Origin of the sequence: Limobrevibacterium gyesilva, assembly GCF_025989185.1 — a bacterium.
Classification (GTDB): domain Bacteria; phylum Pseudomonadota; class Alphaproteobacteria; order Acetobacterales; family Acetobacteraceae; genus Limobrevibacterium; species Limobrevibacterium gyesilva.
Window position 1 is genome coordinate 1 of sequence record NZ_JAPDNT010000029.1, and the last position, 56,331, is coordinate 56,331.

Below are 56,331 nucleotides of genomic sequence, written 5' to 3' on the forward strand. Positions count from 1 at the left end.
CCCACGATCTCGATCCGTTGCATTGGAGCAGCCACTGTGGCCGCCTCACTTCTGTCCCCAGCCATGGCACTACGCTGAACCAGCCGCACCGCGCAGCACAAGGCGGACTCGCCGGACGCTTACCCCGCAAAGGCCATCTACCGGCTTTCTCCTCGCGGTCTAAGTGAGCCCTGGACCAGAGACACAGGCCCATAGCCTTCATCTGCTTGAACGAGGTAATCCGCATCGAACGATCCTCCGAAATGGAGGACACCGCTGCGATGCCCCACAGGTTGGCGTTAGTGCCCTGGGCTAGGAGACCTTAGCTGCGAGGTAGGGCGTAATCCATCGTTCATATGCCGCCACGGCTTTCCGCATCTCGTCCAGATAAAGGAAGCGGTTGTAGGTAGCGGCCACCCCGCTGATGACGCCAGTTTTGTGGTTGAGCAGCGCCTCGATGATATGCGGCGGCACCTTCAAGGCAGCGAGGTTGGTGGAGTAAGTGCGGCGCAGATCGTGAAGCGTCCAATTTGCCACTTTGGACGCCTTATAGAGCGCAGCCTTAGACTTTCCCCAGCCGACCCACTTAGGGGCCGGAGAGAGCAGTTTTGAAGCAGACACGGGCACTGGAAAGGCATGGGCGCGCTTGTTCTTGGTGTGGGCACCAGGGATGTTCGCTACATCGCCTTCTAGGGTGATGTGCTGCACCTCCCCTCGCCGCTGGCCGGTGAGCATCAGCACCTTCACCGTGTGGCCGAAGCCGTCATCGGTGGCAGCATTCCAGATGGCATTGAGTTCGTCAGTGGTGAGCACGCGCTCGCGGCGGTCGCTCTTCTGCGGCGCACTGAGCTTATCCATGGGCGAGCTATCGAGGTGATGCTCTGCCACGCACCAGTTGAAGAAGGACCGCAGCACGACGAAAGCGTAGCGCTTCTCCATCGGCACCTCGTCGAACGCCTTGAGCTTCGAGAGCACGTCGCGAGGCGTGATGTCGGCGAGGTTGCTGCGCCCCCAGTCGATCCGGCTGAGGCGGGACTTGTAGCCGGCGTAGGTGCTGGCGCGGTTCTTCCCCTCGACGTGCTTGAGGTAGCCGTCGCGGGCCTCTGCGTAGGCCAGGAACTTCGGCTTCACCTTCCCCAGCGTCTTCTCAGCCAGGGCGCGTTTTGCCTCCGTGCGGGCGTCAGCCAGCGACATGGTCGGGTAACGGCCGAGGGCGTGTCACCGGCCGCTCTCCACCAGCACCACAAAGGTCTTGGAGTTTTTCCGCAACGCAGGCCGAAGCCTGGCAGCGAGCTATCCCAGAGAGTGGCGTGGGGCGCCGCGTTCTTCACAGCCTTGTCGGTGAGATTTGGCACTTGGCACCTTTTTGGCACCGGGAACGGGTGCGCTATGGTGAGGAAGCATGGTCACAATGTAAACCTAACTAATTGAGATTCCTACGACGAAGTTCGGCATGAGGAACCATGAGGAAGGTCGATTGGTAACTGAAAATCGCAGTGTCGGTGGTTCGATTCCGCCCCTGGGCACCATCCTTTCCAAGCGAAGAGACGGCGCTGCTTCACCCAGGCGAGCCATGCGCCCGGAAATCCCGCGGGCCGCCGCCCTGCCGCCGGGTGTCCCACATCCGCAGGTAGAGCGCCTCGATCGACCGGGCGAAGCAAGCGGCGTCGGTCGCCGGCGACTGCGCGAGCTGGCGCGCGAGCCTGGTGCGGCAGGCCGCGTGGCGCTGCGGATCGGTCGCCAGCGCCACCGCGAGCGCTTCGTAGTCTTCGAGCGAGAAGGTGATCAGCTCGGGCAGGCCGAGGGCGCGCAACAGGCTGCCCGCGTGGCGGCCGGCGAAGATGTCGCCGGCGCAGGTCAGCACCGGCAAGCCCATCGACAAGGCGTCGCTGCCGATGGTGCAGGCGCTGCAGGGCAGCGTGTCGAGGAACAGGTCGGCCAGGCGGAAGCGGGCGAGATAGGCCGGGATCGGGACCAGCGGCGCGAACACGAGCCGGGTCGGATCGACGCCGCGCGACGCCGCCTGCCCGCGCAGATTGGCGGTGGCAAGGTCACTTGCCGCCACCAGCCACAACACGCTGCCCGGCACGGCACGCAGCACGCGCATCCACACGTCGAAGACGGCCGGCGTGATCTTGTAGCTGCTGCTGAAGCAGGCGAAGACGAAACCATCCTCGGGCAGGCCCAGGGCGGCGCGCGACGGCGTCTGCCCTGCTTCGGGCCGGCGGGTGACAGGCAGGTAGCTGCCGGGGAGATGGACGATCCGCTCGCGGTACTGCGCCTGGTGCGCCGTCGGCACGGCGAATGGGTCGGCAATCACGTAGTCGATGAAGCCGGCCGCCATCGTGCCGATATAGCCGAGATAGTTCACCTGCACCGGCGCCGGACGGCGCGCCAGGATCGCCAGCCTTGCGTCCCTGGTGAAGCCGTTGAGGTCGACGAGGATGTCCACCGCATCCTCGTGGATCCGCTGCGCCGCCTGCGCGTCGGACAGGGCGCGGATGTCGGCAAAGCGGTCGAAGGCGGCGGTCAGCCGCCGGCGCAGGGCGCTGCCGTCGTCCGGGCCGTACGAATAGCCGATGACCTCGAACTGCGTGCGATCGTGGCGCTCGATCAATTCGACGATGAGGCGCCCCACCGGATGCATGCGGAAATCCGAGGACAGGTAGCCGACGCGGATACGGTCCTGCGCCGGGCGTGACCGGTCGATGGAAAAGACGCGGGCCGGGGCTTCGAACCTGGCGATCTCGAGGGACGCGCTGGCCATCAGGTCGGGCAGGGTCGGGCTCGCGCCACGCAGCACGAAGGGCTGCACACGAACGCCGTCGCGCACGCGTTGCAGCAGATGCGCGCAGTCGGCGTCGAACGCGCGCCAGTCGCACGCCAGCTGGCGTTGGTGCATCAGTTCGGCGCGCGCGTCGGCGAACTCGGGATCGAGCCCCACCACCTTCTCGAAGCAGCCGATCACGTCTGCGATCCTGCCACGATCCTTCAGGGCGTGGCCGAGATTGCTCCAGGCCTCGGCATGGTCCGGTCGCAGCGCCACTGCCTTCTCGAAGCAGGCGATGGCTTCCTGCGCCATGCCTTGCGCGTGCAGCACGGTGCCGAGATTGCGGCAGGCGGGCGCATAGTCCGGCTGCAGCGCCAGCGCGGCGCGATAGCAGGCGGCCGCCTCGTCCAGTTCGCCCTGGTCCTGCAGGGCGCGGCCGAGATTGTTGTGCGCGGCGGTGAAATCCGGGCGGGCGGCGATGGCGCGCCGGATGCGGGCGATGCCCGCATCGGCATGGCCCTGCACGATGTCGATCAGGCCCAGGAAATGCAGCGCATCGGCGTGCCCGGCATCGCTGCGCAGGATCGTTTCGCAACACGCACGGGCCTCGTCCATGCGCCCGGCCTGCCGGTGCGCCATGGCGGCCCGCAGCAATGCGGCAATGTCCTGGCCCGGAGCGGCGCCCGCCATCATTCCGAACACCGACCGTCCGAACCCGCTCATATCTGCATTCCGTCCTGCCTTCATCCGCCGGCATCATGTCGGACAATGCCGCCCGCCTCCATCCGCCCGGCGCCCGATTGAGTCCCAGGCAACGCCACCGCATGATGCGCGCAACGGAGGGCCCCGATGCACCGCGAACCGCTGATCATGGTCTGCACCTGCGAAATCGCCGGACGGGTGCGCGGCAAGGGCTTCCCGGCCAGAGATCTGCCCGCGCGGCTGGCCAAGGGCGTCGGCTGGGTGCCGACCAACACCATGATCTCCGCGTTCGGGCCGATCTACGCAACGCCGTTCGGCACCACCGGCGACCTGATCCTGGTGCCCGACAGCGACACCGAGGTGAACGTCGATTTCGGCGACGGCGGCGCAGCGGAACATTTCTTCCTTGGCGACATCCGCCAGACCGACGGCACGCCGTGGGAATGCTGCCCGCGCCACTTCCTGCGCCGCGCCCTGGCCGCGTTGCACGAGATCTCCGGCCTCACCCTGCTCGCAGCCTTCGAGCACGAGTTCGTCTATACCGGCGTCGAGGCCGCGCCAGGGGCGCCGTATTCGCTCGATGCCTATCGCCGCCAGGGCATTTTCGGCGAGGCCTTCACCGCCGCCCTGCGCGCCGCCGGCGTCGCCCCGGATTCGTTCCTGCCGGAATACGGCACCGGCCAGTTCGAAGTGACCTGCGACCCCACCGCCGGCCTGCGCGCGGCCGACGACGCGGTGATCACCCGCGAGATCGCGCGCGCCACCGCCCTGCGCCTGGGCCATCGCGCCATCTTCGCGCCGATCCTCGACCCTGCCGGCGTGGGCAACGGCGTGCACGTGCATTTCAGCTTCCGCGATGCCGATGGCAGGCCAGTGATGCACGATCCGGCGGGACGGCTGGGCCTGTCGCCGGTGGCGCAGCATTTCGTCGCCGGCCTGCTGCACCACATGCCGGCTCTGTGTGCGGTCACCGCCCCCAGCAGCGTGTCGTATATCCGCATGCGCCCGAACCGCTGGGCACCGACCCACGCAACCCTGGCCGACCGCGACCGCGGCGCCAGCCTGCGGGTCTGCCCGGTGCTGACGACCCCCGGCGCCGACGCGGCAAGGCAGTTCAATGTGGAATACCGCCCGGCCGACGCCGCCGCGAGCCCGTATCTCGCGCTCGGCGCGCTCGTGTGGGCCGGCGTGGACGGCATCCGCCGCGCCCTCGCACTGCCGGACAGCGACGGCGACAAGCTGCCGGTCACGCTGGGCGCCGCGCTGGATGCGCTGGAAGCCACGCCGCAAGCCGCGGACTGGTTCGGCGCCACCTACCTGTCGGCCTATCTGATGCACAAGCGTGCCGAACTGGCGAGCCTCGACGGGCTGAGCGAGACCGAGCAATGCGCCCGCTACGCGCTCACCTATTGAGCGCCGCCGGATTGAGCGCCGCCAGAAACGCCGCCGTCGTCATCGCCCGGCAATAGCCGGCGAAGCACCCCAGCGCCTCGGCGTGGCGGGCGTGGGTGTTGGCCATGCAGGCGTCGGTCAGGCAGGTGACGTAGTAGCCGCGGTCGGCGGCGTCCTTCACCGTGTGGTCGATGCACTGGTCGGTCAGGAAGCCCGTGACCACCAGGTCCTCGATGCCGATATTGCGCAGCAGGTAGTCGATATTGGTCGAGTTGAAGACGCTGGAGGAGGTCTTCGGCAGCACGATTTCATCGTCGCCCGGCGCCAGCGCATCGATCACCTTCGCCTCCCACGAGCCCCGGGCGATGAAGAAGCTGGACAGCTTGTAGTCCAGGCTGCGGTCGCGGCCGTCTTTCGTCAGGTTCTCGATGACGGTGTAGATCACCTCGATCCCGGCGGCGCGGCAGGCGGACAGCAGCGCCGCGAGATTCGGGATCACCGTATCGCGCGCGGCATGAAAGAATTCCGGGCGGATGGCGCGCTGGGCGTCGTTGAACGTGCCGTTCTGCACGTCCACCACCAACAACGCCGTGCGTGCGGGCAGGACGGGCCGGTCGCGGGTCAGGGCGTGTTGGCGAGAAACTGGGGGCATGTCGTCCTTCTCAAGGTGGCGCATTGACTGGCGGCGGGGCGACTGTAATCAACGGAGGGCGATGGCTCCAGCAGCGGGGAGTGGGCAAGGCAGATGACGACGCAACCGGAGACGATACTGGCAGCGGATGAACCCGATCCCGTCATGATCGGGCGGCCCCAGGGCGCCTCGCCGTTCTTCCTGGCCTGCGACCACGCGGCCCGGCGCATCCCCCGCAGCCTGGGCACCCTCGGCCTTCCCGACAGCGAACGCGAACGCCACATCGCCTGGGACATCGGCATCTGGGGGGTGTCGGAGCGGGTTGCCGCGGCGCTCGACACGGTCCTGATCGGGCAGGCCTATTCGCGCCTGGTGATCGACTGCAACCGCCCGACCAGCAGCCCCACCTCGATCCCGGAAATCAGCGAGTCGACGGTGATTCCCGGCAATGCCGGCCTCACCGAGGCGCACCGGCAGGCGCGCATCCGCGAGATCTTCGCGCCCTACCACCGCCGTTTCGCGGCCGAGCTCGATGCCCGCGCCGGGCGGCCCACCGTGCTGGTGGCGATGCACAGCTTCACGCCGGTCTACAAGGGCGTGGCCCGGCCGTGGCATGCCGGCGTGCTGTTCAACCAGGACCTGGGCCTGTCGCGCATCATGCTGGACCTGCTGCGCGCCGAGGGCGATCTGGTGGTGGGCGAGAACCAGCCTTATTCCGTGTCCGGCACGTCCGACTACAGCGCGCCGGTGCATGCCGAGGCGCGCGGCCTCCCGTACCTGGAGTTGGAGATCCGCCAGGACCTGATCGCCGATGCGGCAGGCCAGCAGCTCTGGGCCGAACGGCTGATCCGCCTGCTGCCGGAAGCCTGGCGCCGCTTCGCCGCGGCGCGGAAGGCGGCCGCGCAATGACCCACCCCACCACCCGCGACCTGCCGGTCGAGCCCGCGCACACCACGCTGCTGTTCATCGACGTGCAGAACTACTGCGCCGTGCGCAACGGCGGCGAGTTCAAGGACATGACTCCGGAGCAGTTCCGGCACAAGCTCGGCTGGTTCTTCGCCGAAATGGAAGGCCGCGTGGTGCCCAACATGCAGCGCCTGCAGGCCGGCTGCCGGGCGGCGGGGATCGAGGTGATGTACACCCTGATCCGCAACCTCACGAAGGACGGCCGCGACCGCAGCCTGGACTACAAGATCACCGGCTTCAGCGTGCCGCCGGACAGCTGGGACGGGCAGGTGATCGACGCCATCGCACCGGGCGACGACGAGATGGTGATTCCCAAGACTTCGTCGAACGTGTTCGTGTCCACCAACATCGACTACGTGCTGCGCAATCTCGGCACGAAATACCTGGTGATTTCCGGCATCGTCACCGACCAGTGCGTGGAGGGCGCGGTGCGCGACGCCTGCGACCTCGGCTATCTCGTGACGCTTGTCACCGATGCCTGCGCCACCTACAGCGCCGAGCGGCACGCCAACTCGCTGCAGGCGATCAAGGGCTATTGCCGTCAGCGCACGACCGACGCATTCCTTGCCGAGATCAGCGCGGGACGCTGACCACGCTGACCGTACGGGCGGCGGCGAACAACGCATCGAGCGCCTGCGCCTGGCGCAACGACCAATCGAGCCCGTAGGCCATCCCGGCCCGCCCGGCGACGGCGGCGGCGAAATGCTCGACCATCCGGACATATGGATCGGTCGCGGCGAAGTGCTCGCTGCGGCCGTTCACGTCCAGCCGCGTGTCGCGTCCTTTCGTGGAAATCGGCCAGTCCAGGAACAGCGTGCCCTTGGTGCCGATCATCTGCAGATGCTGAGTGCGGACGGAGACGAACGAGCAGGCGAACTGGCCGACCAGGCCGTCGCCGAAATCGAGCTGCCCGGTCATCGTCGCATCCACATCGCCCTGCATGGCCGGCACGGCGGCGGCCCGCACCGGCTCGCACCCGGTCAGCACGCGCATGGCGCTGACGCAGTAGCAGCCGAGATCGTACAGCGCGCCGCCGCCATGCGCCGCGATCCAGCGGAAATCGTCAGGCGGCAGCAGGAGGTTGCCGAAGATGGCCTGGATGGCCACCGTCCGGCCGATCTCGCCGTTGCCCAGGATGTCCTGCACCCGCGCCATCTGCGGATGGTGCAGATGGCAGAACGCCTCCATGACGTGGCGGCCGGTGCGGCGTTCGGCGTCCTGCAGGTGCCGCACCTCCTCGGCCGACAGCGCCAGCGGCTTCTCGCACAGCACGTGCTTGCCGGCGTCCAGCGCGCGAATGGTCCAGCCGGCATGGGCATCGTTCGGAAGCGCCACGTAGACGAGGTCGATGCCGGGATCGGCCAGCAGCTCGGCATAGCTGCCATAGGCCCTGGGTGCGCCGAACGCGTCGGCGAAGGCGCGGGCGCGGGCCGGATCCCGCGCCGCCACGGCGTGCAGCCGGTGCCCCGCCGCCTGCACGGCGGGCGCCAGCGCGCGGTGGCCGATACGCGACGCCCCCAGGAAGCCCCAGCGGAATTGCGGCCCGACCACCGGCGCAGCAGTCACGGCGCGATGCCGGCCACCGCCAGGATGGTGGTCAGCCCCGCGGTCATGCCCTGCACGCTGTTGGTCTTCTCCACGTCGATCCATTCCTCCAGCGAATGCGCCCGCCCACCGGTGCCACCCGAGCCGATCTTGATCGCGGGAATGCCCAGGCTCATCGGGATATTCGCGTCGGTGGAGGAGAATTCGTGGCGCGGCGCGAAGCCGTGCGCGGTGATCGCCGCGGTGGCCAGGCGCACCAGGTCGCTGTCCATGTCGGTCGCGCCGGCGGGGCGGTCGCCCACCAGCTTCAGCTCGGCGCTGACGCGGCCGGCGCGGGTGTCGCGGGCGTTGTTCTCGGTCTCCACCGCCTGCTGCACGATCGCCTGGAAGCGCGTCTCCAGTCGGGCCAGCTCGTCGGCGGATTGCGAGCGCAGATCCACATCCATCCACACCTCGTTGGGGATGGCGTTGATCGACGTGCCGCCGCCGGTGACGGTGGCAGCATAGGTGGTCTTCGGCTTGGCCGGCACCTGCGTCTTCGCCAGCTCCACCATCGCCTGCGCCATCGCATACATCGGGTTGACGATGCCGAACGCGCCGAAGCTATGGCCGCCCGGGCCGCGGAAGGTCACCCGGTAGCGCTTGGAGCCGATGCCGCCGACGGCGATGGTATCGAGGTCGGGGCTGTCCACGGTGATGAACGCCTTGATGCGGTCGCGGTACTTGCCCTCGGTGAACAAATGGCGCACGCCGCGCAGGTCGCCCAGGCCTTCCTCGCCCACGTCGCCCACGAACAGGATGTCGCTCTGCGTGCGGATGCCGGCGGCGTCCATGGCGCGCATATAGGCCAGCAGCACGGCGAGGCTGCGGGTGTCGTCGCCGACGCCGGGGGCGAACAGCTTCGTGCCCTCGCGCCGCACGGTGACATCGGTGCCGGCGGGGAACACGGTGTCGAGATGTGCTGCCACCACCAGCATCGGCCCGTTGCCGGTGCCGCGGCGGATGCCCATGACGTTGCCGATGCCGTCCATCTCCACGTCGTCGAGGCCGTGGGCGCGCAGCATCTCCAGATAGGCCTGGGCGCGCTGTTCTTCGCCGAACGGCGGCGAGGGGATCTGCGTCAGCGTGACGATGTCCTCCACCGTGCGGTCGTGCTCGGCCGCCAGCGTGTCGGCGGCGCGGCGATAGGCCGGGCTCGCCATCAGGGCGGCGATGGCGGGGGACGGAGCGGTCGGGGCGTCGTTCATCGTGCGGGCTTTCAGGCGGTGATCGGGCGCCCATTACGGCCAGCCGTGGGCGGCGATGTCCAGACAGTTGAAGGGGGCGGATGCGGCGGCAAATCATTCGTGTGCAAATGATCGGGTAGGCCGCATGGGCAGCTACCTCCGACCCGCGAGCCTCGACGGCGCGCTGGCCGCCCTGCCGTCACCCGGCGCCCGGCCGCTCCCATCGACCCGGACAGCGGCCTGGGCACGCGCCTTGTCACCTGGGATGTCGGCCCCCTGACGGTGCCCGAGAGTGACACCGCTCTGGACGGCGGGCGGCGCGTGGCCGATGCTCTGCTGGCGGCGGGCCTGATCGAGGGCGCCGTGGTGAGTTTGCGCGGGCGCCTCGTCGTTCGCGGCGGGGAATGGCCACAGATGGAAGCCTCATGATCCGCAAGATCCTGACCGTCATCGAGGAAACCCACCGCGAGGCCGGCGAGGAAATCCGCCCGCCCACGCGCAAGGCCGCCGCCATCGCCGTGATCGGCAATCCCTATGCGGGCCGCTTCGCCGAGAACCTCGACGAACTGATCGAAGTCGGCGAGATGCTCGGTGGATTGTTGGGCGAGCGCGCGGTGCGGGCGCTCGGCATCGCGCCGCATCAGGCCGAGAGCTGCGGCAAGGCCGCCATCGTCGGCGAGGACGGCGAGCTGGAGCATGCCGCGGCCATCCTGCACCCGAAGCTCGGCGCGCCGTTGCGCAAGGCGGTGGAACAGGGCGCGGCCCTGGTGCCCAGCGCCAAGAAGCGCGGCGGCATGGGGGCGGCGATCGACGTGCCGCTGGGCCACAAGGACGCGGCCTTCGTGCGCAGCCATTTCGACGCCATGGAAATCCGCGTGCCGGATGCGCCGCGGCGCGACGAGATCGTGGTGGCCGTGGTGGTGACCGATTCCGGCCGGCCGCTGGCGCGCATCGGCGGGTTGGCGAAGCACGAAATCGAAGGCAAAGATGGGCTGCGCTGACACAACGAGGGTTCGAGACATGAGGATTTCACGCCGCACGCTGATCGCCGGCACCGCAGGCATGCTTGCGGCACCCGCCATCGTGCGGGCGCAGGGCAGCACGCCCATCCGCATCGGCGAGATCAACTCCTACACCGCCATCCCCGCCTTCACCGTGCCCTACCGCATGGGCTGGCAGCTCGCGGTCGAGCAGGTCAACGCCGCCGGCGGCGTGCTGGGCCGCAAGATCGAGGTCATCAGCCGCGACGACGCCGGCCGCCCGCCTGACGCCATTCGCCTCGCCGGCGAGCTGCTGAACGACCAGAAGGTGGACCTGCTGTCCGGCACCTTCCTCTCGAACGTTGGCCTCGCCATCAGCGATTTCGCCAAGCAGAACCGGAAGCTGTTCGTCGCCGGCGAGCCGCTGAGCGATGCGCTGGTGTGGGAGAACGGCCATCGCTATGCCTTCCGCCTGCGCCCGTCGACCTACATGCAGGCGGCGATGCTGGTGGACGACGCCGCGAAGCTCAACGCCAAGCGCTGGGTGACGGTCTCGCCGAACTACGAATACGGCCAGTCCGTGGTGAAATGGTTCAAGCAGCTGCTGGCGGCGAAGCAGCCGGGCGTGGAGTTCGTGGGCGAGCAATGGCCCGCCCTCGGCAAGATCGACGCCGGCGCCACGGTGGCCGCCCTGGCGCAGGCCAAGCCCGACGCCATCCTGAACGCGACGTTCGGGCCGGACCTCACCAATTTCGTGCGCCAGGGCAACACCCGCGGCCTGTTCGAGGGCCGCGGCGTGGTCTCCGTGCTGACCGGCGAGCCCGAGTATCTGGAACCGCTGGGCGACGAGACGCCGGAGGGCTGGATCGTCACCGGCTATCCCGTGGACAGCGTGACCGATCCTACCAACAAGGCGTTCATCGAAGCCTACAAGGCGAAGTTCAACGAGCTGCCGAAGATGGGCTCGGTGGTCGGGCATGCGCTGATCACCTCGATCGTCGCCGGCATCGCCAAGAGCGGTTCGGTCGATACCGAGAAGATGGCCGACGGCTTCCCCGGCGCCACGTTCGACACGCCGTTCGGCAAGGCGAACTGGCGCGCGCTGGACCACCAGGGCACGCTCGGCACCTATGTCGGCAAGACCGCGCTGAAGGGCGGCAAGGGCACGATGGTCGACTGGCGCTATGTCGATGGCACCGACGCGCTGCCGCCCGACGACGTCGTGCGGAAGATGCGCCCCGCCTGAGCCTCGCACCGCACACGAAGTGGATTTTGTCCTCGTCCAGCTGCTGACCGGGCTCGCTGCCGCGTCGTCGCTGTTCCTGGTGGCCTCCGGGCTCACCGTGATCTTCGGCGTCACCCGCGTGGTGAACTTCTCCCACGGCAGCCTGTACATGCTCGGCGCCTATATCGGCTGGAGCCTGCTCACGCGCCTGCCGCGCGAGCCGGAATGGTTCGCGCTGGGCGTGGTGGCGACAGCGTTGGCGACCGGCGGCATCGGCGTGCTGCTGGAGACCACGCTGCTGCGGCGCATCTACCGCGCGCCCGAGCTGCTGCAGCTTCTCGCCACGTTCGGCGTGGTGCTGATGGTGCAGGACATCGTGCTGAAGCTGTGGGGGCCCGCCGACCTGTCGCTGCCGCGGCCGCGCTGGCTGCGCAGCTTCGTGGTCATCGCCGGCGAGCGCGTGCCGTTCTTCGACCTCGTGCTGATCGGCATCGGGCCGCTGGTGCTGCTGGCCTTGTGGCTGCTGTTCACGCGCACGCGCTGGGGCACGCTGGTGCGCGCGGCCACGCAGGACCGCGACATGGTCGCAGCCCTCGGCGTCGATCAGCGGCTGCTGTTCACCTCGGTGTTCGCGCTCGGTGCGGCACTCGCGGGCATGGGCGGCGCGCTGGCGCTGCCGGACGGGTCGGCCAACCTGCAGATGGACCTGACCGTCATCACCGACGCCTTCGTGGTGGTGGTGGTGGGCGGGCTGGGCAGCGTTGCCGGCGCCTATCTCGCCAGCCTGCTGATCGCGCTGCTGCAGGCTTTCGGCATCGTGCTGCTGCCGAAGATCACGCTGGTGCTGGTGTTCGCGGTGATGGCCGTGGTGCTGGTGCTGCGGCCGAACGGGCTGCTCGGCCGCCCGCCCGCGGAGGCGCGCGGCGAGGCGCATGTGCTGGCGCTGATCCGCCCGGCCTCGCGCGCGCTGAGGCTGCTCGGTGCTGCCGCCCTCGTGGCGGCGCTGCTGGCGCCGCTGCTGGCTGGGCCGTTCCTGCTCTCCGTGCTGACGGAAATGCTGGTCGCCGTGCTGTTCGCGGCCTCGCTGCATTTCATGATGGGCCCCGGCGGGATGGCCAGTTTCGGCCACGCCGCCTGGTTCGGCCTGGGCGCCTATGGGGCCGCCTTCGCCGCGAAGTTCCTGCTGCTGCCGATGCCGGCGGGCCTGGTCGCCGCCCCGCTGGCCGCGGGCGCGGCGGCGGCGCTGTTCGGCTGGTTCGTGGTGCGGCTGTCCGGCGTGTACCTGGCCATGCTGACTTTGGCCTTCGCGCAGATCGTCTGGGCCGCGATGTTCCAGTCGGTGGAGATCACCGGCGGCGACAACGGCATCCTCGGTGTCTGGCCCGCGGCCTGGGCCGCCGATCCGCGCGTGTTCTACTGGCTGACGCTGGCGCTGTGCGTGGCCGGCACGCTGCTGCTGCGCCGGATGCTGTATGCACCGTTCGGCTACGCGTTGCGCGCCGCCCGCGATTCGGCCTTGCGGGCGGAGGCGGTCGGGCTCGACACCACGCGCATCCGCCTGGCCGCCTTCACCCTGGCCGGCACCGCGGCGGGGCTCGCCGGCGGGCTCAGCGCGTATTCGAATGGCAGCGTGTTCCCGACCTACATCTCCATCGGCCGGTCGGTGGATGCGCTGGTGATGGTGCTGCTGGGCGGCGTGCAGACCATCGCCGGGCCGGTGGTCGGGGCGCTGGCCTATACCGGGCTGTTCGACGCGCTGCTGCTGGTGACCGATCTGTGGCGGCTGGTGCTGGGGGCGGCAATCGTCGTCCTGGTGCTGGCCTTCCCGCAGGGCATTGCCGGCACCGTGCAACGCCTGTGGCTGCGCGGGCGCGAGGCATGAGCGTGCTGGCGGTCGCGGACCTGCACAAGAGCTTCGGCGGCGTGCGCGCCGTCTCCGGCGTGTCGTTCGCGGTGGCGCCGGGCGAGATGCTGGCCCTGATCGGGCCCAACGGCGCCGGCAAGTCCACCTGCTTCAACATGCTGAACGGCCAGTTGCGGCCGGATGGCGGGCGCATCGCGCTGGATGGGCAGGACATCACCGGGCTTGCGCCGCGCCGTGTCTGGCGCCGCGGCGTCGGCCGCACCTTCCAGATCACCGCCACCTTCGCCAGCATGACCGTGCGCGAGAACGTGCAGGTGGCGCTGCTGTCGCATCATCGCCGCATCTGGCGATTCTGGCAGCCGACATCCGCACTTTTCGCCGCCGAGGCGGACGCGCTGTTGGACCAGGTGGGCATGGAGGCACAGGCGGACCGCGCCGCCGGCGTGCTGGCCTATGGCGACCTCAAGCGGCTAGAGCTGGCGGTGGCACTGGCCAACGCGCCGCGCCTTCTGCTGATGGACGAACCCACCGCCGGCATGGCGCCGGCCGAGCGCGTGGCGCTGATGCAGCTCACCCGCGACCTCACGCGCCGCCAGCACATCGCCGTGCTGTTCACCGAGCACGACATGGACGTGGTGTTCGGCGTCGCCGACCGCATCCTTGTGCTGAACCGGGGCGAGCTGATCGCCGAGGGCGACGCCGCCGCCATCCGCGCCGATGCCCGGGTGCGCGCGGTCTATCTCGGCTCCGGCGCCACCAGCGGCGGGCATTGATGCTGACGGTCGAGGACCTGCACAGCTTCTACGGCCGCGCGCATATCCTGCATGGCGTGTCCTTCGCGCTCGCCGCCGGCGAGGTGCTGGTGCTGCTGGGCCGCAACGGCGCGGGCAAGAGCACGACGATGAAGTCGCTGATCGGCCTGGTGCGCCCCGCCAGCGGCCGCATCGCCTTCGACGGCCAGGACATCGCGGGCTGGGAGCCGCACCGCGTCGCCCGCGCCGGCCTGGGCTATGTGCCGGAGGAGCGGCGCATCTTCTCCGAGTTGACCGTGCTCGAGAACCTGGAAGTCGGGCGCAGGAAGCCGCGCGACGGCCGGCCCGCCTGGACGCCGGAGCGGCTGTTCGCGCTGTTTCCCAACCTCGCGGCCCTGCGCGGCCGGCAAGGCGGGCGGATGAGCGGGGGCGAGCAGCAGATGCTCACCATCGCCCGCACGCTGATGGGCAATCCCGGCCTGATCCTGCTGGACGAACCCAGCGAGGGCCTCGCCCCGGTCATCGTCGAGCAGATGGCCGACGCCATCCTGGCGCTGAAGCAGCAGGGCGTGACCGTGCTGCTGGCCGAGCAGAACCTGCACTTCGCCGCCCGTGTCGCCGACCGAGCTGCCGTGATCGAGACCGGGCGCATCGTCTGGACCGGCACGATGGCCGACCTGCATGGCGACGAGGCCCTTCGCGCGGCGCATCTGGCGGTGTGAGGCCGGCGGCCTCTGCTGGATGACGGCGTTCGCCCCGCAACGGTCATGGGGCGGAAGATGCGACACCAGCCTCCTCAGCCTTCAACATGCAGCGGAGCGCTCGCTTTCCCTCGTGCTGGATCATTGCCCCCTCTGTCAGGCCGAGCTTCTCTGCCACTCTCAGCGAGCCGGCGTTATCGGGGTCGATTTCCGCAACGACCTCCGGCAGCTTCAAGGTGGCAAAAGCGTATTGAAGAACAGGGCGCGCCGCCTCCGTCGCGAAGCCTTGCCCCCAGGCGCTCCGTTGCAACCGCCAGCCAATCTCGATCTCCGGTCCCACCCCGTCTGCCGGGATCAGCAATACCCAGCCGACGAATGACGCTGCCTGGTCCCGGCGACAAACGGTCCAATAGCCCAGGCCCTTGGGATACGGCCCGCGCGTCCGTTCCTCGACGAAAGCGCGATGCGCTGTCGCATCCGACCATGGACCGCGGACAAAGCGCGTCACCTCCGGATCGCGATCCATGGCGAGGCAGTCATCGGTGTCCGCGAGCGTTCGCGGGCGGATCAGCAGACGGCTGGTCTCGAAGGTCGGCTGCATCACCCCCTCCCCCACGATGGGACTCACATGGTGACGCGAGCGGGCACAATCCGCTCACCGCCCGAAGCCATCGGTGATCGGGCAGGGCGGCCGAGGTGAGACCCGTGGCTTCCGTCAGCCAAGCCCGGCCCTGATCTCCGCCAGCCCCCGCAGCGCCGTCCCGTCGGGCGCGAAATTGGCGGGATCGAGCCATGCCAGGATCGCGTCGCGGCAGCGCGGCCATTCGCTGTCGGTGATGCTGTACCAGTCGGTCTCGCGCAGCCGGCCCTTCACCACCATGTGCGCGCGGTGGCGGCCTTCATAGGTGAAACCCAGCCGCTCCGCCGCCCGCTTGCTCGGGGCGTTCAGCGCATGGCACTTCCACACCAGGCGGCGATAGCCGAGGTCGTCGGCGGCCAGCTTCAGCAGCAGGAACATCGCCTCCGTGGCCGCGCGGGTGCGCTGCATCACCGGCGCGAGCCAGATATTGCCCAGCTCGATCGCGGCGTTCTTCGGCTGGATGTCCATCAGCGTCAGCCAGCCGGAGACAACGCCGGTAGCCACAGGGCGCACCGCCCAGGCCATCGGGTCGTGGCTGACGGCGAAATCGGCGACGAATTTCGCCATGGCATCGGCGGACGGGAATGGACCGTAGCCCAGATACGTCCAACTTGCGTCGGCCCTGGAATCGCCGGTCTGGGCGGCGCGCCACAGTTCGTCCGCGTGACGGCGGTGCAGCGGTTCCAACTCGACATACGTGCCGCGCAGCTTCACGCGGGCGGGCAGCGGGCGGGGCGTGGTATCGACCTCGGGGCCGATCGGGGGCGTGCTCATGGTCGGATCATGGCGCGCCGTCCGGACGAGGACAAAGTCCAATCCGCCGCCGCCACGCTAGACCCCGTTGCGCCCGCCCCGCGCGGACCCAAATCGAGCCTGTGCCGACCCGTCCTGAACCAGCCCGTCCAGAACACCGAAAGGAGCCTGACATGCTGTTTCGCCACGGACTCGCCGCCGCCGTGCTGGCCACCGCCGCCCTGTCCGCCCCCGCCCGGGCCGACATGGTCCAGTTCCACGCCACGCTGAGCGGGGCGGCCGAGGTGCCGCCCAAGACCACTGCGGGCACCGGGGACGCCAAGGCCACGCTCGACACCAACACCAAGGCGCTGACCTACATCATCACCTATTCCGGCCTGTCCGGACCCGCGACCATGGCCCATTTCCACGGTCCCGCCGCCACCACCGCCAATGCCAACGTCGTCGTGCCGTTCAAGAACCCCGTGACCAGCCCGATCACCGGCAGCGCCACGCTCACTGACGCGCAGATCGCCGACCTGATGGCCGGCAAGTGGTACGCGAACGTGCACACCGCGGCCAATCCGGCCGGCGAGATCCGTGGCCAGATGATGCACTGATCGCAGCGCTGCCCCGGCCATGGGGCGGCGGTTCAGTTGACGATCTCGGGCACCCGCTCCGCCGGCGGGGTGTTGCGGCTGCGCCCGCAGCGGACGATGCCGTCGATCACCACCATGCCGATGCCCGGCAGGTCGCCCTTGCGCACGCTGTCCAGCAAGTCGGTGCCGGATGAGTGCTGGGCGCGGTCCATCAGCACGAAATCGGCGGCGCGGCCGGCCTCGACGAGGCCGCTGTCCAGCTTGCGCTGGCGCGCGGTGTTTCCGGTGGCGCAGCAGAACACCGTCTCGGCGGGCACGTCGCCCAGCGCGGACAGGGCGGCGAGCTCGTTGCCGTTGCGGCGAGGGCCATGTCGGTCTCCTTGAGCGGGGCGGGATCAGGGTGCGCTGGCGTGCGGCGTGGCAGGGTACCGCGGTTCAGCGTCGCCGCGACAGGGGCCGCGTGCGCCGATCAGCCGCCGGCGCCCAGCGGATCGGGACCATAGCGGTTGGCGCCCACATTGCCTGGCAGAAACAGCATCACGAACGGAAAGATCCAGCCCACGAAAGGCACGACCGTGATGAGGATGGCCCACCCGGTCCACCCGAAATCGCGGCAGCGTTGGGCGCCGACGACCCAGCTGGACACGATGATGCCCAGGGTGGCGATGCTGGCCACCACGACGAGCGGCGTCGATGCGGCCATTGCCGCAACGATCCAGATGGCGATGGCGATCACCAGCATCAGCAGCGTGTACAGGAAATACGACTTCCTGTTGCGGCGACCCGACAATGTGAACAGGTCCTCGAACACGGGCTTCGACACGACTGCCTCCCTCACTGGCCCACCTGGGCGCAGCAGCTTGAGAGGCAGTTCATATCGCCGTCAATCCGGTTCGGCCGTCACTCCGCCGCCACGGCCGGCCGCGCATGCAGCACGTGCAGCGCCCGGTCGACCCATTGCGCGGTCAGCTTCTCCTGCAGGCTGTTCTGGCGCAGCCGCTCGTTCAGCGCCGGGAAGTCCACGCGATCCAGCGCCTGGTCCTGGTTGAAGCAGCTGAACACCACCGTGCGCTCCCCGGTCGCGGGATCGACCTGCGCCTGCAGGCACTGGGCGCAGACTTCCTTCATCATGCACTGCATCGGGCTGTTGATCGAGCCGATGGCGCTGTGGCCGGGCTTCAGATAGGGCGCCAGCACGCCATGACGCGCCGCCCCCACCGCCGCCATCATGCGGTCGGAGCCGATGACGATCATGTGCTCGGCGTCCGCCAGCTTCACCCTCTGCTCGCCCAGCCGTCCCGCGCCATAGGCCGCCATGGCCTGGACGATGTTGCCGACGAAGCTGCGATCCTGCGGGCGGTTGGGGGTGAAGCCCGGCGCCTCGTCGCAGCACCAGACGATGGCGTCGGCGGCGCGCTCGATCTCCTCCACCTTGTAGCGGTCGCGCAACGCCTTGTAGCCGGCGAAATAGATCACCTTCGACCCGGCGGCGCGCATTGCCGCGCCGATACTGAACAGCACGGCGTTGCCCAGCCCGCCGCCCACCAGCGCCACCGTGGTGTTGGCGTGGATCTCGGTCGGCGTGCCGGTGGGGCCCATCAGCACCACGGGCTCGCCCGGCTTCAGCGTGGCGCACAGGTCGGAACTGCCGCCCATCTCGAGCGCGATGACGGAAACCAGCCCCTGCTCCGGATCGGTCCAGGCGCCGGTCATCGCCAGCCCCTCCATCGCCAGCAGCGTGGCGCCGATGCCGGCCTCGGTCACGCGCGCGGCGTGCATCTCGTAGTTCTGCAGGCGGTAGAACTGGCCCGGGCGGAAGGCACGGGCGGCGGCGGGGGCACGCAGCACCACCTCCACGATGGTCGGCGTCAGGCGGTTGACCGCGTGCACGGTGGCGGCGAGGTCGCGGCGGCAGCGTTCGATCAGGTCGGCGCCGGAAACCGCGGTCGCCGGCCGGCGCGCCAGGATCTCGCTGACCACGGGATAGCCGCGCCTGGCCCCGCCCATGGCCTTCACCACGTTGCCGAAGAAGCTGGGGTGCAGGTCGCCGAAGAAGCTGATGAAGCGGCCGTCGGGCGCCTTGTGCATCAGCACTTCGGCGTGCTCGGGCTTGCTCATGCCGCGCTCCGGGCTCACCGGGTCGCCCGCTTCGTCCACCGCCTGGAAATACTTGCCGTCGAGCCTGATGCGCCCGTCCTCGCGCGCCAGCACGGTGTTGGGCTGCGTGCCAGCCGCCACCAGCACGGCGCGCGCGGGCAGGACCGCCTCGCTGCCGTCGGCCTTCTTCACCCGCAGGCCGGCGGCGTGGCCGAAGCCGTCCACTTCCACGGCCAGCGGCGTCAGCCCCTCGGCGAAGCGCACGCCCTCCTCCATCGCCTTGGCCACTTCCTCGTGGTTCAGCGTGTAGCTGGGCGCATCCAGCAGGCGCCGGCGATAAGCGAGCGTGGCGCCGCCCCAGCTGTCGAGAAGCTGCACCAGCTGCGGCGCGCGGCCGGCCTTGGCGGCGGCGGCGCGCTCGGCGCGGATGGCGTCGGCATGGACCAGGAACTCGGCGGCGATCTGCGCCTCCTCCTCGTTCCAGGACGCACGCACCGCCTGCTCGCCGCGCTCCGCCACCAGCGTGCGATAGCGCAGCGCGAACTTCTCCACCTGGCGGACGTAATAGGCGAGGCTCTCGGTCGCGGTGTCGATGGCGGTCAGGCCGCCGCCGATCACCACCACCGGCAGGCGCAGCTGCAGGTTGGCGATCGAGGACAGCTTCGCCGCCCCGGTGAGCTGCAGGCCCATCAGGAAGTCGCTGGCCTGGCGCACGCCGCGCGCCAGCCCGTTCGGCATGTCGATCACGGTCGGCTTGCCGGCGCCCATGCACAGCGCCACGTGGTCGAAGCCCATCGCCCAGGCATCATCCATCGACAGCGTGCCGCCGCCGCCGAAGCGCACGCCGCCGAACATGGCGAACTGGGCGCGCCGCTCCAGCAGCAGGCGCACCAGCTTCAGGTAGTTCTTGTTCCAGCGTACGGTGATGCCGTACTCGGCCACGCCGCCGAACCCTGCCATCACACGATTGTCCAGGTTCTCGAACAGATCCTGGGTGTCGCGCACCGGCGCGGTAGGGTCGAAGCCCAGCGGCTCGATCTTCAGCCCGTCCACGGCGACCACGGTGTGGCCGTCATTCATCAAATGGTGCGCCAGGGTGAACCCGGCCGGGCCCAGGCCCACCACCAGCACCTTGCGGTTGCTGTCCGGCCGCGGCAGGGGGCGGCGGATGTCCAGCGGGTTCCAGCGCGTGACCAGCGTATAGATCTCGAAGCCCCAGGGCAGCGTCAGCACGTCCTTCAGCACCGAGGTCTCGGCCTGCGGAATGTCCACCGGATCCTGCTTCTGATAGATGCAGGCCTTCATGCAGTCGTTGCAGATGCGGTGGCCGGTGGCCGCCATCATCGGGTTGTCCACCGCGATGGTGGCGAAGGCGCCGAGCAGATGGCCCTGCGCGCGCAGGGCATGCATCTCGCTGATCTTCTCCTCCAGCGGGCAACCGACGAGGGTGACGCCGAAGGACGACTTCTGGAACGCGCCGGTCTTGCGGTCCTTCAACCCCTTGCTGCAGGAATCCTTGCCCTGCGAATGGCACCAGATGCAGTAGTTCATCTGGTCCAGCACCTGTTGCGGGCCCATGCCCGGGTCGGTCAGCGCGAAGCCGTCGCGCTGGCGCCACTCGTGCTCGGGCAGGCGCAGCATGGTCACGCCGTCGCGCTCGATGGTCTGTACCGGCACCAGATGCTGGGGATCGACCTTGTGCGGCACGCGGAACAGCGTGCCGGCGCGGTGCAGGGCGCGCCCCGCCTCGGTCAGCGTCGCCCAGGCGGCGTAGCGCAGCGCGAGGTCCAGCGCCTCGGCGTCCTGCGCCGCCTCCCACGCGGCCACGTGCGTCGCGAACGCGGTCTCGGTCAGGGGCTCGCCCATGCGGGCTGCCAGTTGCACGCCCAGGCCGGCGCCGTCGAAGCCCGACGGGTCGGGGTATTTCTTCACCGCCTGGCGCTGCACGAACAGCCGCTTGCAGGCGTGGACGGGATCGAACCCGCGGGTCTGCGCCGCGATCGCGTGCAACTCGGCCTGGATGCCGAACAACTCGGCCACGAACGCCTCCAGATGCGGGCCGGTGGCCACGATCAGGTCGCTCTCGGCCTTCGCCTCCAGCGCATCCGGCGCGGCGCGGGCGGCCAACAGCCGCGTATACAACTCGGCGTCTTCCGCCTGCAGCCGGTCCAGGAACAGCTTGTCCAGGCGCACCAGCCCGTCGCGCGTGGCGAGCCCGGAGAAGGTGGCGCCGAAGCCAAGGGTCATCGAGTCCATCGAACGGTCCTTCGTCAGCCCGCTTCCGGCGATCGGCAGCCGGCGTTCCGGGGCGGGCGGTCAGCCCATCTTGCGCAGCAGAAACAAGAAGTGGCGGCGCTCCTCGGTGTCGAGGGGCGCGAGCGTCGCTTCGGTGATGCGGTGGGCGCATGCCACGGCACGGGCCGCCAGGTCCAGCCCTTCCGGCGTCGGCGCCAGCACGGCGGTGCGGCGGTCCAGCGGGTCGGGTCCGCGGCGCACCAGGCCGCGGGCGATCAGGCGCCGCACCACGCCCTGGATGGTCGCCGGGTCCATGGCCGCCAGACGGCCGAGATGGTTCTGCGTCACCCGGCCACGCCCGACGATCTTGATCAGGGCGGTGAACTGGGTGGGCGTCAGCTCGAACGCAGCCATGCCGTCCTGGAAGATCGCGGTATGCCGCTGCTGGGCCCGGCGCAGCAGAAAGCCCACCTGCTGCTCGACCATGTAGCCGTCCAGGCGCTCGCCGGCGCCCGGCTCTGCCACGCCATCCCGCAAGGCCGCTTCGGCCTGGGCCAGTTCCGTCCGCGCCACGTGGGTCTCCGGATCTCCCGTCCGGTGGCGTGTATAACGGACCGATCATTCGTGTGCAAATGAACGCAGGGAAGGTCCGGCATGTGCCGGCACGAAAAATCCCCCTCCCGCGACGGGAGGGGGACGGCAGGAGGAGGGACGCGGACGCTTCAGCCGCGCCTGATCAATTGGTCGCCTTGGGTGCGGCGGCCGCTGGGGCCGTGCCCGTCGCTGGGGTCGTGGCCGAGCTTGTCGCCGCGGGGGCCTTGATCGTGCTACGCGTCTGGCTGTCGGCGGGCTTCACGCCGTGGCTGGTGTCGGCCGGCTTCGCATCCGTCGGAGCGGCCGTGGTTGTCGCAACCCGATGCAGGGGCTTGCGCACCACCGGGTGTTGACTGGCCGGCTGTGCGGGCGCAGCGGCGGCGCCTGCCTGTGTCCCACCGGTCTGGGTGCCGCTCTGGGCCAGGGCCGGCAGCGAGACGGCGCCCATCAGGACGGTGGCCAGGGCGAGGCGGGAAAGGGTGTTCATCTCGATCATCTCCGCGGGTTCGGCAGGATTGCCGGACGCGGGAATGAAGCCCTGCGGGGATGGCGGCCGCCGGGCACAAACGTGGCGACTCCGCGGCCGTGAATTAAGCTCTTGTCATCCGCGCCCGGCATCCATCTGCGTACTCACGCCCCGCCCTGCCCCCGTCGCAACCCGGAACATTGCCAAATTCTTGCAAATCGTTCACGATCGTTTCGCCCGATGTCAGGAAACCTCGATTTCCGACATCCGGTCCATACGGGAGGACAACAAAACAAATGGCAGCGCAGTCACGCATTCCGCGTTCCGACGTCGCAGTGGCGCCCATGACCGCCGAGGAACGAAAGGTCATCCTCGCCTCGTCAGTCGGAACCGTCTTCGAGTGGTACGACTTCTATCTCTACGGCTCGCTGGCGGTGATCATCGGCGCCAAGTTCTTCAGCCAGTTCGACGAGTCCACCCGCAACATCTTCGCCCTGCTGGCCTTCGCGGCCGGTTTCCTGGTGCGCCCCTTCGGCGCCCTGGTGTTCGGGCGCCTGGGCGATCTGGTCGGCCGGAAATACACCTTCCTGATCACCATTCTCATCATGGGCGCCTCCACCTTCATCGTCGGCCTCATGCCCACCTCCGACCAGATCGGCCTGCTGGCGCCGGTGGTGCTGATCGCCTTGCGCATGGCGCAGGGCCTGGCCCTGGGCGGCGAATACGGCGGTGCCGCCACCTACGTGGCCGAGCACGCCCCGCATGGCCGCCGCGGCTTCTACACCAGCTGGATCCAGACCACCGCGACCGGCGGCCTGTTCCTGTCGCTGCTGGTCATCCTGCTCACCCAGGCCTGGACCGGCTCCGACTTCGCCGTGTGGGGCTGGCGGGTACCGTTCCTCGTCTCGATCCTGCTGCTGGGCGTGTCGGTCTGGATCCGGCTGCAGCTCAGCGAGAGCCCGGCCTTCCTGAAGATGAAGGCGGAAGGCACCCACTCCAAGGCGCCGCTGAGCGAGGCCTTCGGCCAGTGGAAGAATGCCAAGGTCGCCCTGCTGGCGCTGCTCGGCCTCGTCGCCGGGCAGGCCGTCGTCTGGTACACGGGCCAATTCTATGCCCTGTTCTTCCTGATCTCGGTGCTCAAGGTCGACGGCTTCAGCGCCAACCTGATGGTCGCCTGGTCGCTGCTGCTGGGCACCGGCGGCTTCGTGCTGTTCGGCGCGCTGTCCGACCGCATCGGCCGCAAGCCAATCATCCTCGGCGGCTGCCTGCTGGCCGCGATCCTCTACTTCCCGCTGTTCACGCTGATGACGGACTACGCCAACCCGGCCCTGGCGAAGGCGCACGAGACGGTGAAGGCGGTGGTCATCGCTGACCCGAACGACTGCTCGTTCCAGTTCAACCCCACGGGCACCAGCACCTTCACCAACAGCTGCGACATCGCCAAGGGCGCCCTGGCGCGCGCCTCGGTGACCTACTCGTTCCAGCCGGCGCCGGCTGGCACGATCGCGTCGATCAAGATCGACGGCACCACCGTGCCGGCCTATGACGTCAGAAAGGCTGGCGCCCAGCTGAAGGACGTTGCCGCCGCCTTCAACAAGGGCCTGGCGGACGCGTTGACCGCGGTCGGCTACCCTGCGGCCTCCAACCCGTCGGTGGTGAAGCTGGCGCATCCGTTCGACGTCTTCCGCGTGCAGCCCGCCGTGATCGTGCTGATACTCACGGTGCTGGTGATCCTGGTCACCATGGTCTACGGCCCGATCGCGGCGGCGCTGGTGGAGTTGTTCCCCACTCGCATCCGCTATACCTCGATGTCGCTGCCCTATCATATCGGCAACGGCTGGTTCGGCGGCCTGCTGCCGGCCACGGCCTTCGCCATGATCGCGCAGACCGGCGACATCTATTACGGCCTCTGGTACCCGATCGTGATCGCGCTGATCACTGTCGTCGTCGGGTTCTTCTTCGTGCCGGAAACCAAGGACCGCGACATCTTCGCCGCGGACGCTGTCGAGGCCCCGCACGCGCGGCCAGCCAGCGCCCAGATCTGACGGGCACCCGGCCCGCCGACCATCGAAGCGCCGGGTACCACCCCGGCGCTTCGTCGTTTGCGACGCATCTCGCGCTGACACCGCGCACGTGGCAGGCTTCACGGCAGGAAACGCGACGAGGAACAGGAGGCGCCAATGGACACGGCCCCAGGCAGCAGCCGCTACGCGGACGTGATGGCCGCGTGGCGGCGCGACCCCGCGGCGTTCTGGGCGAAGGCCGCCGAAGGCATCACCTGGGACAAGCCATGCGACCGCGTGTTCGACCCGGCGCTGGGCCTGTTCGGCGGGTGGTTTGCCGGCGGCCGGCTCAACACCTGTTTCAACGCCGTCGACCGCCACGTTCTGGCCGGGCGTGGCGACCAGCCCGCCCTGATCTGGGACAGCCCGATGGCCGGGCGCATCGAAACCGTCACCTATAGCCAGTTGCGCGACCGCACCGCCCGCGTGGCCGGCGCCCTCGCCGCCCTGGGCGTGCAGCGCGGCGACCGGGTGGTGATCTACATGCCCATGGCCCCCGAAGCCGCCATCGCCATGCTGGCCTGCGCGCGCCTCGGCGCGATCCATTCCGTCGTGTTCGGCGGCTTCGCGGCGGCCGAGCTGGCCAAGCGGATCGAGGACGCCGAACCGCGCGTCGTCGTCTCCGCGTCCTGCGGCCTCGAGCCGGGCCGGGTGGTCCAGTACAAGCCGCTGCTCGACGCCGCCATCGCCTTCTCCGCGCACAAGCCGGACGCCTGCCTGATCCTGCAGCGCCCGCAGGCGACGGCCAGCATGGTCGCCGGCCGCGACCACGACTTCGCCGCGGCCGAAGCCGCCGCGGCCCCCGCCGATCCGGTCTCGGTCGCCGCGACCGACCCGCTCTACATCCTCTATACGTCGGGAACGACCGGGAAGCCGAAAGGCGTGGTGCGCGACGCCGGCGGCCACGCCGTGGCGCTGCACAACTCCATGCGTATGGTCTACGGCGTGCAGGCTGGCGACGTCTATTGGGCCGCCTCCGACGTCGGCTGGGTGGTCGGCCACAGCTACATCGTCTACGCCCCGCTGCTCGCCGGCTGCACCACGATCATGTACGAGGGCAAGCCGGTCGGCACCCCCGATGCCGGCGCGTTCTGGCGGGTCTGTGCCCAGCACGGCGTGCGCGTGCTGTTCACCGCCCCCACCGCCCTGCGCGCCATCAAGCAGCAGGACCCCGACGGCGCCCAGCTCGCGAAATACGACCTGTCGAAGCTCGACGCGCTGTTCCTCGCCGGCGAGCGGTGCGATCCGCCTACCGCCATCTGGGCCGCCGAGAAGCTGAACCGCCCGGTGGTGGACCATTGGTGGCAGACCGAAACCGGCTGGCCCATTACCGCCGGCTTTCGGGACCTCGGCCTGTTCCCGCCCAAGCCCGGCGCCGGCGGCCGCCCCGCGCCCGGCTACGACGTGCAGGCGCTCGACGATTCCGGCCACGAACTGCCGCGCGGGCAGAGCGGCAACCTCGCCATCCGCCTGCCGCTGCCGCCCGGCTGCGCCCCCACCCTGTGGCACAACGAAGAAGGCTACCGCAGCGCCTATCTGGCGGACTTCCCCGGCTGGTACCGCACGGGCGACGCCGGCACCATCGACGAAGACGGGGACGTCTGGGTGATGGGCCGCACCGACGACATCATCAACGTCGCCGGCCACCGCCTGTCCACCGGCGCCATGGAAGAAGTCCTGGCCAGCCACCCCGCGGTGGCCGAGTGCGCCGTGGTCGGCGCCAAAGACGAGCTGAAAGGCCAGACCCCGCTCGGCCTCGTGGTGCTGAAATCCGGCGTCACCACCGACCCCGGCACCATCAGCAAGGAACTGGTCGCCCTGGTGCGCGAGCGCATCGGCCCTGTGGCCGCCTTCCGCGAGGCCCATATCGTCCCGCGCCTGCCAAAGACCCGCTCCGGCAAGATCCTCCGCGCCAGCCTGCGCCGCATCGCCGACGGCGAACCCGCCGCCCCGCCGCCCACCATCGACGACCCCGCGATCCTGGACGAGATCGGGGCGGTTCTGGGGTCGCGGATTTTGTAGGAAGGAAGGCAAGGCCAGGGCTCTGCCCCTGGCCTTGCCTTCCCTTCTTACAGAAACCGCAGCACCAGAAACCCGCCCACGATCCCGGCCGCGATGGCGGTGGTCACGAGGGTCAGGCGGCGTTCGATGAAGGTTCGGACGCGGTCGCCGTAGAAGTGCAGCAGGGTGGCGAGCAGGAAGAAGCGGGCGCCGCGGGTGACGATGCTGGCGGCGACGAAGACCGGGAAGCTGAAGCTGGCAGCGCCGGAGGCGATGGTGACGATCTTGTAGGGGATCGGCGTCAGGCCTTTGACCAGGATCACCCACAGGCCGTATTCGGCGTAGGTCTGCTTGAAGCGCTCGAACGCGGCCTCGTAGTGGTAGGCGTGCAGCAGCGGGGTGGCGATCACGTCGAACAATGCGTAGCCGATCAGGTAGCCCAGCACGCCGCCGACCACGCTGGCGACGGTGCAGATCGTGGCGAACCGCCAGGCCCGGTCCGGGCGCGCCAGGGCCATCGGCACCAGCAATGCGTCGGGCGGGATCGGGAAGAAGCTGCTCTCGGCGAAGCTGATGATCGCCAGCCACACCGGCGCGTGCCGGCTGGCCGAGAGCGCGAGCACGCGCTGATACAGGCGCTGGAGCATGCGGGGGTTCCTTGCTGGCCGGTGATGCTGTGCCAGTTTCAGGCGCAGGGTTCAATCGGCTGGACTATGCTGTCTCAGGTTGGAATGCAGTCAAGAAAGCCGGATGCCCATGCGCATAGCCCTGATCCATGCCCTGAAACACTCGGTCGCGCCGATCGAGGCGGCGTTCGCGCGGCTCTGGCCCGACGCAATGCTGGCCAATCTGCTCGATGACAGCCTGTCGGCCGACCTGGCGCGCGCGGGCGCATTGACCCCGGCCATGACCGAACGCTTCCTCGCGCTGTCGCGCTATGCGGTGGGATGTGGGGCGGACGGCATCCTGTTCACCTGCTCGGCGTTCGGCCCGTGCATCGAGGCCTGCGCCGAGGCGCTGGCGCCGCTGCCGGTGCTGAAGCCGAACGAGGCGATGATCGAGGAGGCGCTGGAGGCCGGCGGCGCCCGGGCGCGGATCGGGTTGATGGCGACATTCGCGCCCACCCTCGCCTCCATGCCGCCCGAATTCGCGGCGGTGGCGCCGCAGGCCACCCTGGTGCCATGCCTGGTGGAGGGTGCTCTTGCGGCGCTGGACCGTGGTGATGCAACCAGGCACGACCAGGCCGCGGCGGCGGCCGCGACGTCCGTGCAGGACTGCGACGTGATCGCGCTGACGCAGTTCAGCCTCGCCCGCGCCGCCCCGCTGGTGGCACAGGCGACAGGCCGGCCGGTGTTGACCACGCCCGACAGCGCGGTGCGCAAGCTGCGCCGGCTGCTGGCGGCATGAGCGCCATGGACATCGCCGCGTTCCGCCACTCGCTGGTGCAGGCGGCGCCGCCCGAAGGTCTGAGTCTGGCGCTGCAGGGGCTGTGGTGGGATGCGCGCGGCGACTGGAACCGTGCCCATGCCTGCGCGCAGGACCAGGACGACGCCGAGGGGGCGGCGGTGCATGCCTATCTGCACCGCAAGGAGGGCGACCTGCCCAATGCCCGCTACTGGTACGCCCGCGCCGGCCGACCGGTCGCCGCCGGCACGCTGGAGCAGGAATGGGCAAGCCTGGTGGACGCGCTCCTGCGCTGATGTCCTGAATCTGAGGTTCGCATAGGTGGCGAACTTCGGGGGCAGGACACGAGCCCTTTGTTTTCAGTGGCCTGCTGGCCCCTGCGTCCGCCGCAAGATGCGGCGAACTTCGGGGGCAGGACACTAGACCGGAAGGGTCACGCTCGCGCGGGCGCCGCCTTGGGGGTGGCTCGTGAGCGTCACGTCGCCGCCATGCGCGCGCAGGATGTTGCGCGCGATCGACAATCCCAGGCCGATGCCGCCGGTCTCGCGGTTGCGGCTCGCCTCCAGCCGGTGGAACGGCTGGAACACGCGTTCCAGCGCGTCGTCGGGAATGCCCGGCCCGTCGTCGTCGATATGCAGAACGACCGCCGGCCCGCCCGGCCGGTCGGCAGGGGGATGCAGCGTGGCCCGGGCGCTGCCGCCGTAGTTGATGGCGTTGGCGACGAGGTTGGTCAGGGCCCGTTTCAGCACCACGGGGCGCACCCGTACCGGCAGGTGGTCGGGGCCCTGGTAGCTTATCAGCAGCGGATCGAGGGCGGGATTGGCGTCGGCGGCCTCGTCGAGGATCGTGCGCACAAGCTCGGCCAGATCCACGGCCGATACCGGCTCCTCGACCGCCGCGTCCCGGCCGAACGCCAGCGTTGCCGACACCATCGCCTCCAGCTCGGCCAGGTCGGCCAGCATCTTGCGGCGCTGTTCCTCGTCCTCGACGAACTCGGCGCGCAACCGCATGCGGGTGATCGGCGTGCGCAGGTCGTGGCCGATGGCCGTCAGCATGAACGTGCGATCCTGCACGAAGCGGCGGATACGCTCGGCCATGGTGTTGAACGCGGCGGCGGCGGTGGCGACCTCGGCCGGGCCGGTTTCCGGCAGCGGCGGCGCGTTGACGTCCCGGCCCAAGGCCTCGGCCGCGGCGGCCAGGGTCGTCACCGGCAGCGTCAGGCGCCGCACCGCCCACAGGATCAGCACCGCCGCCGTCACCGACATCAGCGTGAATGCGCTGAGGAAGCTCGTCGAATCCCAGGGGCGCGGCGGCGGCATGGGAACCACCAGCCTGAGCCATTGCGAACTCGGGAAGCGGAACCCCACCACCAGCTGCCCCACCTCGGGCCCGCCCAGGACCACCACGTCGAGCGGCCGCTCCCGCAGGGGGATCGGTACCAGCTGCATGTCCGCAAGCAGCTGGCGCCGCAGCGACATGGGGGCGGGCGCCAGCTCGTCGCCGGGCGGGTTGACGGCCAGCGAGACGAACGGGCCGTCCGGCAGATCCAGTTCCTGCACGACGGAGTCACGCCGGTCCTCGGGCACCAACGCGATGCTGCGATAAAGGCTCATGCTGCGCACGGCGATGTCGCGCGCCTGCGCCATTCGCTGCAGGTCCTCGCGATCAAGCGCGTGGATGGTCAGGCCGGCGATCTGCACCACGACCAGCGCGGTCACCAGCACCAGTGCGGTCCTGGCCGCGAGACTTCGCGGCCAGAGCCGGAGGATCACAGACGCTTGACCTCCGCCGCCAGCACGTAACCCCCGCCGCGCACGGTCTTGATCAACTGGGCATTGCGGCCGTTGTCCTCAAGCTTGCGGCGCAGGCGGCTGATGGCGACGTCGATGGCGCGGTCGAAGGGCCCGGCCTGGCGGCCGCGCAGCAGGTCCAGCAGCATGTCGCGGGTCAGCACGCGGTTGGCCCGGTCGATCAGTGCGGCCAGCAGGTCGTATTCGCCGCCGGTCAGCGGCACCTCCACCCCCTCCGGGTTCAGCAGGCGGCGGCGGGTGGGCTCCAGGGTCCAGTCGCTGAACTGGATGGCCCGCGGCGCCTGCTCCGTGCGCCGGTCGACCGGCTCGCTGACCCGGCGCAACACGGCGCGGATGCGGGCCAGCAGCTCACGCGGGTTGAACGGCTTGGGCAGGTAGTCGTCCGCACCCAGCTCCAGGCCGATGATGCGGTCGGTCTCCTCGCCCATGGCCGTGAGCATGACGATCGGCACGTTGGACTGGCTACGCAGCCAGCGCGCGAAATCCAGGCCGCTCTCACCGGGCAGCATCAGGTCGAGCACCACCATCTGGAAGTTCCCATTGGGCCAGATGCGCCGCGCCTCCCGGGCATCGCGGACCGCGCTGACGCGAAACCGCTGGCGCTCCAGGAACATGGCGATGAGATCGCGGATCTCACGGTCATCATCGATCACGAGGATGTGCGGAAGCTGAGTGTTGGACGTTGTCTCCATGATCCCGACCATAGCCGACTCCGCAGGCTTGCGGAGCGGCGGTTGCAATCCGTTGCATTTCACCCAGCCATCATAGCCCGCGCAGCGATGGCCGGGAAACGCCGCGCTGATTCCACCGCGCCGGAAGATGCTCTAAGTGACGGTGTGACCTTTCCTCATCCCCCTCCGGCCGCACGGGCCGGCCTTGCTGTCCTGACCGCCGACGACCCCGATCTCGCGGGAATCGAGGCCGTGGCGGGCCCCCTCCCCTGGCGCCGCCGCCCGGATGGCTTCCCCGGCCTGCTGCAGGCGATCATGGGCCAGCAGATCAGCAACCAGGCGGCGGCCGCCATCTGGAAGCGGCTGGCCGCCCTGCCCGGCGCGCTCGATCCTGCCGGCCTGCTGGCGCTGGACGATGATGCGTTGCGCGCCGCTGGGCTGTCCCGGCCCAAGATGGCGCATGCGCGCGCGCTGGCAGAGGCCTTCGCCGACGGCCGGCTGGATGCGGGCCGGTTGGCCGGGATGGACGACACGGCGGCGATCGCCGCCATCGCCGCGGTGCGCGGCATGGGGCCCTGGACCGCCGAGGTCTACCTGCTGTTCGCGCTGCAGCGGCCCGACGTATTCCCGGCGGGCGATGTGGCGCTGGCGGCGTCGGCCGCGCATCTGAAGGGGTTGCCCGCCCGCCCCGCCCCGGCGGCGCTGCGGGCGCTGGCCGAGCGGTGGCGGCCGCACCGGGCGCTGGCCGCACGGCTGCTCTGGCACCACTGGCGTCATGTCACCGGCCGCCCCGCCATGGACGACCTGCCGGCCGTCTGATGGCCGTCTTCTAGGCAATTTGGAGGTTCTGCACCGCGGACTCCAGCTCCTGGAAGCTCGGCATGTGCCGGTTCGGGGCCATCTTGCGGCCGGTTTCCACGCTCACCTGCGGGGCGTTGCCGTGCAGATGCGCGACCAGCACGGCGCGGATCACCTCGAAGAACTTGCTCTCCTCCTCCACCACCCCCTTCAGGCGGCTGGCGAAAGGACCGGCAACGCCATAGGCCAGCAGGATGCCCAGGAACGTGCCCACCAGCGCGCCACCGATCATTGCCCCCAGCACCGCCGGCGGCTCGTTGATGTGCGACATCGTCTTGATCACGCCCAGCACCGCCGCCACGATCCCCAGCGCCGGCAGGCCGTCGGCCATGGTCTGCAGCGCGTGCGCGGGGTGCAGTTCCTCGTGCAACGTCTTCTTCAGCTCCCGCGCCATCACGTCCTCGATCTGGTTCGGGTCGTCGGCGTTCATGCCGACCATGCGCAGGTAGTCGCAGATCATCGCGCAGGCGTGATGGTTGCCGAGGATCTTCGGGAACTTCTGGAAGGCCGCGCTTTCCTCGGGCTTCTCGATATGCGGCTCCAGCGCCATCGAGCCCTTGGTGCTGGCCAGCCGGACGAAGAAATACAGCAGGCTCAGCAGTTCCACATAATCCGCCTGGTTGTACGACGCGCCCTTCAATGCCTTCGCCACGCCGCCCAGTGTGTGCTTCACGTCGTGCATGCTGTTGGACATCACGAAGGTGCCGATCGCAGCCCCGCCGATGGTGAGCATCTCGTGCGGAATGGCATGCAGCAACGGCCCCATGCTGCCGCCCGACACCATGTAGCTGCCGAACACGCAGGCCAGCACGAACACCAGGCCGCCGAGAGTGATCATGCGGGGCCGCCGATCGTCGCCGGCACGTTCATCCGCCCACCCGCACGCTGCGCAGCACCACGATGGCGATCCGGCGGTTGGCCGCGGCGAGCGGGTCGGCCGGCAGCAGCGGATCGCGGTCGGCGTTGCCGGTGACGCTGCGCAGGCGGCCTTCCTGCAACCCGGCCTCCACCAGCAGGCGGCGGGTGGCGTTGGCGCGCTCGCTGGACAGTTCCCAGTTGGTCTTGCCTTCGCCCTTGTAGGGCGCGGCGTCGGTGTGGCCGGCGATGGAGACCGGCTCGGACAGCTTCGCCAGCACCGGCCCGATCTTGTGCAGCAGCATCCTTGCGCGCTCGTTCAGCACCGCCGATCCGGTGGCGAACATCGGCTGGCGGTCCTCGTCCAGAAGCTGGATGCGCAGGCCCTCGGGAGTCTGGTCGATGGCGAGCTGGCGAGCGAGGTCCGCCAGCTGCGGATCGTCGCGCACGGCGTCGCGGATCTGCTGTGCCGCCTGCTCGAACGCCGCCCGCTCGCGCCGGTCGAGCTCGGCGCGCAGGGCCGCGTCGTCGAGCGCATGCGGATCGGCCTGCTTCGCCTGCCCGGCATTGGCGAGGAAGGCGGCCTGCGACGGGCTCTGCGCCTGGATCGTTCCCTGGCCGCCGCCCGGCGCCTTTGCCCCTTCCTGATGCACCTCCGCGTCGGCATTGCCGACGGCGGTGGCCTCCCGGTCGGCCTCGCCGGCCGTCGGAGGCGGAGTCGCGGGGTGCAGCGCATCCGGGGGCTGATCGCTGTCGGGATCGTCGCTGTCGGGCACCGACGGCGCCAGGCCCGGCCGCACCGTCTGGGTGCCACGCTCCGACACCAGTTCGCCGTGGTCATAACGCGTGTGGCCGCCGAACGGCTTGCCGGAGCCCGAGGAGGCATGGCTGATCGCGTTCGATGGGGTGAAATAATCGGCGAGGCCGCGGCGCTGGTCCTCCGTCGTGGCATTCAGCAGCCACATCAGCAGGAAGAACGCCATCATGGCGGTCACGAAATCGGCGTAGGCGACCTTCCAGGCGCCACCGTGATGGTCGCCCTCGACGATCTCCTCCTTGCGGATGACCACGCCGCCGCGTTCGCCCTGCTTGCCTTTCCTGCTCATCCGGCCCCCGCATCCGCCTGCCATCGCGCAGGACGCGGGAAGGATGCGGCGCGTTGTTTAATCCGCGCCTAACCGGGCCGGGCCGATCCGCGGGTCAGGGGCGCCAGAGGTCGCGCAGGGCGTCCATGATGCGGTCCACGTCGCCGGCGGCATTGTAGCCGTGGAAGCTGAAGCGCACGCGGCCGTGCCCGTTCCAGGCGTAAATGCCGCGCTCGTACAGCGCGTCGGTGATATCCTGGGCCCGGCTGCTGTCCAGGCAGACATTGGCGCCGTGCCGATCGGGGTCCATGGGCGTGGTGGACGGGATTCCGACGGCGGCCAGCCGCGCCAGCAGATCGGCGGTCAGCGCCGACACGTGGCGCCGCAACGCTTCGCGGTCGTACTGCGCCAGGTAATCGAGCGCTTCCGCCAGCACATAGACCGGCCCGTGCGCCGGGTTGCCGCGGGTGAAGCGCAGCGCATCGGGCAGCACGCCCAAGGGCGCCGTATAGTCCGGCCGTGCGGCGGGCAGGATCGAGTGCCAGCCCGCGGTGGTCGGCGACCAGTCCGGCTGGCGCTGCCGGTTCCAGTAGGCGGCGGCAACCCCGGTCATGCCCAGCAACCATTTGTAGCAGGCGGAGAAGCCGAAATCGGCCACCGATGCCTGGAACGGCAGCCAGCCGGCCACCTGGGTGAAATCGACCACCAGCAGCGCGCCCACCGAGTCGGCCAGGCGGCGCAGCGCGTCGAGGTCGAACCGCTCGCCGGTGAGGTAGGAAACGTGGCTGACCCCGATCACCCGGGTGCGCGCGTCGACAAGAGACACAAGCCGATCCGGCGCATTGCCGCGCGCCACCCGCACGCCAATCGGCGGGCGGCGCTGCAGCGCGAACGGGGCCACGACCGAGGGGTATTCGTGTGTATCGACCACGACATTGTCGCCCGGCCGCCAGGCGATGCTCTCGGCCACCATCGAGATGCCGTCGGCGACGCTGCTGACGAAGCCGATCTCGCCGGCATCGGCGCCCCACATCCGCGCGATGCCGGCGCGCGCCCGCTCGACCTGCGCCTCCATGGCGGTGCGGCCGGGCATGCCGCTGCTCTTGTCGATGGCGTATTGCCGCAGCGCCGCGTCGTGCCGCAGCAGGAAGGGCGGCTCGCCGCCGGCGCACACATGCGCGACGCCGGCGGGAATGCGGAAGTCGGCGGGGTCGAACAACGGCCGGAGGGTCACGGGCGCGTCCATCGCCTCAACTCCGCCAGCTCGGGTCGCGCCGGTCCAGCAGGCGCAGCATGGCAGGCCACTCCAGCAGGCCGAAGGGGCGGCGCGTCCTCGGGTCGTACAGATGGATGGAGCGTTCCACCACGTCGGCGCCCGGCATGGTCAGCTCGGTGCGCGCGGCCATGGCGTCCACCTGGGCGCGGCAGGCCATCTCCAGCCAGTACATGGAGTTGAACGCCTCGGCGGTGCTGGGGCCGCAGGTCAGCAGGCCGTGGTTGCGCAGGATCATGAAATTCGCCGCCCCAAGATCGCCGACCAGCCGCGCCCGCTCGTCCAGTTCGACTGCCGGACCCTCGTATGCATGGCAGGCGACGGGCATGCAGCGCATCGCCGTCTGGGTCAGCGGCAGCAGACCGCATTGCATGGCCGAGACCGCCATGCCCGCACGCGTATGGGTGTGGATCACGCAGCCCACGTCCGGCCGCGCCCCGTGCACGGCGCTGTGGATGACATAGCCCGCGTAGTTGATGCCGATGCCCTGGTGCGGGTTGAAGACGGTGTTGCCCGCGAGGTCGATGGTGATCAGCGAGGACGCGGTGATCTCCTCGTACATCCAGCCGAACGGGTTGATCAGGAAGCGCTCGCCGTCGCCGGGGATGCGGGTGGTGACGTGGTTGTAGACGAGGTCGCTCATGCCGAAGATAGGCAGCAGCCGGTAGCAGGCGGCGCAATCCAGCCGCGCCTGCCACTCGGCCTCGGACACGCGGGCACGGACGTTGTCGGTGACATGTGTGTCCGGCATCGCAGTTCCCTCCCGTTTGTTGTCGTCTCAGGCGGCCAGGGCGCGTCCGAACACCGCGGGATCGACATTGCCGCCACTGACCACGGCGCCCACCACCTTGCCCTTGGCGTCGAACTTGCCGGCCAACAGCGCGGCCAGACACACGGCCCCGCCGGGCTCCACCACCAGCTTGAGGTGGCTGAACGCGAACGCGATGGCCGCCAGCACCTCGGCGTCCGTCACCACCAGCCCGCCGGCCAGGCGCTCGCGGTTGAGCGCGAAAGTGATCTCGCCGGGCTGCCTGGACAGCAGCGCGTCGCACAGAGTGGAGCCGCCGGGGGCATTGGCCAGGCGCTCGCCGGTGGCGAGCGACCGGGCGGTGTCGTCCCAGCCGTCGGGCTCCACCGCATAGACCCGTGTTGCCGGCGACACGCCCTCGATCCCGAGCGCGCAGCCGGCGATCAGGCCGCCGCCGCCGGTGCAGACCAGCAGGGCATCCATGGCCAGGCCCGCGGCCTTCACGTCCTCGGCGAGTTCCAGCGCCAGCGTGCCCTGGCCGGCGATGACGTCGGCATGGTCGAAGGGCGGCACCAGCACCGCGCCGGTGCGTTCGGCATGCGCGCGGGTCAGCGCCTCGCGGTCATCGATGGCGCGGTCGTAATGGATGATCTCGGCGCCCCAGCGGCGCGTGCTCTCGACCTTGATGCGCGGCGCGTCGGCCGGCATGAAGATCGTCGCCTGCGCGCCGACGGAAGCGGCCGCGCAGGCCGTGGCCTGGCCGTGGTTGCCGGAGGAATGGGTAACGACCCCGGCGCGGCGCTGCGCCTCGTTCAACTGCAGGATGGCGTTGGTAGCGCCGCGCAGCTTGAAGCTGCCGGTGCGCTGCAGCGGCTCCGCCTTGATCAGGATGGTGCCGCCGGTGAGCTGGTCGAGCAGCGGATGGCGCAGCAGCGGCGTGCGCACGATATGCGCGGAAATGCGGGCGCGGGCCGCTTGCACGTCGTCGTGGGTCGGCAGGCGCATGGAACGTCTCCTCGATCAATCCAGTTCAGCGGGCAATCCCGGTCAGCGGCCGGGGCGCGGCATTACGGCGATCGGTTCTTCGCCGTCCCGACCAAGCACACGATAGACCCGGAAACCCTCGGCGGCCATCCCGCCACGCGCGCGCTCGACCACCCCGAGACGGGCGATCTCGGCCCAGTCGGACGGATCCGGCGCGTCGTCGCGCCGCGCGCTGCGCAGCAGCAGGCCGACGCGCCCGGCGATCAGCGGCCGTGCGTCCGGCAGGTTGAACAGGTCCCAGCGGGGCTCCACGCCGTAGACCGGCACATCGGGCGGCAGCAGGCGGGCCAGCAGGGCGGCGTGGCCGTAATTGTCGGATGCGACATAGGCCGCACCCTCGCGCCGGCCGATCGCGGCGACCTCGGCGGCGAGGCTATCCCAGCCGCCGAGGCGCAGCAGCGTCGGGTCGAGCCGCATCGGCAGCGCCAGCGGGGCCAGCGCCCCCTGCACCCAGACCAGCAGGGTCAAGGCCAAGCCAAGCGCAATGCCCGGCCCCACCAGCCGCACCCAGCGGCCGGACAGCCCGGCGGCGGCGATGGCGGCGGCGGGATAGAGCACCGACGGCCAGTTCGCCTGCACCCGGTCGCCCAGCGCGTGCTGGGCGAATACGGCCGTGGGCAGCAGCGTCAGCGCCGCCAGCAGCGTCCAGGCGGGATCGCGCGACAGGGCCCGGCGCGCCGCCAGGACGATGCCGGCGCCGCACAACAGCGCGATCACCGGCGTCGCCAGCCCGACCTGCCCGGCCAGCAGTTCGCCCAGGAACTGCGCGGCGCGCGACGGGTTCCAGTCGCCGGCGCGGCCGCCCTGCTTGGCGAAGCTGGCCCAGCCATGCGCCGCGTTCCAGGCCAGCACCGGCAGGAACAGCAGGAAGACGAGGACCCCGGCCGCCCAGGGATGCGGCCGGCGCAGCCAGGGGCGCATCGCCGGCGCCGCGAGCAGCCAGACGAGCACCGCCGGCACCAGCAGGACGGCGGTGTATTTGCTGGCGAGCGCCAGGCCCGCCGCCACGCCGGCCACCAGCCACCAGCCGCCGCGACCGGTGGCGACCAGCCGTGCCAGCGCCCACAGCGCCGCGGTCCAGAAGAACAGCAGCGGCGTGTCCGGCGTCATGGTCACGGCGCCGACGCCGAACAGCAGCGTGGCGTTCATCAGCGCGGCCGCCGTGATCCCGGCCCGCCGCCCCGGCAGCAGGTCCTCCCCGGCGCGGACCAGCAGCAGCGACCCGAGGGCGGCCGAGAGCGGGCCCAGCAGCCGTACCCCCAGCGCCGTGTCCCCGGCGATCCATGTGCCGGCACGGATCCACAGCGCCACCATCGGCGGATGATCGAGGTAGCCGGCCGCCAGCGCGCGCGACCAGACCCAGTAATAGGCCTCGTCCGGCGCCAGCGGCGTGGCCGCCGCCACCGCCAGCCGCGCCAGGGTCAGCGCGGCCAGCCCCAGCCAGGCCCAGATCAGAGCGGGACGCCCGCCAGGCTGCGGCTGGTGCGGATCGTCTGCAGCGTCTGCACGCGTGAGACGTTGGGGGCGCCGGTGAGTTTCTGGGTCAGCTGGTTCTCATGCGCGGTGTCGCGCGCCACCAGTTTCAGCAGGAAGTCGCCGCCGCCGCGGATCATGTGGCACTCCCTCACCTCCGGCCAGTCGGCCACCTGGCTCTCGAAGGCGGACAGCACCGTCTCCTTCTGGCTCTCCAGGCCGACGATCGCGAAGAAGGTGATCTCCCAGCCCAGCCGCTGGGGGTCGCTGTCGGCATGGTAGCCGCGGATGATCCCGGCCTCCTCCAACCGGCGCACGCGGCGCAGGCAAGGCGGCGCCGAGATGCCGGCCCGGCGCGCCAGCTCGACGTTGGTCATGCGGCCGTCGGCCTGCAGTTCGGCCAGGATGCGCCGGTCGATGGCGTCGAGAAGCTGGGAGTCGGTGGGTTGGGGCTTCATGCAGTCGTCAATCATCGTGAGGCCACCTGGGAGCGCGCCCGTGGCGGCGTGTTGCTGTCATACGCGGTTGCACGAAATATTATTGCACGGATGCGGGCCCGCAAGGGCGTTACGCGGATGGTTCCTTGTCCTCGCACACGCACAACCGATATGTTCGGCCACCACGAACGCCGGATCCCTTCTGCATGCCCGCCACCCACCATACAAGCGTCCTGATCATCGGCGCCGGACCCGCCGGCTACACCGCCGCGATCTATGCCGCCCGCGCGAGCCTGGACCCCGTGCTGGTGGCCGGTTTGCAGCCGGGCGGACAGCTGACGATCACCACCGATGTCGAGAATTACCCCGGTTTCGCCGAGACCATCCAGGGCCCCTGGCTGATGGAGCAGATGGCGAAGCAGGCCGAGCATGTCGGCACGCGGATTGTCTACGACCTGATCACCGAGGTCGATTTCTCCCGCCGGCCGTTCCGCTGCACGGCCGACTCGGGCGACGTGTACATGGCCGACTCCGTCATCATCGCCACCGGCGCCCAGGCGCGCTGGCTCGGCATCGAGTCGGAGCAGCGGCTCCAGGGCGCCGGCGTCTCCGCCTGCGCGACCTGCGACGGGTTCTTCTTCCGCGGCAAGCGCGTGGCCGTCATCGGCGGCGGCAACACCGCCGTGGAGGACGCGCTCTACCTCACCCACCACGCGTCGCACGTCACCCTGATCCATCGCCGCGACAGCCTGCGGGCGGAGAAGATCCTGCAGCAGCGCCTGTTCGCCAACCCGAAGATCTCGGTGATCTGGGACAGCGTGGTCGAGGAGATCACCGGCGGCGGGCAGCCGGCAACAGTGAACGGCGTGCGCCTGCGCCATCTGCGCAGCGGGGCCGAGACCCGCCTGGACGTGGACGGCGTGTTCGTCGCCATCGGCCACACGCCCACCACCGCGGTGTTCAAGGGCCACGTGGCGCTGGACGACGAGGGCTACATCGTCACCGCCCCCGGCAGCACCCGGACCTCGGTGCCCGGGGTGTTCGCGGCTGGCGACGTGCAGGACAAGGTTTGGCGGCAGGCGGTCACCGCCGCGGGAACTGGTTGCATGGCAGCGCTGGAAGTCGAAAAGTGGCTGGCGGCGCAGGCCGGCGAGCCGGCGCTGGCAGCGGAATAGGGCGGATCGCGCTTGTATGGAATCGCTGTAGATGATCCATGAGCGTGTGCGGTTGCTCTGCGCGCGATTCGGGGGGCGCCCTTCCGGCAGGAGAGCGCCCTAGTTTGGAAGTCCGACCCGGACAGCGAGATCCGGGCGGTTCAATCGGGAAGTTTCACGCAAGGTCGGCCCGGCCTGGACCGGGGCGGCAAGGGATGGCGAAAAGATGGATTGGGACAAGCTGCGCGTGTTCCACGCGGTGGCCGAGGCTGGCAGCTTCACGCATGCCGGCGACACGCTGAATCTGAGCCAATCCGCGGTCTCACGCCAGATCTCGGCGCTGGAAGAGGCGCTGCAGGTGCCGCTGTTCCACCGCCACGCCCGCGGGCTGATCCTGACCGAGCAGGGCGAGAGCCTGAACCGCACGGTGCGCGAGGTCTTCGCCAAGCTGGCGATGACCGAGGCGCTACTGACGGAGAGCAAGGAAAAGCCTGCCGGACGCCTGAAGGTGACGACCACGGTGGGATTCGGGGCGTCCTGGCTGGCCCCGCGGCTGCACGCGTTCCTGGAGCAGTATCCGGACGTGACCATGCAGTTGCTGCTCGATGACACCGACCTCGATCTCGCGATGCGCGAGGCCGACGTCGCCATCCGCATGCATCCGCCCAAGCAGCCCGACCTGGTGCAGCGCCATCTGATGTCGATCGAGTGGCATGTCTGCGCCTCGCCCGAGTACCTCAAGCGCCACGGCACGCCGACCAAGGTCGAGGATCTCGACAGCCATCAGCTGATCCTGTTCGGCGACTACCGTCCGCCCGTGCACGACGTGAACTGGCTCGCGGATGTCGGGCGCCGCCCCGGCAACCCGCGCCGCGGCCTGCTGGAGGTGAACAGCCTGCAGGCGATGGTGCTGGCGGTGAACTCGGGCCTGGGGATCGCGGCCATACCGGACTACATGCACGCCGAGAGCGACGGGCTCGTGCAGATCCTGCAAGACCTCAAGGCGCCGAAGGTGGATGTCTATTTCGTCTACCCGGAGGAGCTGCGCAACTCCAAGCGCGTCGCGGTGTTCCGGGATTTCCTGCTGGCGAAGCTGGCCCAGAGGAACTGACTCCGGCGGGCCGATTTCGGCACGGGTTTCTTAACGTACTACGGCTGTAAATCGTGCGAAATCAAGGCGATGGCGTGACATGCGCAAACGGCATGGCGGAATTGGCCAATTGACTATGGTTGACCGCCGCATCGCACCATAGATCTGGGTCACCGAATACGGCGGCGCTGCTTCGAAGGAAGTTGCGCCGCCAGCCTTCCCGTCCTCGTGGCGGGAAAAGGGGTCATTGATCCCTTCGTCTCCCAGACGTGAAGCCTCCCTGTACCCTTGCCCCGCGGTGAAAGCCGCGGGGCTTTCTTTTTTCCAGATGTTGGCAAGCTGGGGCTTGCGTCCGGACCAACCGGCTACTGGCCTTCCTACGCCGGTCTAGCACCCGCCCAGCGGCGCAGCTTCCTTGATTGGCTCGCCGAAGGAAGACGCGGTCCGGGCATCGACATCGGCTACGTGCTCATTTTCTTCAACGGACTTGAGCGAAGGCTGTTCGTCGATCGCGCCGCATCCGAGGCACCAGCCCTCATCGCCGAGGTCGAGCGGCTCCTCGGGCTGTGCAGCGCACATGCATCATTCCGCAGCTACGCGACGACATTCCTGGCCGCCGCACGTCTCGTGGGCGGCATGCCCGGTGTGCCCGAACCGGAGCCCAGGCTGACGCCGTCCTGCCGCCGCCAGCGGCACGCGTCCCCCAATTTCCGTCGTAGCGTGCGGCTGTTGTCGTCGGTGCATCTCCCGGGAAATTGCGTCCGACGCAGCAATTCCAGTGTCCTGGATCGGAAGTTCGCCACCTATGCGAACTTCCGATCCAGGACACTGGTCGCTTGCCCGATCATCCAATCTGCGTTGCGGGATCTTGCCCGTCCCTTCGAAAGCTGGCGGCGGAAGTCGCTTCAATGCTGGTGCTCGACGAGGTGACGGCGACGCATTGGAGGAGTTGCAGAATAGCGCCGCCAGACTCAACCGCCCGGCTGATCCGGTACGTGAAAAACGATCGAGATGTATTTCGCCGGCAGGCTGCGCAACACCTCGGGTCCATGCGGTGCGTCGGAATCGAACATCAGGCTGTCGCCGGGCCGGAGCGAATACAGCCGTTTGCCGTGACGGTAGTCCACCTCCCCCTCCAGCATGTAAAGGAATTCGATGCCGGGATGCTGGAAGATCGGAAAGTTCTCGGATTTTTCGGTGAGCGTAATCAGATACGGTTCGACGTGCAGCGATTTGCGCCGGAGATGCCCGAGCAGTCGATACTCATGCCCCGCCCGGCTGCCGCGCCGCTCGATCGTCTCGCCGCTGCCCGCCGGCACGAACGACGCCTCCCGCGTTTCCTCGTATTTGCGGAAGAACGAGGTCATCGGCACGTTCAGCGCTTTCGACAGCGACTGCAAGGTCGCCAACGATGCCGATGTGGCGCCGTTCTCGATCTTCGACAGCATGCCGGGCGAGATTCCTGCCAGCTTACCGAGCTCGGTCACCGTCAGGTCGAGCTGACGGCGGATCTCGCGAACGGACTGGCCGATCGCGATTTCGAGACCGTTCTCCTGCACGCCGACGAGCTCATCGTGCCACGTCGGCGGGCGGGGCGCCGCAGCCTCCTTCGCTATGGTCCTTATCTTCCTTTGCTTGGCAGCAGATGCCATGGACTCGATGCTCCAGAAGCTTCCCATTGTGCCGGTCAATCACACTGGCGACAATCATCGTCGCACAGCCAACCCCGACGATGCCGGTGCCATTTCGTACCGCCTCTGAATGTGCGGAGCGAGCGGGCTGCTGTCCACCAGATTATTCATCTCTGGAAAATTTTATTCTTCCCAATCATAATTGCTCCTGATAGCTTTGGCTGCGCGAAGACCGGACGGTAACCGGCAGCGAAAAGGGAGGCACTTCATGATCGGAAGGCGGACGTTCCTGGGGGCGGGAGCCGCGGCGCTGGCCGCCCCGCATATCGTCGCAGCCGAAGCCACGCGGGTGCTCAAGATGATCCCGCAGATCGATCTGACGGTGTTCGATCCTGTCTGGACCTCGTCCTATGCCACCCGCAATCACGGGATGATGGTCTTTGACACGCTGTACGGCATGGATGAGCACTACAGGATCTGGCCGCAGATGGTTGCCGGCCACACCGTCGAAGACGCCGGCAAGACCTGGCGCCTGACGCTGCGGCCGGGCCTGAATTTCCACGACGGGACGCCGGTGCTGGCGCGCGACTGCGTCGCCAGCATCAATCGCTGGGGCAAGCGCGACAGCCTGGGCCAGACGTTGATGGCGCTGACCGACGAACTGTCCGCGGCCGATGATCGCACCATTGTGTTCCGCCTGAAGAAGCCTTTCGCGTTGCTGCCGGGTGCGCTCGGCAAACCCAGCAGCAACATCTGCGCCATCATGCCGGAGCGTCTGGCGAAAACCGACCCGTTCACCGCGGTGACGGAAATGGTCGGCAGCGGCCCATTCCGCTTCAAGGCGAGTGAACTCCTTTCGGGATCGCGGATCGTCTACGAACGCAACACCGACTATGTGCCGCGCGATCAGGGTGTGCCGAGTTTCACCTCCGGGCCGAAGATAGTGCATTTCGACCGCGTCGAATGGCACGTCATCAACGACGCGGCGACGGCGGCCAATGCGCTGCTGAAAGGCGAGGTCGACTGGTGGGAACAGACCAGCCCGGACCTGCTGCCGTTGTTGCGGAGCAACAAGGGCCTGAAGGTGGAGATCCAGGACCGCACGGGCAATATCGGCCTGATGCGACCGAATTTCCTGCATCCACCCTTCGACAACCCGGCCATCCGGCGCGCCCTGTGGAGCGTCATCGATCAGAAGGACTTCAGCGTCGCTGGCGGCGGCGCGGATCCGTTGCTGACCCGGGTGCCCGTCGGTGTGTTCTGTCCCGGCACGCCGATGGACAGCGACGTTGGCATGGACCTGCTGACCGGTCCGCGCGACTACGACCGCGCCCGGCGCGATCTGCAGGCCGCCGGCTATAAGGGCGAGAAAGTGGTGATGCTGCAGGCAACCGATGCCACGCTCAACAATGCGTTCGCCAATGTCGCCGCCGACATGCTGAAAAAAATCGGTATGAACGTCGAACTGCAGGCATCCGACTGGGGTACGCTGGTGACGCGTCGCGCCAAGAAGGACCGGCCGGATCAGGGCGGCTGGAACATCTTCTTCACCAGCTTCGCCGGCATGGATCTGTTCAACCCAGCAACCGACCCGTTGGTGCGCGGCAATGGTACGGCCGGCTGGTTCGGCTGGCCGACCATGCCGGCGCTGGAGCGGTTGCGCGATGCCTGGCTGGATGCACCCGACCTTGCCGGCCAGCAGAAGATCGCGCGCGAGATCCAGGCGGAGGTGTTTCGGGAGGTGCCATATTATCCGCTCGGTCAGATCCTGATCCCAACAGCCTACAAGACCGATCTCACCGGAATGCTCAACGGCGGCTATGTGATTTCCTGGAATGTGAAGCGGGCCTGATTGCGCGTGCGTGTTGTGCAGCCGGGCTGCAACGGGGGTACTGATGGCCGAACCGCGAGATTGTGACCTGATCATTCGGAACGGGCTGGTGGTCACGATGGACCCCGAGCGTACCGTCTGGCAGCAAGGCGCCGTCGCCGTCGCCGGCACAGCGATCGTCGCTGTTGGCCCGACAACCGAGATCCTGTCGCACTGGCGCGCACCCAGCGTTCTCGATGCGGGCGGCGCACCTGTGCATCCCGGCTTCATCGACGCTCATTACCACGTCCCCAACCATCTCACCCGCGGTGTCTTCCCCGAGGCGGCGGTGAGCTCGAACTACTTCGCTTCCTACGCGCTGTGGTACGATCGGATGGATGAGGAGGACGAGCACGCCGCAGGCTTGTGCGCCGGCCTGGAAATGCTGCGCAGCGGCGTCACCTGCTTCATGGAGCCCGGCACTGTGTTCGCCACCGCCGCGGTGGCCGCGTCCGCTGAGGCTGTGGGCATCCGTGCCTCGCTATGCGAGCCGTTCCTGTCGGATGCCGGCTATAACGACACGCTGTCACGCATGCGCCGCGTGCTGCCGGACACCGCACGCTGCCTGCGCACGCTTGGCCAGGAGCTGTGGCGCAACCGCGACGACACGGCACTGGTGCGCGGCCATGTCGGCCTGTTCGGCAGCGGCTCGGCTTCTGATGAACTCACCCGGTCCGCCTCCGCGCTGGCAAAGGAGGAGGGAGCCGTCTTCACCCAGCACCAGAATACCAGGGTCTCCGAGGTGCAGGCGCAGGAGGCCATGGTCGGCGGCACGCATCCCTTGCTGCACCTCGCCGAATTGGGTGCGCTCGGGCCGCACTGTTCGTTCACCCACATGAACCTGATCCGTGACGACGAAGCGCCGGTGGTGCTCGACAGCGGAATGTCTGTGATCTGGTGTGCGGCGGCGTCCATGAACTGGGGGTTCGGCGGCACCGGAAGGCGCCGGCCGCACGCGGATTTCCATCGCGCCGGCGTCCCCGTGGCGCTGGGCGTGGACGTGCCGAAATTCGGCCATGATACCGGGCCCCTGGCGGCGTATCTGCTCAGCCGCGATCATGGCGACAGCGCGCCGCTGGGCATCGAGGACATCTTCGAGATGGCGACGCTGCGCGGCGCGCGGGCGGTCGGGATGGCAGACCGGATCGGCTCACTGGAGCCAGGCAAGCGCGCCGATATCGTCATCCGCACGATGGCGGACGCGTCGGCGCAACCGGGCTGGTCACCGCTGCAGAACATCCTGCTGGCCAGCCGCAGCCGAAGCATAGACACGGTCCTCGTGGACGGACGCATCGTATTGCGGCACGGCTGTTCGACGGTGCTCGATGAAGCGGCCGTCTACGATCGGGCGCGCCAGCGCGTGACTCGCCTGGCCGCCGCGGTCGGGTTGGCGCCCGCCAGCACCTGGCCGGTGCGGTCGCAGCGCGCGTGTTGAGACCCGCGCAAATGTATCCGGATAGATCCGGATCGGGCAGTTGCCCGGGCTGCTGCGAACGGTTCACGGCGGCGGTGCTCACGCTGCCGCTCACCGCACCACGTGCCGGCGGAAGGATGGATCTGGGCAGCGCGCCGCGCTGGAACGACGCCGGTGTCCGCGCCGAATACGCCACGTTCCCGATCTGCTTCGCTGATCCGCAATCATCATGACCCAGAGGTGCAAGATGCGCAAAACCATGCTCCCGCTCGCCGCCGCATTGCTTGCCTGCGCCGCACTTGCAACCCCGGGCCTCGCCCAGCCCACCGTCACCGTCGTGGACTATGGCGGGACCTGGCAGGCTGCTGAATCGAAAGCCCTGTTCCAGCCGATTGCCAAGAAGCTCGGCGTCACGCTGCGCGAGGACTCGCTGCAGACCATCGCCGACATCCGCTTGCAGGTGCAGAGCGGCAAGCCGACCTGGGATGTGGTGGCACTCGGCATCGGCGAATGCCTCGCGGCGGCGAAGGAAGGCCTGTTCGAGCCGGTGGACTACAGCGTGGTCACCAACGCCGCCGATTTTCCACCCGAGTTGCGCGGCCCGAACTATGTCCCCGGAACGGTGTGGGCGAGCTTCGTACTCACCTGGAGCAAGGAGAAGTTCAAGAACGGCGGTCCGCAGAGCTGGGCCGATTATTTCGACACGAAGAAATTCCCCGGCGCCCGCGCCGCTTACAACGCGCCACGCTTCATGCTCGAAGCTGCCCTGCTCGCTGACGGCGTCGCCAAGGACAAGGTCTACCCGATCGACATCGACCGCGCCTTCGCCAAGATCCGCGCCTTCCGCAAGGATGTGGCGGTCTGGTACACCTCATTCGGCCAGGCGGTGGATCTGATCAATGCCGGCGAGGTGGATGTTGTTCCGGTGCTCGACGGGCGCATCATCGATGCCATCGCCAAGGGCGCAAAATGGGACTTCACTTTCAACCAGGGCATCATCAACGCCGCCTGCAGCGCCATCGTGAAGGGCGCTCCGAACAAGGCGACGGCGATGAAGTTCCTCAATGAGATGCTCGACCCGGAACTGCAGGCCAATCTGACGAATTATTTCGTCTACGGTCCTATGAGCCCCAAGGTCTACGCGACCGGCCTGATCAAGCCGGAGGTTGCGGTCAAGCTCAATTCCTATCCCGCCAACTTCAAGATGCAAGTCGTGCTCGATCCGCATTGGTGGGCCGACAACCGCGTGCCGGTGCAGTCGCGCTGGGATGCGATGATGAAGGAATGACCGGGTGTCCGTGGCCGAAATGAGCACGCGCGGCGTTGCCGTCGAGATCGCGCATGTCTCGAAATCCTACGGCCGCGTCGTGGCCCTGGATGACATGAGCCTGTCCATCCGGCCCGGGGAGTTCGTCACCCTCCTCGGGCCATCAGGCTCGGGCAAGACGACGCTGTTGATGATCCTCGGCGGCTTCGTGCGGCCGACGACGGGGGACATCACCTTCGACGGTCGCGCGGTGGTGCGCCTGCCGCCGCACAAGCGCAACATCGGCGTCGTCTTCCAGAGCTACGCCCTGTTTCCGAACATGGACGTGGCGGCAAACGTGGCCTTCCCGCTGCGCCTGCGCCGTCTGCCGGCGCCCGAGATCGCGCGTCGCGTGGCTGCCGCACTCGATCTCGTGCGGCTCGGTGGCTACGGCGCCAGGCAGGTGCATGAACTTTCCGGCGGCCAGTCGCAGCGCGTGGCGCTCGCCCGCGCCATCGTCTTCGAGCCGGATATCCTGCTGATGGACGAGCCGCTCTCGGCGCTTGACAAGAAGCTGCGCGAGCAGATGCAGGTCGAGATCCGCCGCCTGCACGACGCGCTTGGCCTTACGACGATCTACGTCACGCACGACCAGCGTGAGGCACTGACGATGTCCGACCGGGTGGCGGTGATCGCCGGCGGCCGGCTGCGCCAATTCGCCGCGCCGCGCGAACTGTATGAGCGCCCGGCCGACGCCTTCGTTGCCGATTTCGTCGGCGAGTCGACCCTGCTCCCCGTCGCGCGCATGGGGGCTGGCGTCGCGCTGCAGGGCCAGGCGCTACGCCATGATGGCCCGGTGCCCGATGCGGCCGCCTTGGTGCTGGTGCTGCGGCCTGAAAAGCTCACCTTTGCCGCACCAGGCGCCAATGCGGACGACATCAACCATCTCCCGGGCACGCTGCGCGGCATCGTCTTTCAGGGCGAGACGGTGCTCTACCAGGTCGCGCTCGGCGACGGCGGAGAGGTGACGGTGCGCGACCTTTCGCGCAACGAACCGCAGCATGCCGGGTTATTCCCCGGTGCAGCCGTGACGGTCGCGCTGCACCGCCGCGACACGCTGGTGTTGCCGGCATGACCGACGATCGTAACGCTGCCGTCCATGCCCGCGAGGCGCGCCATGAGCGCGCGCGCATGCTGGGCCTCGCATTGCCCGCGCTCGCCGTCATCGGCGCGGCCGTCGTGGTGCCGATCCTCTGGGTGCTCTATCTCTCGGTTCTCGATGTCCAGGGCCACTTCACCTTGGGCAATTATTTGGTGCTCGCCACCGAGGGCGCCAACCTCTCCGTCATCGTCACCACGCTGAAAGTCAGCCTGCTCGTCACGGTCGTTTCCGTCGTCATCGGCTATCCGCTCACCTACCTGCTCGCCCAATTGCCGCCTTCGCTTGCCACCATCTGCATGCTCGGCATCCTGCTGCCCTACATGACTTCGGTGCTGGTGCGAACCTATGCCTGGATGGTCCTGCTGGGCCGACGCGGCATCGTCAACACGATGCTGGTCTGGCTCGGTATCACCGACGCGCCACTGCAACTGATGTTCAACACCACCGCCACCGTCATCGGCATGGTCCACGTCATGGTGCCGTTGCTCGCCTTGCCGCTCTACGCCACCATGCGGGCAATCGATCACGGCTTCCTGCGTGCCGCCGCCAGCCTTGGCGCCGGGCCAGTGGCAACGTTCTGGCGCGTGTATTTCCCGCTGTCCTTGCCTGGGCTGAGTGCCGGCACCTTCCTGATCTTCGTAACCAGCCTGGGCTTCTTCATCACGCCGACCGTGCTTGGTGGCGGGCGCGTCACCATGATCGGCCAGCAGATCGCCACTGCCATTGCGACCTATGACGGCTTCGGCGTCGCCACCGCGCTCGGCGTCGGACTGCTCGCGGCCACCGCCATCCTGCTCGGTTTCGCCATGCGCGTCCTGCGGCTCGACCTGATGCGCGCGCCATGACCGCCCGCTTCCTGCTTGCGCCGGCCACCGACACACAGATCACCCATCTCGGCCGCCTCTGGCTCTACGCCTTCGCCGCCCTCGCACTGGTGTTCCTTGTCGCGCCGACGCTGCTGATCATTCCGATGTCGTTCACTGGTGCCGGCTTCCTCGAATTTCCGCCGCGCAGCTGGTCGTTGCGCTGGTACATCGCCTATCTCGACTCGCCCGAATGGCGTGATGCCACCCTGGTCTCGCTGCGCGCGGCGACGCTCACCATGCTCCTCGCCACCCCTCTCGGCGTGGCCGCCGCCTATGGCGTGCTCGTCGTCGAGCGTCGCACCGCGCGTGCCATCGGCGCGGCAATCAGCGTGCCGATGATGATGCCGGCGGTGCTGATCGGCATCGGGCTCTATCTGCTCTATGTGCCGCTCGGCCTGAACAACACGCTGGCCGGCCTGGTGCTCGGTCACGTCGCTCTCACCCTGCCCTACGTGACGCTGCTCGTGCTCGCGCGCATGAAGTCGCACGATCCTCGCCAGGAACTCGCCGCTCAAAGCCTCGGCTGCACGCGCCTGCGCGCTTTCCTGCTGGTGACGCTGCCGCAGATCCGTTACGCCGTCATCGCGGCAGCGCTGCTCGCCTTCATCTTCTCCTTCGACGAAGGCGTCGTCTCCTACTTCATCGCCACCGGCACCGGCGCCACTTTGCCGCGGCGGATGTTCCTCTCGCTGCAGTTCGGCGTCGACCCCACCATTGCCGCCATCTCCAGCCTGCTGATGGTGCTGACCATCCTTCTGGTGGCGGCCATCCAGATCATCCAGTCCCGCGGCGGGCCAAGACGGAAGGCATGACGTGACCATCATCGCAGTCGATATCGGCGGCACCTTCACGGACATCTGCGCGATCTTCGAGCAGGCCGGCGCGCGCCGCCTCTCCTGGACGAAGGAACCGTCCACCCGCACCGACCCGGTGCTTGGCGTGGTGCGCGGCGTGACACGCATTCTCGAAGAGATCGGCCAGCCTCCCTCGTCTGTCACCCGCCTGCTGCACGGCACCACGGTTGGCACGAACGCGGTGCTGGAACGACGCGGCGCGCGCATCGGCCTGCTGATGACCGACGGCTTCGAGGATACGCTGGAACTCGGCCGCGGATTCCGCAGCAATATGTACCGGCTCGATCCCGAACCGGAAACGCCCGGCTTCCTCGCCCCCGGTCGTCGCCGCCGTGCCGTGCCCGAGCGCCTTGACGCTGACGGCGAGGTGCTGATCCCGCTCGACGAGGACGCTCTGCGCCGCGCCGTGACCGAACTGGTGGTGCAGGAGGGCGTGGAGGCGATCGGCGTCTGCTACCTGTTCTCCTACGTCAATTCCGCGCATGAGCGCCGCACGCGCGAGATCATCCACGCCCTCTACCCCGGCTTGCCCGTTTCGCTGTCGCATGAGGTTGATCCGGTATTCCGCGAATATGAGCGCACCTGCATGACCGCGCTCGATGCCTATCTCCGCCCGGTGATGACCGGATACCTCGAGCGCCTGTCTGGCGCGTTGCGAACGGCCGGCATTGCCTGCGACGTGCTGACCATGCAATCCCGCGGCAGCCTGGCCTCCACGCGCGCGGCAGGAGCGCGCCCGTTCACCACCCTGCTCTCGGGCCCGGCTGCGGGGGTCGTCGGCGCCCAGCGACTCGCCACCGAGGCGGGCTTTCCTGACTGCATCACGCTCGACATGGGCGGCACCAGCGCCGACATCGCGCTGATTACCGAGGGCAAGCCGATCACCACCGCGAACGGCAGCATCGAGCATTATCCGCTGCGCACTCTGATGGTCGACGTCAACACCATTGGCGCCGGAGGCGGCAGCGTCGCCTGGCTCGACGAGGCCGGCGGACTGCGCGTCGGCCCGCGCAGCGCTGGCGCCGAGCCCGGCCCAGCCTGTTACGGCCGCGGCGGCAGCGAGCCGACGGTCACCGACGCAAGCCTCGTGCTCGGGTACCTCTCGCCCGAACAATTTGCCGGCAGTATTGATGTGGACCCCGACGCTGCCCATCGCGCAATCGAACGCCTCGCGCAACGTCTCGGCCTGCCACTGCTGGAGACTGCTGAAGGCATCCACCGCATCGTCAATGCCCGCATGGCCGACGAGATCCGCCTCGTCTCGCTGCGCCGCGGCTTCGATCCGCGCGAATTCGCGCTCGTGCTGTTCGGCGGCGGCGGACCGGTCTGCGGCTGGGCGGTGGCACGCGAACTCGAAATCGCCACCGCACTGGTGCCCTTCGCCCCCGGCGCCCTGTGCGCCTACGGGCTGAGCACGGCGGCGCTGGAGTACGACGAAGCCGTCACCGTGAAGTCGCGCGCCGACACCGTCGATCCGGCCGCGCTGGAGGCGGCCTTCGCCCGCCTGGATGTCGCCGGCGCGCGACGCATGGCCGAGGACGGCGTCGCCGCCGCCGACGTGACCGCCGCCCGCTCCGCCGACATGCGCCACATAGGCCAGTCCTGGGAATTGAAGGTGCCGGTCGCCGCCCCGGTGACCGCCGCCGCCGTGGCCGCCACGGTTGCGTCCTTCAACCAACTGCACGAACGCATCTACGGTCATGTCAGCGACCACGGCGCGGCCGAATTCGTCAACCTGCGCATGACCCACACCCACGCCATCGACCGCGACCTGCGCCGCTCGGTGCCGGCCGCCCCGCACATGACCGCACCCGCCCCGATGCGGCGATGCTACTTCCGCGACCTCGGCGGCATGGTCGACACCGCCATCCTCACGCGCGCGGCCATCGCCCCCGGCACAACCGTGCGCGGCCCCGCCGTCATCCACCAGTTCGACACGACCACCGTTGTCGGTCCTGGCTGGTCGTGCCAAGCCGATGCGCATGGCAATCTCGTACTGAAGGCGGACTGAGCCATGAAGATCGATCCCGTCACGCTCGAGGTCTTCCGCAACCGGCTCGACGCCATCGCCCAGGAAATGCAGAATACTCTGCTGAAGAGCGCCTACTCCATCATGTTGAAGGAGGGCGGCGACTGTTCCTGCGCGCTGTTCTCCGCGGCCGGCGAAACGATCGCCCAGGCTGTCTCCAACCCCATCCATCTGGCCGCCTTCCTGCCCGCCGCCCAGCACGTGCTGGCACGCTTTCCCGCCGCGACGATGCGCGAGGGCGATGTGTTCGTGCTCAACGACCCGTACAATGGCGGCACCCACGTGCCCGACGTCATCGTGATGGTGCCGGTGTTTGCCGAAGGAGTCCTGATCGCCATCGGCTGCTCGCTCGGCCACCACCAGGACATGGGCGGCATGGCGCCGGGCAGCATGCCCGCCAACGCGACCGAACTGCTGCAGGAGGGCTTCGTCATTCCGCCCACGCGCCTCTATGCGCAGGGCGTGCTGAACGAGACGCTGGTGGAGATCCTCCGCCGCAACGTGCGCGTTCCTGACATGGTCTATGGCGATCTGATGGCTCAGGTCGCCGCCGGCAAGACCGCCGCCCTCCGCCTCGGTCATCTGATCGACCGCCACGGACTCGAACTGTTCGCAGCCGTAGTGCCCGCCCTGCTCGACCACGCCGAACGCCTCACCCGGGCGGAGCTCGCACGGATTCCGCCGGGGACCTACACATTCGAGGACATCATCGACAGCGACGGCATCGACCTCGACCGCCAGTTGCGCATCGCCGTCACCGTCACGGTGAGCGCGGCGGGCATGCATGTCGACTTCGCCGGCACCAGCCCGCAGGCCAAGGGTCCGGCCAACTGCCCGCCCGGCGCCGTGCTCGCGCCCGTCTACTACGCGGTGCACGCGCTGCTCGGCGCCGCCATTCCCGGCAATTCGGGCGCCTTCCGGCCGATCACCGTCAGCGTCCCTGAGCGCTCGATCCTTTCACCGGTTGCACCCGCCCCGGTGGGAATCCGCTATCACACGCTGAAACGGGTGGTGGACGCGCTGATGGGCGCGCTATCGCCGGTGCTGCCGCGGCGTGTGCCTGCGGCGCCGCATGGTTCCGATCTGTGCATGAGCTGGGGTGGGCTCGATGCCGATACCGGGCGCGCCTTCGTCTACATGGAATGCACGACCGGCGGCACCGGTGCGACCTGGCATTCCGATGGCGTCGACCACATGGCTTGTGATATCGGCAACAGCCGTAACATCCCTGCCGAGGCAGCGGAAATCGACTTCCCGGTCCGCATCTGGGCCAACCGGCTGCGCATCGATTCTGGCGGCGCCGGTGAATTCCGCGGCGGACTTGGCGTCGAGCGTGTCGTCGAACTGCGTCGCGGTGAAGTGACCGTCAGCCACCGCAGCGACCGGCATTTCACACCGCCCTGGGGCCTCGGCGGCGGCTGGCCGGGCGCGCGCTGGACCACGCTGGTCGAACGCGCCGACGGCAGCCGCGACACCGTCCCGGGGCGACTCATCTTCCGCCTGAGCGCTGGCGAGCGCGTCGTCGGGCTGACGGGCGGCGGCGGCGGCCACGGCGATCCGCTCGACCGCCCGCCATCGGCCGTGTTCGATGATGTCAGCGACGGCAAGGTGTCGGTGCAAGCGGCGCGCAAGCTCTACGGCGTCGTCATCGGCGCGGATGCCCGCCTGGACGCGGCTGCGACAGCATCCTTGCGTGCAACGATGGCGCGGCGCGGCCCCGCCATCGATCGCGGCATGCGCGGCTGGGCGCTCGAAATCACCAACGGCGAAAGCGACGACCGGGGCGCGATTGCCTCTGGCGTCACCCTCTCTGCTCCCACTTCATCCAGGAAGGCTGCACCATGACTTTCCTCAAACATGTGCCAAGCACGATCTCGCCGAGCTTCAGCGAGGCGCTCAGCATCGTCACCCCCGCCGGCACCTGGATCTTCATCTCCGGCCAGGTCGGCGTGCCACTGCCGCCGGCGCAGGGCGACGTCACCTTCGAGGTTGAGGTCCGGACCACATTCGAGCGGATCCGCGAATCACTTGGCAAGGCCGGCGCCGGCATGGAACATGTCGTCAACATCAAGACCTATCTGACCGACCTTGCGCCCTACGGCGTGTTCTCCCGTATTCGCGGCGAGATCTTTCCAAACAATCCGCCGACCAGCACAGCGGTGCAGGTTGCCGGCCTGCTGCTGAACGCGACAATCGAAATCGACGCCGTCGCCTTCCTGCCCACAGGAGCGGCCGCATGAACGCGATCCTGGCCGAGTACCAGCGCCGCACGTCGCGCTCCGCGACGCTGATGGAACGCTCGTTCGACGTGGTTGCCGGCGGCGTGAGCCGCAATTTCGGCTACCACATTCCCTATCCCGTCATGAACCAGCGGGGCGCTGGTGCGTTCCTGTACGATATCGACGGCAACGACTACATCGACTTCGCCTATAACGGCATGTCGTTGATCCACGGCCATGCCTACCCGCCAGTCACCGAAGAAATTGCGCGGGTGACGCAGCAGGGCTGGGCATGGCCGGGATCGTCGCTCGCCCAGATCGAGTTCGCGGAAATGCTGCGCCGGCGCATCCCCGGCGTGGACCAGGTCCGTTTCACCAATTCCGGCTCGGAAGCCAACATGCTCGCCGTAAAGATCGCCCGCCGGCATCGCGGCCGCGACCTGATCCTGAAAGCTGGCAGCGCCTATCACGGCACCTATCCCGATCTCGAGGCCGGCCTGCACGGCCAGGGCGAAATCCGAGGAAAAGTCTTGATCCGCGAATTCGGCGACACCGAGGGATTCCTCGATGCCATGCGCCGGCATCGCGACATGCTTGCCGCGGTGATCATCGAGCCGACCCTGATCACCGGCGCGGTCGTCCCGCCGCCACAGGGGTTCCTGCAGGCCGTCTGTGACTTCGCCCGCGACAGCGGCATCGTCTCCATTGTCGACGACTGCCTGATGTTCCGTCTGGCGCCCGCCGGTTCCAGCGAATTCTTTGCCATCAAGCCCGACCTCGTCGCACTCGGCAAGTTCATCGGCGGCGGCATCCCCACAGGCGCGGTGTGCGGCCCGCGCGAGATCATGCGGGTGTTCGGCCCAGGGAACACCGAACCGCTCTATCACGGCGGCTCGTTCAACGGGAATGTGTTGTCGTCCCGCGCCGGCATGGTCACCCTCGAGCACCTGACGCGCGACGCGATCCTGCAGATGAACCACCAGGCCACGACGATCCGCGCCCATCTTGACGCGGCGATCGCGCGGCGTGGCCTGCCGGCCGAGACCACCGGCATCGGATCGGTCGTCGGCATATCCTTCACCGCTGAGGGGTTGCAGAAGCGCGACTATTACGCCGACTACACCATCGATCTTGACTTTCACCTCGCTTGCCTGATCTGCGGTCTTCAGCCCGGCGCCGGCGGATACTTCTCTCTGGCCACAGTATTCGACGACGCGACGATTGTCGAAACCTGCCGGCGGCTCGATTGCGCCCTTGACCTGCTGGACACTGCCCGACCGCGGCACTGAGCGGAGCAATCGCACATGTCCATCCGGACCGAGGTGAATGGCCACGTGCTGGTCGTCACGATCGACCGCCCCGAAGCGATGAACGCCATCGACGCGCCGATGAACGCGGCACTGGCCGCGGCGTGGGAGTTGTTCGAGGCCGAAGCCCAATTGCGTGTCGCCGTGCTGACCGGCGCCGGAACTTCCGCCTTCTCCGCCGGTGCCGATCTCAAGACGCTGATCCCCGGCATGCGACGTGCGGCCGAGGCGGACGCCAGTTCCGCCGTGTGGAATTTCGGCGGCGGCCTGGCGCGCGGCCGCAGCTTCGACAAACCCCTCGTCGCCGCCGTCAATGGTCACTGCCTCGCCGGCGGGTTGGAGATGGCGCTGGCCTGCGACATCCGGTTGTGCGCGCCGAATGCCATGTTCGGCCTTGCCGAGGTCCGCTGGGCGATCATGCCCGGCGCCGGCGGAACGCAGCGCCTGCCGCGGGCGATTCCCGCCAGCATGGCCATGGAGATGTTGCTGACCGGCACACCGATCGACGCTGAGACGGCGTTGCGGCTCGGGCTGGTCAGCCGGATCGTGCCGCAAGGAGAACTTCTCGGAGCGGCGCTGACGCTGGCCGGCACCATCGCAGCCCAGGGCCCGCTCGCCACACAGGCGATCAAGCGCGCCGTGCGGCACGGCATCGACCACGGCTTCGCCGCCGGCATGGCGGCAGAGCACGCGGAATTCCTGCAACTGATCCGCACCGAGGACGCGCGCGAAGGCCCTCTGGCCTTCGCGGAGAAGCGCGCGCCCATCTTCAGGGGACGATGATGCCAGAACCCGCCTACAACGTTGCCTGCTTCAACTCACGCCGCTCGCCGGTACTGGCACGCCGCGGCATCGTCGCCACGGCGCAGCCACTGGCGAGTCAGGCTGGGATGCGGATGCTGCTGCAAGGCGGCAATGCCATCGACGCCGCCGTTGCCGCCGCCGCCGTGCTTGGCGTTACGGAGCCGTTCCAGACCGGCCTCGGCGGCGATGCTTTCGCCTTGATCCATGAGGCCGCGACCGGCGCCGTGCTGGCGCTGAACGCCAGCGGCCCCGCTCCGCGCGCCGCGCAACTCGAGGATTACCGCGCCCGCGGCTTCCTCGCCATGCCCGAACACGGCCCGCTGTCCTGGACTGTGCCGGGATGCGTCGACGGCTGGTGCCAGATGCTGGCGCGCTGCGGCACCATGAAGCTGGCCGACGTACTGGCGCCCGCGATCGAATACGCGCGCGACGGCTTTCCCGTCGCCCCCGGCGACGCGGCACAGTGGCAGCAGAGTGAAACATTGCTCCGCGCGCATCCGGGGTCGCGCCGGCACCTGCTGATCGACGGAAACGCGCCGCGTGCCGGGGAGATCATGGTCCAGCCGGTGTTGGCCGACACGCTGCGCCTGTTGGCCGAGGGCGGCCGCGACGCCTTCTACGCTGGCCCCATCGCCGAGCGGCTCGTGCGATTTTCCGACGCCTCCGGCGGCCTGCTGACGCGCGACGATCTTGCTGGCTACCGGGCGGAATGGCAGCAACCGATCGGGGTCGTCTATCGCGGACACCACGTCCTGGAATGCCCGCCGAACGGCCAGGGCATCGCCGCACTGCTCGCGCTGAAAGCGATCGAGCACACCGACTTCGCGCGCCTCGACCGAGACGGGCCGGCGTGCTGGCACCTGCTG

The 56,331-nt window shown here is 68.8% G+C and carries 53 protein-coding genes (1 of these 53 only partly in view); 30 read left to right on the forward strand and 23 right to left on the reverse strand.

What is annotated here, in order from left to right:
* Nucleotides 1–291: 291 nt before the first annotated feature.
* Nucleotides 292–1,173, reverse strand: a complete 882-nt coding sequence (locus tag OL599_RS21045; protein WP_264715954.1) for a tyrosine-type recombinase/integrase — start codon at nt 1,171–1,173, stop codon at nt 292–294.
* Nucleotides 1,174–1,537: 364 nt separating this feature from the next.
* Nucleotides 1,538–3,472, reverse strand: a complete 1,935-nt coding sequence (locus OL599_RS21050) for an O-linked N-acetylglucosamine transferase, SPINDLY family protein (protein ID WP_264715955.1) — start codon at nt 3,470–3,472, stop codon at nt 1,538–1,540.
* A gap of 126 nt (nt 3,473–3,598) precedes the next feature.
* Between OL599_RS21050 and OL599_RS21055 the strand changes: the two genes are divergently transcribed.
* A complete protein-coding gene (locus tag OL599_RS21055; protein WP_264715956.1) occupies nt 3,599–4,864 on the forward strand; it encodes a glutamine synthetase family protein in 1,266 nt (421 codons plus the stop codon).
* Here OL599_RS21055 and OL599_RS21060 read toward each other — a convergent pair.
* Nucleotides 4,854–5,495: a cysteine hydrolase family protein gene (locus tag OL599_RS21060; RefSeq protein ID WP_264715957.1), complete on the reverse strand. Its 642-nt coding sequence runs from the start codon at nt 5,493–5,495 to the stop codon at nt 4,854–4,856. The genes OL599_RS21055 and OL599_RS21060 overlap by 11 nt on opposite strands.
* Nucleotides 5,496–5,588: 93 nt before the next feature.
* On the opposite strand from OL599_RS21060, the gene OL599_RS21065 reads away from it, so the two are divergent.
* Together OL599_RS21065 and OL599_RS21070 are read left to right on the forward strand one after the other, a co-directional pair.
* Entirely contained in the window at nt 5,589–6,383 is a 795-nt protein-coding gene (locus OL599_RS21065) for an N-formylglutamate amidohydrolase (protein WP_264715958.1), read from the forward strand.
* A complete protein-coding gene (locus OL599_RS21070; protein WP_264715960.1) occupies nt 6,380–7,030 on the forward strand; it encodes an isochorismatase family cysteine hydrolase in 651 nt (216 codons plus the stop codon). Before OL599_RS21065 ends, OL599_RS21070 begins: the two co-directional genes overlap by 4 nt.
* On the opposite strand, the gene OL599_RS21075 is transcribed toward OL599_RS21070, so the two are convergent.
* On the reverse strand, nt 7,014–8,006 hold the full coding sequence (locus OL599_RS21075; RefSeq protein WP_264715961.1) for a Gfo/Idh/MocA family protein: 993 nt from the start codon (nt 8,004–8,006) through the stop codon (nt 7,014–7,016). The genes OL599_RS21070 and OL599_RS21075 overlap by 17 nt on opposite strands.
* Complete coding sequence (locus OL599_RS21080) at nt 8,003–9,232, reverse strand: M20/M25/M40 family metallo-hydrolase (RefSeq protein WP_264715962.1); 1,230 nt, start codon at nt 9,230–9,232, stop codon at nt 8,003–8,005. Before OL599_RS21080 ends, OL599_RS21075 begins: the two co-directional genes overlap by 4 nt.
* Before the next feature lie 261 nt (nt 9,233–9,493).
* Here OL599_RS21080 and OL599_RS21085 point away from each other — a divergent pair, with 261 nt between their 5' ends.
* From OL599_RS21085 to OL599_RS21110, 6 genes are read left to right on the forward strand one after another with little or no spacing between them, the layout of a single operon-like run.
* Nucleotides 9,494–9,640 (forward strand): hypothetical protein, encoded by a 147-nt coding sequence (locus OL599_RS21085; protein ID WP_264715963.1) that lies wholly within the window; start codon nt 9,494–9,496, stop codon nt 9,638–9,640.
* A complete protein-coding gene (locus tag OL599_RS21090) occupies nt 9,637–10,212 on the forward strand; it encodes an amino acid synthesis family protein (protein ID WP_264715964.1) in 576 nt (191 codons plus the stop codon). The genes OL599_RS21085 and OL599_RS21090 overlap by 4 nt, the downstream gene beginning before the upstream one ends.
* A 19-nt stretch (nt 10,213–10,231) precedes the next feature.
* Nucleotides 10,232–11,437, forward strand: coding sequence for an ABC transporter substrate-binding protein (locus tag OL599_RS21095; protein WP_264715965.1), 1,206 nt, complete (start codon nt 10,232–10,234; stop codon nt 11,435–11,437).
* A gap of 19 nt (nt 11,438–11,456) precedes the next feature.
* Nucleotides 11,457–13,298 (forward strand): ABC transporter permease, encoded by a 1,842-nt coding sequence (locus OL599_RS21100; RefSeq protein WP_264715966.1) that lies wholly within the window; start codon nt 11,457–11,459, stop codon nt 13,296–13,298.
* A complete protein-coding gene (locus OL599_RS21105; protein WP_264715967.1) occupies nt 13,295–14,053 on the forward strand; it encodes an ABC transporter ATP-binding protein in 759 nt (252 codons plus the stop codon). The genes OL599_RS21100 and OL599_RS21105 overlap by 4 nt, the downstream gene beginning before the upstream one ends.
* Complete coding sequence (locus OL599_RS21110; protein WP_264715968.1) at nt 14,053–14,754, forward strand: ABC transporter ATP-binding protein; 702 nt, start codon at nt 14,053–14,055, stop codon at nt 14,752–14,754. Before OL599_RS21105 ends, OL599_RS21110 begins: the two co-directional genes overlap by 1 nt.
* 43 nt (nt 14,755–14,797) lie before the next feature.
* Here OL599_RS21110 and OL599_RS21115 read toward each other — a convergent pair whose 3' ends face one another.
* Nucleotides 14,798–15,334 (reverse strand): GNAT family N-acetyltransferase, encoded by a 537-nt coding sequence (locus OL599_RS21115; RefSeq protein ID WP_264715969.1) that lies wholly within the window; start codon nt 15,332–15,334, stop codon nt 14,798–14,800.
* Nucleotides 15,335–15,448: 114 nt separating this feature from the next.
* Nucleotides 15,449–16,147 carry a GNAT family N-acetyltransferase gene (locus OL599_RS21120; RefSeq protein WP_264715970.1) on the reverse strand — a complete coding sequence of 233 codons (699 nt, stop codon included), beginning with the start codon at nt 16,145–16,147 and terminating at the stop codon, nt 15,449–15,451.
* A 152-nt stretch (nt 16,148–16,299) separates the two neighbouring features.
* Between OL599_RS21120 and OL599_RS21125 the strand changes: the two genes are divergently transcribed.
* Nucleotides 16,300–16,725 carry a CHRD domain-containing protein gene (locus OL599_RS21125; RefSeq protein ID WP_264715973.1) on the forward strand — a complete coding sequence of 142 codons (426 nt, stop codon included), beginning with the start codon at nt 16,300–16,302 and terminating at the stop codon, nt 16,723–16,725.
* A 32-nt stretch (nt 16,726–16,757) separates the two neighbouring features.
* Here OL599_RS21125 and OL599_RS21130 read toward each other — a convergent pair whose 3' ends face one another.
* The 5 genes from OL599_RS21130 to OL599_RS21150 form a co-directional block, all read right to left on the reverse strand.
* Entirely contained in the window at nt 16,758–17,021 is a 264-nt protein-coding gene (locus OL599_RS21130; RefSeq protein WP_264715975.1) for a hypothetical protein, read from the reverse strand.
* Nucleotides 17,022–17,173: 152 nt separating this feature from the next.
* The gene (locus tag OL599_RS21135; RefSeq protein ID WP_264715977.1) at nt 17,174–17,527 is read right to left on the reverse strand and encodes a DUF805 domain-containing protein; all 354 of its coding nucleotides are present in this window, start codon (nt 17,525–17,527) and stop codon (nt 17,174–17,176) included.
* A gap of 77 nt (nt 17,528–17,604) precedes the next feature.
* Nucleotides 17,605–21,057, reverse strand: coding sequence for an FAD-dependent oxidoreductase (locus tag OL599_RS21140; RefSeq protein WP_264715979.1), 3,453 nt, complete (start codon nt 21,055–21,057; stop codon nt 17,605–17,607).
* Between the two features lie 60 nt (nt 21,058–21,117).
* Nucleotides 21,118–21,609, reverse strand: coding sequence for a MarR family winged helix-turn-helix transcriptional regulator (locus tag OL599_RS21145; RefSeq protein ID WP_264715980.1), 492 nt, complete (start codon nt 21,607–21,609; stop codon nt 21,118–21,120).
* Nucleotides 21,610–21,772: 163 nt separating this feature from the next.
* Nucleotides 21,773–22,126 carry a hypothetical protein gene (locus tag OL599_RS21150; RefSeq protein WP_264715982.1) on the reverse strand — a complete coding sequence of 118 codons (354 nt, stop codon included), beginning with the start codon at nt 22,124–22,126 and terminating at the stop codon, nt 21,773–21,775.
* A gap of 266 nt (nt 22,127–22,392) precedes the next feature.
* Between OL599_RS21150 and OL599_RS21155 the strand changes: the two genes are divergently transcribed.
* Together OL599_RS21155 and OL599_RS21160 are read left to right on the forward strand one after the other, a co-directional pair.
* Nucleotides 22,393–24,141 (forward strand): MFS transporter, encoded by a 1,749-nt coding sequence (locus OL599_RS21155; protein WP_264715984.1) that lies wholly within the window; start codon nt 22,393–22,395, stop codon nt 24,139–24,141.
* A 135-nt stretch (nt 24,142–24,276) separates the two neighbouring features.
* Nucleotides 24,277–26,181: a propionyl-CoA synthetase gene (locus OL599_RS21160; protein ID WP_264715987.1), complete on the forward strand. Its 1,905-nt coding sequence runs from the start codon at nt 24,277–24,279 to the stop codon at nt 26,179–26,181.
* Nucleotides 26,182–26,228: 47 nt separating this feature from the next.
* On the opposite strand, the gene OL599_RS21165 is transcribed toward OL599_RS21160, so the two are convergent.
* Nucleotides 26,229–26,807 (reverse strand): YqaA family protein, encoded by a 579-nt coding sequence (locus OL599_RS21165; protein WP_264715989.1) that lies wholly within the window; start codon nt 26,805–26,807, stop codon nt 26,229–26,231.
* Between the two features lie 109 nt (nt 26,808–26,916).
* Here OL599_RS21165 and OL599_RS21170 point away from each other — a divergent pair, with 109 nt between their 5' ends.
* Nucleotides 26,917–27,567 (forward strand): arylsulfatase, encoded by a 651-nt coding sequence (locus OL599_RS21170; protein ID WP_264715991.1) that lies wholly within the window; start codon nt 26,917–26,919, stop codon nt 27,565–27,567.
* Nucleotides 27,564–27,860 (forward strand): hypothetical protein, encoded by a 297-nt coding sequence (locus OL599_RS21175; protein ID WP_264715993.1) that lies wholly within the window; start codon nt 27,564–27,566, stop codon nt 27,858–27,860. The genes OL599_RS21170 and OL599_RS21175 overlap by 4 nt, the downstream gene beginning before the upstream one ends.
* 123 nt (nt 27,861–27,983) lie before the next feature.
* On the opposite strand, the gene OL599_RS21180 is transcribed toward OL599_RS21175, so the two are convergent.
* Complete coding sequence (locus OL599_RS21180; RefSeq protein WP_264715995.1) at nt 27,984–29,288, reverse strand: sensor histidine kinase; 1,305 nt, start codon at nt 29,286–29,288, stop codon at nt 27,984–27,986.
* Nucleotides 29,289–29,332: 44 nt separating this feature from the next.
* Nucleotides 29,333–30,079 carry a response regulator gene (locus tag OL599_RS21185; RefSeq protein WP_264715997.1) on the reverse strand — a complete coding sequence of 249 codons (747 nt, stop codon included), beginning with the start codon at nt 30,077–30,079 and terminating at the stop codon, nt 29,333–29,335.
* Between the two features lie 219 nt (nt 30,080–30,298).
* Between OL599_RS21185 and OL599_RS21190 the strand changes: the two genes are divergently transcribed.
* Nucleotides 30,299–30,865 (forward strand): DNA-3-methyladenine glycosylase family protein, encoded by a 567-nt coding sequence (locus OL599_RS21190; protein ID WP_264715998.1) that lies wholly within the window; start codon nt 30,299–30,301, stop codon nt 30,863–30,865.
* 10 nt (nt 30,866–30,875) lie between these two features.
* Here the strand turns inward: OL599_RS21190 and motA are convergent, their stop codons facing one another.
* The 7 genes from motA to OL599_RS21225 form a co-directional block, all read right to left on the reverse strand.
* Complete coding sequence (gene motA, locus OL599_RS21195; protein ID WP_264716000.1) at nt 30,876–31,742, reverse strand: flagellar motor stator protein MotA; 867 nt, start codon at nt 31,740–31,742, stop codon at nt 30,876–30,878.
* A gap of 28 nt (nt 31,743–31,770) precedes the next feature.
* Entirely contained in the window at nt 31,771–32,865 is a 1,095-nt protein-coding gene (locus tag OL599_RS21200; protein ID WP_264716001.1) for a flagellar motor protein MotB, read from the reverse strand.
* 94 nt (nt 32,866–32,959) lie between these two features.
* Nucleotides 32,960–34,090, reverse strand: coding sequence for an aminotransferase class V-fold PLP-dependent enzyme (locus OL599_RS21205; protein WP_264716002.1), 1,131 nt, complete (start codon nt 34,088–34,090; stop codon nt 32,960–32,962).
* Nucleotides 34,091–34,094: 4 nt separating this feature from the next.
* The gene (locus tag OL599_RS21210) at nt 34,095–34,868 is read right to left on the reverse strand and encodes a class II aldolase/adducin family protein (protein WP_264716003.1); all 774 of its coding nucleotides are present in this window, start codon (nt 34,866–34,868) and stop codon (nt 34,095–34,097) included.
* A 27-nt stretch (nt 34,869–34,895) separates the two neighbouring features.
* Nucleotides 34,896–35,870, reverse strand: a complete 975-nt coding sequence (locus OL599_RS21215) for a threonine ammonia-lyase (protein WP_264716004.1) — start codon at nt 35,868–35,870, stop codon at nt 34,896–34,898.
* 42 nt (nt 35,871–35,912) lie between these two features.
* Nucleotides 35,913–37,313, reverse strand: coding sequence for a glycosyltransferase family 39 protein (locus OL599_RS21220; RefSeq protein WP_264716005.1), 1,401 nt, complete (start codon nt 37,311–37,313; stop codon nt 35,913–35,915).
* 47 nt (nt 37,314–37,360) lie between these two features.
* Complete coding sequence (locus OL599_RS21225; RefSeq protein WP_264716007.1) at nt 37,361–37,840, reverse strand: Lrp/AsnC family transcriptional regulator; 480 nt, start codon at nt 37,838–37,840, stop codon at nt 37,361–37,363.
* 185 nt (nt 37,841–38,025) lie between these two features.
* On the opposite strand from OL599_RS21225, the gene trxB reads away from it, so the two are divergent.
* The 3 genes from trxB (at nt 38,026) to OL599_RS26175 (ending at nt 40,993) form a co-directional block, all read left to right on the forward strand.
* Nucleotides 38,026–38,994 carry a thioredoxin-disulfide reductase gene (gene trxB, locus OL599_RS21230; protein WP_264716008.1) on the forward strand — a complete coding sequence of 323 codons (969 nt, stop codon included), beginning with the start codon at nt 38,026–38,028 and terminating at the stop codon, nt 38,992–38,994.
* Nucleotides 38,995–39,199: 205 nt separating this feature from the next.
* Nucleotides 39,200–40,084, forward strand: coding sequence for a LysR family transcriptional regulator (locus OL599_RS21235; protein WP_264716009.1), 885 nt, complete (start codon nt 39,200–39,202; stop codon nt 40,082–40,084).
* Nucleotides 40,085–40,351: 267 nt separating this feature from the next.
* Entirely contained in the window at nt 40,352–40,993 is a 642-nt protein-coding gene (locus OL599_RS26175; RefSeq protein WP_408886969.1) for a TerB N-terminal domain-containing protein, read from the forward strand.
* A 41-nt stretch (nt 40,994–41,034) separates the two neighbouring features.
* On the opposite strand, the gene OL599_RS21245 is transcribed toward OL599_RS26175, so the two are convergent.
* Nucleotides 41,035–41,715 (reverse strand): helix-turn-helix domain-containing protein, encoded by a 681-nt coding sequence (locus tag OL599_RS21245; protein WP_264716012.1) that lies wholly within the window; start codon nt 41,713–41,715, stop codon nt 41,035–41,037.
* Nucleotides 41,716–41,965: 250 nt separating this feature from the next.
* On the opposite strand from OL599_RS21245, the gene OL599_RS21250 reads away from it, so the two are divergent.
* From OL599_RS21250 to ggt, 12 genes are all read left to right on the forward strand, one after another.
* On the forward strand, nt 41,966–43,546 hold the full coding sequence (locus OL599_RS21250) for an ABC transporter substrate-binding protein (RefSeq protein WP_408886970.1): 1,581 nt from the start codon (nt 41,966–41,968) through the stop codon (nt 43,544–43,546).
* Between the two features lie 43 nt (nt 43,547–43,589).
* A complete protein-coding gene (locus tag OL599_RS21255; RefSeq protein WP_264716014.1) occupies nt 43,590–44,999 on the forward strand; it encodes an amidohydrolase family protein in 1,410 nt (469 codons plus the stop codon).
* Nucleotides 45,000–45,225: 226 nt separating this feature from the next.
* Entirely contained in the window at nt 45,226–46,266 is a 1,041-nt protein-coding gene (locus OL599_RS21260; protein WP_264716016.1) for an ABC transporter substrate-binding protein, read from the forward strand.
* A gap of 19 nt (nt 46,267–46,285) precedes the next feature.
* Nucleotides 46,286–47,359, forward strand: a complete 1,074-nt coding sequence (locus OL599_RS21265) for an ABC transporter ATP-binding protein (protein WP_264716017.1) — start codon at nt 46,286–46,288, stop codon at nt 47,357–47,359.
* On the forward strand, nt 47,356–48,231 hold the full coding sequence (locus OL599_RS21270) for an ABC transporter permease (protein WP_264716018.1): 876 nt from the start codon (nt 47,356–47,358) through the stop codon (nt 48,229–48,231). Before OL599_RS21265 ends, OL599_RS21270 begins: the two co-directional genes overlap by 4 nt.
* On the forward strand, nt 48,228–49,064 hold the full coding sequence (locus tag OL599_RS21275) for an ABC transporter permease (RefSeq protein WP_264716019.1): 837 nt from the start codon (nt 48,228–48,230) through the stop codon (nt 49,062–49,064). Before OL599_RS21270 ends, OL599_RS21275 begins: the two co-directional genes overlap by 4 nt.
* A 1-nt stretch (nt 49,065) precedes the next feature.
* A complete protein-coding gene (locus tag OL599_RS21280; RefSeq protein WP_264716020.1) occupies nt 49,066–51,117 on the forward strand; it encodes a hydantoinase/oxoprolinase family protein in 2,052 nt (683 codons plus the stop codon).
* A 3-nt stretch (nt 51,118–51,120) separates the two neighbouring features.
* Complete coding sequence (locus tag OL599_RS21285) at nt 51,121–52,980, forward strand: hydantoinase B/oxoprolinase family protein (protein ID WP_264716021.1); 1,860 nt, start codon at nt 51,121–51,123, stop codon at nt 52,978–52,980.
* Nucleotides 52,977–53,375, forward strand: a complete 399-nt coding sequence (locus tag OL599_RS21290) for a RidA family protein (protein WP_264716022.1) — start codon at nt 52,977–52,979, stop codon at nt 53,373–53,375. Before OL599_RS21285 ends, OL599_RS21290 begins: the two co-directional genes overlap by 4 nt.
* A complete protein-coding gene (locus OL599_RS21295) occupies nt 53,372–54,643 on the forward strand; it encodes an aspartate aminotransferase family protein (RefSeq protein WP_264716023.1) in 1,272 nt (423 codons plus the stop codon). The genes OL599_RS21290 and OL599_RS21295 overlap by 4 nt, the downstream gene beginning before the upstream one ends.
* A gap of 15 nt (nt 54,644–54,658) precedes the next feature.
* Complete coding sequence (locus OL599_RS21300) at nt 54,659–55,444, forward strand: enoyl-CoA hydratase/isomerase family protein (protein WP_264716024.1); 786 nt, start codon at nt 54,659–54,661, stop codon at nt 55,442–55,444.
* Nucleotides 55,444–56,331 carry the 5' portion of a gamma-glutamyltransferase gene (gene ggt, locus OL599_RS21305; protein WP_264716026.1) on the forward strand. Its footprint extends 690 nt past the window's final position, so 888 of the gene's 1,578 nt are visible here — the first part of the coding sequence; its start codon is at nt 55,444–55,446; its stop codon lies beyond the right edge, outside the window. The genes OL599_RS21300 and ggt overlap by 1 nt, the downstream gene beginning before the upstream one ends.

What these genes read in the sequence shown, in the direction of transcription:
- OL599_RS21045 (WP_264715954.1), bottom strand. Translation starts at nt 1,173, where the DNA reads ATGTCGCTGGCTGACGCCCGCACGGAGGCAAAACGCGCCCTGGCTGAG.
- OL599_RS21050 (WP_264715955.1), bottom strand. Translation starts at nt 3,472, where the DNA reads ATGAGCGGGTTCGGACGGTCGGTGTTCGGAATGATGGCGGGCGCCGCT.
- OL599_RS21055 (WP_264715956.1), top strand. Translation starts at nt 3,599, where the DNA reads ATGCACCGCGAACCGCTGATCATGGTCTGCACCTGCGAAATCGCCGGA.
- OL599_RS21060 (WP_264715957.1), bottom strand. Translation starts at nt 5,495, where the DNA reads ATGCCCCCAGTTTCTCGCCAACACGCCCTGACCCGCGACCGGCCCGTC.
- OL599_RS21065 (WP_264715958.1), top strand. Translation starts at nt 5,589, where the DNA reads ATGACGACGCAACCGGAGACGATACTGGCAGCGGATGAACCCGATCCC.
- OL599_RS21070 (WP_264715960.1), top strand. Translation starts at nt 6,380, where the DNA reads ATGACCCACCCCACCACCCGCGACCTGCCGGTCGAGCCCGCGCACACC.
- OL599_RS21080 (WP_264715962.1), bottom strand. Translation starts at nt 9,232, where the DNA reads ATGAACGACGCCCCGACCGCTCCGTCCCCCGCCATCGCCGCCCTGATG.
- OL599_RS21090 (WP_264715964.1), top strand. Translation starts at nt 9,637, where the DNA reads ATGATCCGCAAGATCCTGACCGTCATCGAGGAAACCCACCGCGAGGCC.
- OL599_RS21095 (WP_264715965.1), top strand. Translation starts at nt 10,232, where the DNA reads ATGAGGATTTCACGCCGCACGCTGATCGCCGGCACCGCAGGCATGCTT.
- OL599_RS21105 (WP_264715967.1), top strand. Translation starts at nt 13,295, where the DNA reads ATGAGCGTGCTGGCGGTCGCGGACCTGCACAAGAGCTTCGGCGGCGTG.
- OL599_RS21110 (WP_264715968.1), top strand. Translation starts at nt 14,053, where the DNA reads ATGCTGACGGTCGAGGACCTGCACAGCTTCTACGGCCGCGCGCATATC.
- OL599_RS21115 (WP_264715969.1), bottom strand. Translation starts at nt 15,334, where the DNA reads ATGCAGCCGACCTTCGAGACCAGCCGTCTGCTGATCCGCCCGCGAACG.
- OL599_RS21120 (WP_264715970.1), bottom strand. Translation starts at nt 16,147, where the DNA reads ATGAGCACGCCCCCGATCGGCCCCGAGGTCGATACCACGCCCCGCCCG.
- OL599_RS21125 (WP_264715973.1), top strand. Translation starts at nt 16,300, where the DNA reads ATGCTGTTTCGCCACGGACTCGCCGCCGCCGTGCTGGCCACCGCCGCC.
- OL599_RS21140 (WP_264715979.1), bottom strand. Translation starts at nt 21,057, where the DNA reads ATGGACTCGATGACCCTTGGCTTCGGCGCCACCTTCTCCGGGCTCGCC.
- OL599_RS21150 (WP_264715982.1), bottom strand. Translation starts at nt 22,126, where the DNA reads ATGATCGAGATGAACACCCTTTCCCGCCTCGCCCTGGCCACCGTCCTG.
- OL599_RS21155 (WP_264715984.1), top strand. Translation starts at nt 22,393, where the DNA reads ATGGCAGCGCAGTCACGCATTCCGCGTTCCGACGTCGCAGTGGCGCCC.
- OL599_RS21160 (WP_264715987.1), top strand. Translation starts at nt 24,277, where the DNA reads ATGGACACGGCCCCAGGCAGCAGCCGCTACGCGGACGTGATGGCCGCG.
- OL599_RS21165 (WP_264715989.1), bottom strand. Translation starts at nt 26,807, where the DNA reads ATGCTCCAGCGCCTGTATCAGCGCGTGCTCGCGCTCTCGGCCAGCCGG.
- OL599_RS21170 (WP_264715991.1), top strand. Translation starts at nt 26,917, where the DNA reads ATGCGCATAGCCCTGATCCATGCCCTGAAACACTCGGTCGCGCCGATC.
- OL599_RS21175 (WP_264715993.1), top strand. Translation starts at nt 27,564, where the DNA reads ATGAGCGCCATGGACATCGCCGCGTTCCGCCACTCGCTGGTGCAGGCG.
- OL599_RS21185 (WP_264715997.1), bottom strand. Translation starts at nt 30,079, where the DNA reads ATGGTCGGGATCATGGAGACAACGTCCAACACTCAGCTTCCGCACATC.
- motA (WP_264716000.1), bottom strand. Translation starts at nt 31,742, where the DNA reads ATGATCACTCTCGGCGGCCTGGTGTTCGTGCTGGCCTGCGTGTTCGGC.
- OL599_RS21200 (WP_264716001.1), bottom strand. Translation starts at nt 32,865, where the DNA reads ATGAGCAGGAAAGGCAAGCAGGGCGAACGCGGCGGCGTGGTCATCCGC.
- OL599_RS21205 (WP_264716002.1), bottom strand. Translation starts at nt 34,090, where the DNA reads ATGGACGCGCCCGTGACCCTCCGGCCGTTGTTCGACCCCGCCGACTTC.
- OL599_RS21210 (WP_264716003.1), bottom strand. Translation starts at nt 34,868, where the DNA reads ATGCCGGACACACATGTCACCGACAACGTCCGTGCCCGCGTGTCCGAG.
- OL599_RS21215 (WP_264716004.1), bottom strand. Translation starts at nt 35,870, where the DNA reads ATGCGCCTGCCGACCCACGACGACGTGCAAGCGGCCCGCGCCCGCATT.
- OL599_RS21225 (WP_264716007.1), bottom strand. Translation starts at nt 37,840, where the DNA reads ATGAAGCCCCAACCCACCGACTCCCAGCTTCTCGACGCCATCGACCGG.
- trxB (WP_264716008.1), top strand. Translation starts at nt 38,026, where the DNA reads ATGCCCGCCACCCACCATACAAGCGTCCTGATCATCGGCGCCGGACCC.
- OL599_RS21235 (WP_264716009.1), top strand. Translation starts at nt 39,200, where the DNA reads ATGGATTGGGACAAGCTGCGCGTGTTCCACGCGGTGGCCGAGGCTGGC.
- OL599_RS21245 (WP_264716012.1), bottom strand. Translation starts at nt 41,715, where the DNA reads ATGGCATCTGCTGCCAAGCAAAGGAAGATAAGGACCATAGCGAAGGAG.
- OL599_RS21255 (WP_264716014.1), top strand. Translation starts at nt 43,590, where the DNA reads ATGGCCGAACCGCGAGATTGTGACCTGATCATTCGGAACGGGCTGGTG.
- OL599_RS21260 (WP_264716016.1), top strand. Translation starts at nt 45,226, where the DNA reads ATGCGCAAAACCATGCTCCCGCTCGCCGCCGCATTGCTTGCCTGCGCC.
- OL599_RS21265 (WP_264716017.1), top strand. Translation starts at nt 46,286, where the DNA reads ATGAGCACGCGCGGCGTTGCCGTCGAGATCGCGCATGTCTCGAAATCC.
- OL599_RS21270 (WP_264716018.1), top strand. Translation starts at nt 47,356, where the DNA reads ATGACCGACGATCGTAACGCTGCCGTCCATGCCCGCGAGGCGCGCCAT.
- OL599_RS21275 (WP_264716019.1), top strand. Translation starts at nt 48,228, where the DNA reads ATGACCGCCCGCTTCCTGCTTGCGCCGGCCACCGACACACAGATCACC.
- OL599_RS21285 (WP_264716021.1), top strand. Translation starts at nt 51,121, where the DNA reads ATGAAGATCGATCCCGTCACGCTCGAGGTCTTCCGCAACCGGCTCGAC.
- OL599_RS21290 (WP_264716022.1), top strand. Translation starts at nt 52,977, where the DNA reads ATGACTTTCCTCAAACATGTGCCAAGCACGATCTCGCCGAGCTTCAGC.
- OL599_RS21295 (WP_264716023.1), top strand. Translation starts at nt 53,372, where the DNA reads ATGAACGCGATCCTGGCCGAGTACCAGCGCCGCACGTCGCGCTCCGCG.
- OL599_RS21300 (WP_264716024.1), top strand. Translation starts at nt 54,659, where the DNA reads ATGTCCATCCGGACCGAGGTGAATGGCCACGTGCTGGTCGTCACGATC.